At 68.5% G+C, this 57671-nt stretch carries 45 protein-coding genes (2 of these 45 only partly in view); 19 read left to right on the top strand and 26 right to left on the bottom strand.

What is annotated here, in order from left to right; translation table 11 throughout:
* Nucleotides 1–885 carry the end of a chitobiase/beta-hexosaminidase C-terminal domain-containing protein gene (locus H5J31_RS13085; RefSeq protein WP_181772798.1) on the top strand. It extends 1449 nt beyond the left edge of the window, so the window shows 885 of its 2334 coding nt (coding positions 1450–2334); the start codon falls outside the window, past its left edge; its stop codon occupies nt 883–885.
* Between the two features lie 393 nt (nt 886–1278).
* Complete coding sequence (locus tag H5J31_RS13090) at nt 1279–2601, top strand: aldehyde dehydrogenase family protein (protein WP_181772799.1); 1323 nt, start codon at nt 1279–1281, stop codon at nt 2599–2601.
* Here H5J31_RS13090 and H5J31_RS13095 read toward each other — a convergent pair.
* From H5J31_RS13095 to H5J31_RS13125, 7 genes are all read right to left on the bottom strand, one after another.
* On the bottom strand, nt 2598–2807 hold the full coding sequence (locus H5J31_RS13095; RefSeq protein ID WP_181772800.1) for a putative acetyltransferase: 210 nt from the start codon (nt 2805–2807) through the stop codon (nt 2598–2600). The genes H5J31_RS13090 and H5J31_RS13095 overlap by 4 nt on opposite strands.
* On the bottom strand, nt 2804–3043 hold the full coding sequence (locus H5J31_RS13100; RefSeq protein WP_181772801.1) for a glutaredoxin family protein: 240 nt from the start codon (nt 3041–3043) through the stop codon (nt 2804–2806). The genes H5J31_RS13095 and H5J31_RS13100 overlap by 4 nt, the downstream gene beginning before the upstream one ends.
* A gap of 3 nt (nt 3044–3046) precedes the next feature.
* Nucleotides 3047–5935, bottom strand: coding sequence for a helix-turn-helix transcriptional regulator (locus H5J31_RS40420; protein WP_181772802.1), 2889 nt, complete (start codon nt 5933–5935; stop codon nt 3047–3049).
* Nucleotides 5936–6024: 89 nt separating this feature from the next.
* Nucleotides 6025–6219, bottom strand: coding sequence for a hypothetical protein (locus H5J31_RS13110; RefSeq protein ID WP_181772803.1), 195 nt, complete (start codon nt 6217–6219; stop codon nt 6025–6027).
* Between the two features lie 14 nt (nt 6220–6233).
* Nucleotides 6234–9104, bottom strand: a complete 2871-nt coding sequence (locus H5J31_RS13115; protein ID WP_328701470.1) for a type 2 lanthipeptide synthetase LanM family protein — start codon at nt 9102–9104, stop codon at nt 6234–6236.
* Nucleotides 9105–9513: 409 nt separating this feature from the next.
* The gene (locus H5J31_RS13120) at nt 9514–9744 is read right to left on the bottom strand and encodes a hypothetical protein (protein ID WP_181772805.1); all 231 of its coding nucleotides are present in this window, start codon (nt 9742–9744) and stop codon (nt 9514–9516) included.
* Nucleotides 9745–10525: 781 nt separating this feature from the next.
* A complete protein-coding gene (locus H5J31_RS13125) occupies nt 10526–10855 on the bottom strand; it encodes a hypothetical protein (protein WP_181772806.1) in 330 nt (109 codons plus the stop codon).
* Nucleotides 10856–11295: 440 nt separating this feature from the next.
* On the opposite strand from H5J31_RS13125, the gene H5J31_RS13130 reads away from it, so the two are divergent.
* From H5J31_RS13130 to H5J31_RS13145, 4 genes are read left to right on the top strand one after another with little or no spacing between them, the layout of a single operon-like run.
* Nucleotides 11296–12618 (top strand): M20/M25/M40 family metallo-hydrolase, encoded by a 1323-nt coding sequence (locus H5J31_RS13130; protein ID WP_181772807.1) that lies wholly within the window; start codon nt 11296–11298, stop codon nt 12616–12618.
* The gene (locus H5J31_RS13135; RefSeq protein WP_181772808.1) at nt 12618–13496 is read left to right on the top strand and encodes an alpha/beta fold hydrolase; all 879 of its coding nucleotides are present in this window, start codon (nt 12618–12620) and stop codon (nt 13494–13496) included. The genes H5J31_RS13130 and H5J31_RS13135 overlap by 1 nt, the downstream gene beginning before the upstream one ends.
* A 40-nt stretch (nt 13497–13536) precedes the next feature.
* Complete coding sequence (locus tag H5J31_RS13140; RefSeq protein WP_181772809.1) at nt 13537–14133, top strand: winged helix-turn-helix domain-containing protein; 597 nt, start codon at nt 13537–13539, stop codon at nt 14131–14133.
* Entirely contained in the window at nt 14134–14877 is a 744-nt protein-coding gene (locus H5J31_RS13145; protein WP_181772810.1) for an SRPBCC family protein, read from the top strand.
* Here the strand turns inward: H5J31_RS13145 and H5J31_RS13150 are convergent.
* The 3 genes from H5J31_RS13150 to H5J31_RS13160 all read right to left on the bottom strand — a co-directional run bounded on the left by H5J31_RS13150 (nt 14870) and on the right by H5J31_RS13160 (nt 17180).
* Nucleotides 14870–15091: a DUF5703 family protein gene (locus H5J31_RS13150; protein ID WP_181772811.1), complete on the bottom strand. Its 222-nt coding sequence runs from the start codon at nt 15089–15091 to the stop codon at nt 14870–14872. The genes H5J31_RS13145 and H5J31_RS13150 overlap by 8 nt on opposite strands.
* Nucleotides 15088–16101, bottom strand: coding sequence for a YncE family protein (locus tag H5J31_RS13155; protein ID WP_181772812.1), 1014 nt, complete (start codon nt 16099–16101; stop codon nt 15088–15090). The genes H5J31_RS13150 and H5J31_RS13155 overlap by 4 nt, the downstream gene beginning before the upstream one ends.
* Nucleotides 16102–16214: 113 nt before the next feature.
* Entirely contained in the window at nt 16215–17180 is a 966-nt protein-coding gene (locus H5J31_RS13160; protein WP_181772813.1) for an aldo/keto reductase, read from the bottom strand.
* 137 nt (nt 17181–17317) lie between these two features.
* Between H5J31_RS13160 and H5J31_RS13165 the strand changes: the two genes are divergently transcribed.
* From H5J31_RS13165 to H5J31_RS13180, 4 genes are all read left to right on the top strand, one after another.
* Nucleotides 17318–18364, top strand: a complete 1047-nt coding sequence (locus H5J31_RS13165) for an LLM class F420-dependent oxidoreductase (RefSeq protein WP_181772814.1) — start codon at nt 17318–17320, stop codon at nt 18362–18364.
* Nucleotides 18364–19203, top strand: a complete 840-nt coding sequence (locus H5J31_RS13170; RefSeq protein ID WP_181772815.1) for an undecaprenyl-diphosphate phosphatase — start codon at nt 18364–18366, stop codon at nt 19201–19203. Before H5J31_RS13165 ends, H5J31_RS13170 begins: the two co-directional genes overlap by 1 nt.
* A 105-nt stretch (nt 19204–19308) precedes the next feature.
* Nucleotides 19309–20019 carry a histidine phosphatase family protein gene (locus H5J31_RS13175; RefSeq protein ID WP_181772816.1) on the top strand — a complete coding sequence of 237 codons (711 nt, stop codon included), beginning with the start codon at nt 19309–19311 and terminating at the stop codon, nt 20017–20019.
* Between the two features lie 102 nt (nt 20020–20121).
* Nucleotides 20122–22164, top strand: coding sequence for a M3 family metallopeptidase (locus H5J31_RS13180; protein ID WP_181772817.1), 2043 nt, complete (start codon nt 20122–20124; stop codon nt 22162–22164).
* A gap of 53 nt (nt 22165–22217) precedes the next feature.
* Here H5J31_RS13180 and H5J31_RS13185 read toward each other — a convergent pair whose 3' ends face one another.
* Nucleotides 22218–23450, bottom strand: coding sequence for an aminotransferase class V-fold PLP-dependent enzyme (locus H5J31_RS13185; protein WP_181772818.1), 1233 nt, complete (start codon nt 23448–23450; stop codon nt 22218–22220).
* Between H5J31_RS13185 and H5J31_RS13190 the strand changes: the two genes are divergently transcribed.
* Nucleotides 23449–24840: an aminotransferase-like domain-containing protein gene (locus H5J31_RS13190; protein ID WP_181772819.1), complete on the top strand. Its 1392-nt coding sequence runs from the start codon at nt 23449–23451 to the stop codon at nt 24838–24840. The genes H5J31_RS13185 and H5J31_RS13190 overlap by 2 nt on opposite strands.
* A gap of 18 nt (nt 24841–24858) precedes the next feature.
* Here H5J31_RS13190 and H5J31_RS13195 read toward each other — a convergent pair whose 3' ends face one another.
* Complete coding sequence (locus H5J31_RS13195) at nt 24859–25488, bottom strand: hypothetical protein (RefSeq protein ID WP_181772820.1); 630 nt, start codon at nt 25486–25488, stop codon at nt 24859–24861.
* A gap of 40 nt (nt 25489–25528) precedes the next feature.
* Nucleotides 25529–27328: a right-handed parallel beta-helix repeat-containing protein gene (locus tag H5J31_RS13200; protein ID WP_181772821.1), complete on the bottom strand. Its 1800-nt coding sequence runs from the start codon at nt 27326–27328 to the stop codon at nt 25529–25531.
* An 87-nt stretch (nt 27329–27415) separates the two neighbouring features.
* Between H5J31_RS13200 and H5J31_RS13205 the strand changes: the two genes are divergently transcribed.
* A complete protein-coding gene (locus H5J31_RS13205; protein WP_181772822.1) occupies nt 27416–28285 on the top strand; it encodes a TetR/AcrR family transcriptional regulator C-terminal domain-containing protein in 870 nt (289 codons plus the stop codon).
* A 198-nt stretch (nt 28286–28483) separates the two neighbouring features.
* Here the strand turns inward: H5J31_RS13205 and H5J31_RS13210 are convergent, their stop codons facing one another.
* The 3 genes from H5J31_RS13210 to H5J31_RS13220 are packed head-to-tail and all read right to left on the bottom strand — an operon-like array spanning nt 28484 to nt 31237.
* Nucleotides 28484–29509 carry an NAD(P)-dependent alcohol dehydrogenase gene (locus tag H5J31_RS13210; protein WP_181772823.1) on the bottom strand — a complete coding sequence of 342 codons (1026 nt, stop codon included), beginning with the start codon at nt 29507–29509 and terminating at the stop codon, nt 28484–28486.
* The gene (locus tag H5J31_RS13215) at nt 29506–30222 is read right to left on the bottom strand and encodes an iron-sulfur cluster assembly protein (RefSeq protein ID WP_181772824.1); all 717 of its coding nucleotides are present in this window, start codon (nt 30220–30222) and stop codon (nt 29506–29508) included. Before H5J31_RS13215 ends, H5J31_RS13210 begins: the two co-directional genes overlap by 4 nt.
* A gap of 1 nt (nt 30223) precedes the next feature.
* On the bottom strand, nt 30224–31237 hold the full coding sequence (locus H5J31_RS13220) for an amidohydrolase family protein (protein ID WP_181772825.1): 1014 nt from the start codon (nt 31235–31237) through the stop codon (nt 30224–30226).
* Between the two features lie 180 nt (nt 31238–31417).
* On the opposite strand from H5J31_RS13220, the gene H5J31_RS13225 reads away from it, so the two are divergent.
* Nucleotides 31418–32896, top strand: coding sequence for an AAA-type ATPase lid domain-containing protein (locus H5J31_RS13225; protein ID WP_328701471.1), 1479 nt, complete (start codon nt 31418–31420; stop codon nt 32894–32896).
* Nucleotides 32897–33003: 107 nt separating this feature from the next.
* Here the strand turns inward: H5J31_RS13225 and H5J31_RS13230 are convergent, their stop codons facing one another.
* On the bottom strand, nt 33004–33840 hold the full coding sequence (locus H5J31_RS13230; protein ID WP_181772826.1) for an NAD(P)-dependent oxidoreductase: 837 nt from the start codon (nt 33838–33840) through the stop codon (nt 33004–33006).
* Nucleotides 33841–33894: 54 nt separating this feature from the next.
* Between H5J31_RS13230 and H5J31_RS13235 the strand changes: the two genes are divergently transcribed.
* Nucleotides 33895–34254 carry a MerR family transcriptional regulator gene (locus H5J31_RS13235; RefSeq protein ID WP_181772827.1) on the top strand — a complete coding sequence of 120 codons (360 nt, stop codon included), beginning with the start codon at nt 33895–33897 and terminating at the stop codon, nt 34252–34254.
* Entirely contained in the window at nt 34254–34697 is a 444-nt protein-coding gene (locus tag H5J31_RS13240; RefSeq protein WP_181772828.1) for a hypothetical protein, read from the top strand. The genes H5J31_RS13235 and H5J31_RS13240 overlap by 1 nt, the downstream gene beginning before the upstream one ends.
* Before the next feature lie 73 nt (nt 34698–34770).
* Here H5J31_RS13240 and H5J31_RS13245 read toward each other — a convergent pair whose 3' ends face one another.
* Complete coding sequence (locus tag H5J31_RS13245) at nt 34771–35760, bottom strand: malate dehydrogenase (protein WP_181772829.1); 990 nt, start codon at nt 35758–35760, stop codon at nt 34771–34773.
* Nucleotides 35761–36204: 444 nt separating this feature from the next.
* Here H5J31_RS13245 and H5J31_RS13250 point away from each other — a divergent pair, with 444 nt between their 5' ends.
* Entirely contained in the window at nt 36205–36846 is a 642-nt protein-coding gene (locus tag H5J31_RS13250) for a DUF4360 domain-containing protein (RefSeq protein WP_181772830.1), read from the top strand.
* A 285-nt stretch (nt 36847–37131) separates the two neighbouring features.
* Nucleotides 37132–37776 carry a DUF4360 domain-containing protein gene (locus H5J31_RS13255; protein WP_181772831.1) on the top strand — a complete coding sequence of 215 codons (645 nt, stop codon included), beginning with the start codon at nt 37132–37134 and terminating at the stop codon, nt 37774–37776.
* A gap of 44 nt (nt 37777–37820) precedes the next feature.
* Here H5J31_RS13255 and H5J31_RS13260 read toward each other — a convergent pair whose 3' ends face one another.
* The 4 genes from H5J31_RS13260 to H5J31_RS13275 form a co-directional block, all read right to left on the bottom strand.
* A complete protein-coding gene (locus H5J31_RS13260; RefSeq protein WP_181772832.1) occupies nt 37821–39917 on the bottom strand; it encodes an FUSC family protein in 2097 nt (698 codons plus the stop codon).
* Nucleotides 39914–42997: a GH92 family glycosyl hydrolase gene (locus H5J31_RS13265; RefSeq protein WP_181772833.1), complete on the bottom strand. Its 3084-nt coding sequence runs from the start codon at nt 42995–42997 to the stop codon at nt 39914–39916. The genes H5J31_RS13260 and H5J31_RS13265 overlap by 4 nt, the downstream gene beginning before the upstream one ends.
* A gap of 66 nt (nt 42998–43063) precedes the next feature.
* Nucleotides 43064–43822 (bottom strand): SDR family oxidoreductase, encoded by a 759-nt coding sequence (locus H5J31_RS13270; protein ID WP_181772834.1) that lies wholly within the window; start codon nt 43820–43822, stop codon nt 43064–43066.
* Between the two features lie 32 nt (nt 43823–43854).
* The gene (locus H5J31_RS13275; protein ID WP_181772850.1) at nt 43855–44754 is read right to left on the bottom strand and encodes an RNA polymerase sigma-70 factor; all 900 of its coding nucleotides are present in this window, start codon (nt 44752–44754) and stop codon (nt 43855–43857) included.
* A 281-nt stretch (nt 44755–45035) separates the two neighbouring features.
* Between H5J31_RS13275 and H5J31_RS13280 the strand changes: the two genes are divergently transcribed.
* Nucleotides 45036–47768 carry a M36 family metallopeptidase gene (locus tag H5J31_RS13280; RefSeq protein WP_181772835.1) on the top strand — a complete coding sequence of 911 codons (2733 nt, stop codon included), beginning with the start codon at nt 45036–45038 and terminating at the stop codon, nt 47766–47768.
* A 272-nt stretch (nt 47769–48040) separates the two neighbouring features.
* On the opposite strand, the gene H5J31_RS13285 is transcribed toward H5J31_RS13280, so the two are convergent.
* A complete protein-coding gene (locus H5J31_RS13285) occupies nt 48041–52333 on the bottom strand; it encodes a GH92 family glycosyl hydrolase (RefSeq protein ID WP_181772836.1) in 4293 nt (1430 codons plus the stop codon).
* A 238-nt stretch (nt 52334–52571) separates the two neighbouring features.
* Here H5J31_RS13285 and H5J31_RS13290 point away from each other — a divergent pair, with 238 nt between their 5' ends.
* Nucleotides 52572–54215, top strand: coding sequence for a tannase/feruloyl esterase family alpha/beta hydrolase (locus H5J31_RS13290; RefSeq protein WP_236005009.1), 1644 nt, complete (start codon nt 52572–52574; stop codon nt 54213–54215).
* 221 nt (nt 54216–54436) lie between these two features.
* On the opposite strand, the gene H5J31_RS13295 is transcribed toward H5J31_RS13290, so the two are convergent.
* The 3 genes in view from H5J31_RS13295 to H5J31_RS13305 are tightly spaced (each overlapping or abutting the next) and all read right to left on the bottom strand, a layout consistent with a single transcriptional unit that may run on beyond the window.
* Nucleotides 54437–55099: an ABC transporter ATP-binding protein gene (locus H5J31_RS13295; protein WP_181772837.1), complete on the bottom strand. Its 663-nt coding sequence runs from the start codon at nt 55097–55099 to the stop codon at nt 54437–54439.
* Nucleotides 55099–55791: an ABC transporter ATP-binding protein gene (locus tag H5J31_RS13300; RefSeq protein ID WP_181772838.1), complete on the bottom strand. Its 693-nt coding sequence runs from the start codon at nt 55789–55791 to the stop codon at nt 55099–55101. The genes H5J31_RS13295 and H5J31_RS13300 overlap by 1 nt, the downstream gene beginning before the upstream one ends.
* On the bottom strand, nt 55784–57671 hold the 3' portion of the coding sequence (locus H5J31_RS13305) for an FtsX-like permease family protein (protein WP_181772852.1). It continues 686 nt past the right edge of the window; the window shows 1888 of its 2574 coding nt (coding positions 687–2574); its start codon lies beyond the right edge, outside the window — the gene reads right to left on this strand; its stop codon occupies nt 55784–55786. The genes H5J31_RS13300 and H5J31_RS13305 overlap by 8 nt, the downstream gene beginning before the upstream one ends.

Raw genomic sequence — 57671 nt, forward strand, 5'->3', positions numbered from 1 at the left:
GACACCGCGTCGTCGATCAACAACGCGCTTTCCCAGGGCTGCAACCTGTTCTTCACGCCCGGCGTCTACCACCTCAACCAGACGCTGAACGTGACCAAGGCGAACACCGTCGTCCTCGGCATCGGTTACCCGACGCTGGTGCCCGACAACGGCGTCGACGCGATGCGCGTCGCCGACGTGGACGGCGTCCGGCTCAAGGGCCTGCTCTTCGACGCCGGCACGACCAACTCGCAGTCGCTGCTCACGGTCGGCCCGGCAGGCTCGACGGCGAACCACTCGGCCAACCCGACGACCCTGCAGGACGTGTTCTTCCGGATCGGCGGCCAGATCGCGGGGAAGGCGACCAACAGCCTGATCGTCAACAGCCGCGACACGATCATCGACCACATCTGGGCCTGGCGGGCCGACCACGGCAACGCGGGCACCTACGGCTGGACGATCAACACCGGGGATACGGGCGTGGTCGTCAACGGCGACAACGTCCTGGCGACCGGTCTGTTCGTCGAGCACTACCAGAAGTACCAGGTGATCTGGAACGGCCAGAACGGCCGGACGATCTTCTTCCAGAACGAGATCCCTTACGACGTCCCGGATCAAGCGGGCTGGAAGAGTCCGAACGGGCTCAACGGGTACGCCGCCTACAAGGTGGGGGACAACGTGACCTCACATGAGGCGTGGGGCCTGGGCAGTTACTGCTTCTTCAACGACAACCCGGCGGTGAACCTGTACCACGCGTTCGAGGTGCCGAACCGCTCCGGCGTCCGGTTCCACAATCTCGTGACGGTCTCGCTGAACTACAAGGGGACCATCACCCACGTGATCAACGACGCGGGGGCGGTGACCCCGCCGGGGACGACGCCGAGCAACCTCGTCAGCTACCCGTAGGTCGACCCACCTGCGCGTCGTCGTGAAGTCCGTGAAGGCCTCCTTGAGGGACCCTGGGTCCCTCAAGGAGGCCTTCACGGACTTCGGCGATCGGCACGTTTGCGCCACCTGTGTCGGCGGTCGCGGCCTCAGGGGGCGTGCGTGAGGGTGGGGCGAACGGGTCGTGTCGCGGGGGCTGAGGTGAAGGGCGCTTCGTCGCGTGGCCCCGTGAGCTCTGCCGGGCAAGAGGTGTTGCGAAAGGCACTTTCGCAACCATCAGTGTTGCGAAAGTGCCTTTCGCAACACCTCCCTCAGCGCGGACCGTGCCGGCCATGACCGGTCCAGTGAGCTGTATAACGCCCTATACCGCTGGGCGTCAGGCGACGATACCGGGGAGCGGTTAGGCTCCGACTCATGATCAGCAGTGATGCCCCCACGGACCTCGACGCCGCAGCCGTAGTCGGTGACCTGCGCGAACTCTTCCGTTCCGGCGTCACGAAGCCGGTGGCCTGGCGGCGGACGCAGCTGATGGGGCTGCGCTCGCTGTTGTCCGAGCAGGCCGACGTCTTCCTCAAGGCGCTGTATGCCGACCTCCGCAAGAACGCCGTCGAGGCCAAGCGCGCGGAGATCGCGCTCGTGCGCAACGAGCTCGATCACACGCTGGAGAACCTCGACTCCTGGCTGAACCCGGAGCCCGCCGACATCCCCGGGCCACTGCGCCCGGGGGACGGCCGCGTCGTGCGTGAGCCGCTGGGCGTCGCGTTGATCATCGGGCCCTGGAACTATCCGCTGCAGCTGGTGCTCGCACCGCTCGTCGGGGCACTGGCGGCGGGCAACTGCGCGGTCGTGAAGCCGAGCGAGCTGTCGCCGAACACTTCGGCCGCGATCGCCGAGCACCTGCCGAACTACGTCGAAGGCGTCCGCGTCGTCCAGGGCGCCGTGCCCGAGACTACGGCGTTGCTGGAGCAGAAGTTCGACACGATCTTCTACACCGGCAATGGCGCCGTCGGCCGGATCGTGATGACAGCGGCGGCGAAGCATCTGACGCCGGTCACGCTCGAACTGGGCGGGAAGAGCCCGGCGATCGTCGAGCCGGGCGCGGATCTCGCCGTGACCGCGCAACGGCTCGCGTACGGCAAGTTCGCCAACGCCGGCCAGACCTGCGTGGCTCCCGACTACGTCCTCGCGATCGGCGGCACCGGCCCGGAACTGGTGGGACACCTCGCCGAGACGGTCACCGGGATGTTCGGTGAGGACCCGGCGACCAGCGACTCCTACGGCCGCATCATCTCGACGCGCCACTACGACCGGCTCGCCGCCCTGCTGGACAACGGAACCGTGGCTCTCGGCGGCGAGAGCGACCGCGACGAGAAGTACATCGCGCCCACCGTGCTCACCGACGTCGATCCGGACGCGCCGGTCATGCGTGACGAGATCTTCGGGCCGATCCTGCCGATCATCGAGGTCCCCGACGTCGACGCGGCGCTGGAGTTCGTCAACGAACGCGACAAGCCGCTGGCGCTCTACGCCTTCACGGAGTCGGACGAGACCAAACGCCGGATCGAGACGGAGACGTCGTCCGGCGGGCTGGTGTTCGGGGCGGCGATCATCCACCTCGCGGCGCCGGACCTGCCGTTCGGCGGGGTCGGCGAGAGCGGGATGGGGCGCTACCACGGCCGCTATTCGATCGACAACTTCAGTCACGTGAAGGCCGTGCTGGACAAGCCACTCGCCTAAGCCAGCGGACGCCGTGCCGGTGGAGGCGGAACCGTCTTCGCCAGCACGATCTCCGCCAGCCGGATCGTCGCGAGACCGCGTTTGGTCTCCACGGTGCATTCCGCGTCGTCGCGGGAGCGCAGGTAGCCGAGTGCGTCGGTGAAGCCGCCCTCGATCCGGTACCGCACGACGACCCTCGTGCCGACCGGGACGTCGGGGAGCGTCATCGGTTCAGGTGCGCGGTGAGCTCGTCGTCGCTCGGCTCGACCAGGTGGGTACCGTCCGGCCAGACGATGGTCGGGATCCGCCGTTCGCCGTTCTGCAGGGCGCGCACGGTCTCCTCGGCGCCGGAATCCGCCTCGACGTCCAGGTAGTCGTACTCGACACCCTTGGTGTCCAGCAGGGCGCGGCTGCGCTTCACGTCGGGGCACCAGCTCGCGCCGTACACGATGAGATCGCTCATGGATCACAGCATGCCAGGCCGTGATCCCGCCGCGTGTTCGGCGAGGGCGGAACGGTCGGCGAGGCCGGTCTTGGTGAGCAGGCTCGCGACGTGCTTCTCGACCGTCCTGGGCGAGATGTGCAGCCGCTGCCCGATGTCCTTGTTCCCCATCCGCTCGGCGAGCAGCACCAGGACCTCGTACTCGCGGACGGTGACGCCGGACGCGCGCAGGTCGCCGGGCACCCGGTCGACGCCGGCCCGGCGCTGACGGACGGGTGAGCCGAGCTTGCGGAGCAGGCTCCGACAAGCACCGGCGACGGCCTGGATGTCCCTGCTGTGGAAGTACTCTTCGGCCTCGTTGAGCCAGCCCGCCGGATCGCCCCAGCCGTCGGCCGCGGCCGGTTCGGCGATCAGGCGGAGCCCGAGATGACGGGCCAGGGGATAGGGTGCGGACGTCTCCAACGCGGCGGCGACCGCTCGTCCGGCTTCCGCCGCGTCACCGCGTCTGCCGTGCTCGACGGCGTGCGCGAGCTCCACGAACTGGCGGTTCCAGCGCATTCCGACCACCGCCGACCCGGCCTCCGGGCAGGCGGCGCCGCCCAGGGTGTCCACGAGTGTCCTCAGACCGTGCTGACCGGCGAGATGGAACCGGCTCGGCCGTTGTTCCTCGAGTTCGGTCACCTGCCCGAGTTCCCGGCGCGCCCGGTCGAAGTCCTCCTCCAGCAGCGAGCAGAACACCCGCCCGAGCCCGATGCTCAGCACCATCTCCTGGGCGTTCTCGCCGCCGATCTCCCGGAAGTCCTCCAGCGCCTGCTCCATCGCCGGGCGATCCGCGCGGTGCCCGGCGGACATCGCCCTGGTCATATGCGCGTACTGCAGTAACGCGGTCAGCCGGAGCCTGCCGAGTACGGCCAGGTTCTCCTCCAGCAGCGCGTGCGCGGTGTCGAAGTCGCACCGCAGGATCGCGTGCATGGTGCGCACGGAATCGACCGCGCAGTGCAGCGTGATCGACCCGGTCCGCTGGGCGTCGGCGCGGGCGAGCAGCAGGGTCTGCTCGTCACCGTTCATCAGCACGCGATGGCCGCCGAGCCGGACCAGCGCCTGGGTGCGGAGGTGATGCAGCTGGTTGTCCTCGGCGGTCCGCCGCGCGAGTTGCATGTAATGCTCGGATTCGGTGAGGTCCCGCGACAGCGCCAGCATGCCGAGCACCTGCAGCGCCTGGCAGACGACGAACGGCTGCCCGGTCTCCTCGGCCACCTTCCACGACTGTCGCGCGAGCCGTTCCGCCTTCCCAGCACGGCCGGGGACGTCGAGCCAGAGATTCGCTTCGACCGCGTCGACAGCGGCCTGTTGCGCCGGTGAGATCGCCGAACCCAGGGGAGCGCGGGCGCGTTCGATCTGGCCGAGGCATTCGTCGTGCCGCCCGGCGATGTACGCGGCCCACGCGAGCTGGGTGTGCAGTTTGGCCGCGCGTTCCAGTGTCCCGATCTCGCCGAACCCGGCGGAAAGCTCGACGGCTCGGTCGAACTGGCCGATCTGTCCCAGCGCGTACAGCAGGGTCTCCAGCACCTCCGCCCGGTTCCCGGCATCGGCACCTGAGAGCAGGTCGACGGCCTTGGTGAGCATCGTGACGGCGGAGTCGGCCGCTCCCGCGTCGAGTGCGCGCCGTCCGGTTTCGGCGAACAGCCGTCCGGCCGCCTGCTCGTCCAGCGCGGTCAGCCGGAGCGACGCGCCGAGCGCGCACAGGTCGCCGGGCAGGCCCGGATAAAGCTTCTCGACGGCGTCCGCGGCCTGACGCGCGAGTGCCGCCTTCCGGGCCGGGACCTGTCGCTCCAGCAACGCTTCCGCGGTCAGCGGATGCCTGAAGGCGTACCAGCCCGGGGTCGTTTCGTCGGTGGTCACCAGGTTCGCCGACACCGCGGCGGTCAGGTGGTTGTGCAGGGTCCGGTCGTTCATCCCGGTGACGGTCTGCACCACCGAGAGTGGAAAACGGCGGCCGATGATCGCGGCGACCGACAGGAGTTCACCCGCCTGCTCGCCCAGTTGCTCCATCCGGGCGCCGATACTCGTCACCAGTGCGGCGGGAACGCGGGCGCGGAGTTCGCCGATCACGCGCCAGCCGTCGCGGCCCTCGACCAGCAGGCCGTCGTTCACCATTCCGTGGAGCAACTCCTCGACGATGAACGGCAGGCCCGCGCTGTTGCGCCACAACAACTCCGCCGCGGCCGCGGGCAGGTGCTCAGGTTCGGTCTCCAGGCAGGCGGCGGCGAGCTTCCGGGTGTCGGAGAGGCCGAGGCGGTCGAGTTCGAGGACTGTGCAGCTCATCCGCTGCGCGCCGGAGGTCGCCAGACGGAGCGCGTCGGACGGCTCGTTGCGCAGGGTGCCGACGAGCAGGGTGTGCGCCGCGGACAGGTTGTCGACGAGGTATTCGAGGATGAACAGCGTTTCGGCGTCGGCGTCCTGAAGATCGTCGAGGACCAGGAGCGCGCCGGTGTCGCGGCTGGTGACGGCCAGCAGCCGGTACACGGCCTCGGCGAGGACCATCAGGGAACCGGATTCCCGCGGGCGGTCGCCTTGGCTCCAGTCGGGGATGAGCTGGGCGAGTACGGGGACGAACGGGTCGAGTTCGGCGGCCCGCGGCGGTCCACCGCCGCGGAAGTGCGAAAGCAGCGCCTGGGTCAACGGCCGGAAAGGGACCAAAGGGCCGATCGAACTCGCCCTGCCCTGCAGCACCGGGATGTCCGCGGCGACCGCGCGGGACGCGGCTTCGATGGCGAGGCGGGACTTGCCGATGCCGCCTTCGCCCACGAGAAAGAGCGCGCCGCCGCGACCGGCGATGGCGCGATCGAGAGCTCCGGAGAGCTCGGCCAGTTCGGCGTCGCGGCCGATCACCCGCGACGAACGGATCCCCACCGCCGAGACTATAGCGAGCGAAATCCCCTGCTATGGCGAAGAGTTGATCACGAAGGCGGGCATTCGGGTCCCGCCTTCGTGAGCCTGTCTCAGATCCAGCCGCCGGTGAAGACGCTGACCACGGACGGCGAGTTGGGGTCGCCGGACAGGGTGGCGAGCGGGTTGGCGCTCAGCCGGGGCTTGCCGCCCGCCAGAGCGTGGTTGCGCGAACCGACTTCGAGGGCTCGGGGCAGGGTCACGGCGCCGAGCGCGTCTTCGGTGGCGGACAGATCTCTTTCGTACATTTCGGTGTATCTCCTCATACTCGGTTCGCCGGCGGGACGACGGTCGCCGCCGGATGCGGACGGTCGGGACGGAGCAGTAGCGCGGACGGGACCCGGTCGCCGAATCCCAGCCGCAGCAGGCTGTACCCGATGCCCGCCAGGCCACTCAGCAGCCCGGGGGCGGGAACCGCGCCGGGGGTCCCGCAGCGCGCGCCGCGCTGATCGATGGCGGCGAGCAGGTGACCGGTCCGGCGCCGTACCGCGGCGGCGGCGCCAGTGTGCCCGTTCTCCGCCAGCACGCACAACACTTCGATGATCCCGGTTTCGCCGTGGCACATACTGAGATCTTTCAGGGGTGCCCCGTCGGACAGTCGTTTCACGGTGCGGTCCAGTTCCAGGGCGTACGCGGGATCCGGCAGGTGGGCGGCTTGGCCGAGAGCCGTTCCCGCGAGACCGGCGCACCAGCCGCCGGTGCTTTCCGCCCCGCCGTCCGCCTTTTCGGGCATTTCTTCGCCGGTCCGGTCGTGTGCCCGCAGGACCCAGTCGATTCCTGACGAACCGCGCGCGAATCCCGTCCCTTGTGGACGTTCGCGGGCGAGCAGCTGTTCGGTGTAGCGGTCGGCGCGTGCCAGCGAGGTGTCCAGTCCTGTTTGGACATACACCGAACGCATCGAGGCGACGCCGCCCGCTAGTCCGGTCGTGAACCCGGACGGCGTCTCGGCGGTGGCTTCGGGCATGAGATCGACGGCCTGCTCGATGAGATCTCCGGCGGGAAGCCCGACCAGGGTGCTGAGGCGGGCGATCGTGTACGCGACACCGCCGAGGCCGAGGAGTCCGCCGCAGCCGGCCGTCGCGGCGAGGTCACTGTCGGCCCGGAGAGTGGCGAAGAGCCCGGGCAAGGGTGTGATCGCGTATGCGGCCAGGTCGCGGTAGCGCGCGATCCCGGTCAGTTCGGCCAGTTGGGCGAGGAACAGCGCGACACCGCAGTAGCCCTCCCCGAGCCCGGCACCCATGGGCAGCACGGTCCAGTAGCGGTCGTCGACGAGTTCGATCCCGAGCCAGTTCGAGCGGCGTTCGTCGGAGAAGGCGTTGGCGACGATGTGGTCGGCGATGCCGCAAGCGGTGAGCAGCAGCCGTTCCGCGTCGGGGGCCTGGTTCGGCACCGCCGTCTCCGCGGTCTCGCCGCCGCCGTCGTGTCCGGTGGCCGCCGTGCTGATGGCGAGCGTCGCCGAGATCAGCCATTCCTGATCGCGCTGGTCGAGGGGGTCCATCTCGGCGACCTTCGCCAGCACCGTGTCCAGCGATGGCCGGTCCACGACGCCTTCGACGCTCTCGCCGCGGGAATCCAGCAGCGACGTCGATCCGGGGTTCGACGTGAACATCGGGACGTCGCCCTCCCAGAGATCGTCCCGCTCGTGTGGCACGAGCCGGAGGAGCTTCTCTTCGCCCGCCGAATCCTCTTCGAGCAGGTCGAACGCGCGGTCGCGGTCGGCGGCGTCGCGGAGGAGATCCGGATGCGTGGTCTCGTCCAGCAGGCGGAAGTAGAAGTTCGTCGGCCGGATGAGGACCCGGATGGGATCTTCCGCGCACCGCCGGAGGTGTTCGGCGAGTTCCTCCCGCGCGGTGGAGATCGCGTCGTAGCCGAGGCGGAAGCCCGCCAGCAGCGCCGCGCTGTGCTCGGCCGGAGCGATGTCGCGGCCGTCGAGGCGCGGAAGGTTGTTGCCGCCCGCGAGTTCGCCGGGCACGCGGACCAGCCGCATCCGGTCGGTGCCGGGTTCGGCCCAGTCGACCCGGTCGGTGGGCAGCCTGCCGCCGCGGCCGGCGAGCCCGGAGATGTCGACGGCGCCGTGCTCCCCGGCGAACAACTGGGGGAGCAGCAGCGTGCGCTGGACCGAACGCGCCAGCATCGCCGCCGCCGGGTCGCCGTCCTGGGGCTCGGCGGGCGAGGGCTGGAAGAGCGTCTCGATGTCGATCAGCACCGGCTGGTCGCCGCTCGCGATGATGTTCTCGTAGTGGACGTCGGTGGCGTCGAGTGCGTGCAGCAGCGCCAGCAGGATGCCCTGGCGACGGTAGAAGCGGTCGACGTCGGCGATGTCGGCGCACGGCCGGTGCTCGACGAACCGGAGCCAGCCATAGCCGTCGCGCAGCAACGCGTCGGCGGTCCGCAGTTCGAGGCCCGGCAGTCGCTTGTTGAGCCGCTCGACGACGTCGGTGAAGCGATCGTGCAGGACGAGGGGGCGCGGTTTGTAGATCACCTTGGCGCCGCTGGAGAACAGGAGCAGTTTGACCGAGCGTCCCCGCGCGTGGGAGTCGCCGATCCCGCCCGCCACCTCGACGAGCGTGCCGAGTTCGCCGTCCACGACCGAACAAGGGAGCGCGACGGCGTCTTCGGAGAAGCGGGCCAGCATCTCGGCGTGGGCCTCGGCGGCGTGCCGGCAGGCCTGGGCGACAAGCCGGGCGAGCACCGGGTACTCGCTGAACAGCCGGACGAGCCCGGCGGGCGTGGACTGCTGCCGCACGAAGTCCGCGAAGCGCTCTTCGGACGTCTCGCCCTGAAGGACGTTCGCTTTGCGGGCACGGTGGAGTTCGAGGACCAGCGTGCGCACCGAGAGCTTGAGCAGGTGTTGGTCGAGTTGAGCCGCGAAACCCGAGCGAAGCGCGTCGACGTCGACGCCTGCGACGTCCTCCGGGACCGCGTCGCGGCACGCGGCGTCGACGAACGACCTGAAGACCCCGGCGAACTCGACACGCCAGTCACCGACTGGGGGGCGCCCCGGCAGAGGCGTCGTGACAGCGTGTTCGACGAAGTCCGCCCATACGGGCTTGTCCGCCTTCCGTTCGCGCGGGGTCTGGCCGTGCACCCACCAGTCCAGCGGCAGGGACGTCGCCGGTACAGGGAGCGTCACGTCGTCCATGCTGTCAGGACGTGACGGCGCGCACATGGGGGCCGGACCCCCACATTCAGCGCACGCACGAAGATGCCCGGAGAGTGACGATCGTGCTTCGCCAGGTACATGAAGGCCCCCTTCCTTGCGTCTAGCGCAAGGAAGGGGGCCATCACGTACTTCCGGCACCCAGGGCGTCGGTGCCCCCAGAACCGCCCTAACCACCTGAATATGGGGTCCTGGCACCCATGCGCGGGACCGGTCCCGGACCGACCATGGTCGAGTGGCGGGACCGAGGACCGCGGCGGCCGCAGGGGGACCGCCACGGCGTCGGGCGCGGGCCGGTTCTGGGGGTCCGGCCCGCGCCGCCGGAGTGGGCCGCTACACGCCGTCCACCATCCGGCGATGCCGGGTCGGCGCTACCGACGGGCTACTTCTTGATGTAGAGAACCCACGAAAAGTTCTGCGGGTCGCAGAAGTAGGCCGACCAGCGGCGCGCTTCCTTGCCGGAGTGGCCGGCGAGCAGGCAGTCGCCCTCTGTCGACCAGCTGGACTCGGGGTAGTACCTCGGGTCGACGCCGGCGCTGGCGGGCTGCGCGAACGCGATCGTTGACGCCAGTGCGCCCATGACGGCGGCGGCCGCCGCGATCTTCTTCTTCACCTGTGTATCCCCAGTTCTTACTTGGAACATGTGCGCGCACAAGTAATCATGGAACGGGCGCGCTTGTCCGCCGAACGGGTAAATTCAACAAGTTGTTGACGGCCGGGCCCGTCCGTCCGGTGGTGACCCGCCGACGAACAACGGATGCGGCACCAGCCGCCCACCACGCGGTGGCGACGAGAACCGGCACCTATTCACCCGACGACCACTGCCTCGACTTCGCCGTCTGCTACACCCTCCCAAAGTGACGACCGTGCTTCCACGCTGACCTGCGACAACGGTCGGTCACCTCCGGGTCACATCCAGCAGAGCCGGTATCCGCCGAAAGAGTGATCGCGGCCGGCCACGTTGGCCGAATTCCCTGCCTTGATAGCCCGTTTCAGGCCGTCTTGAAAGGGCTCGACAGCAAATCGTCCCCCATGTAATCGTCCTATCGTGAAAACTGGGCACAAGAATGTGTGGCCATCGTCGCCGGACTGGTCGGCATCGCCACCCTGATCGGCTTGGGCGGCGCTTCGGCCGTGCCGCAACCCGATGCCGCGTGACCATGCCCAAGAGTCACGAGTGCGGCAAACGCCTAAATATCCTCGTCACACTGTATACAGACAATGACTGCAAAGGTCACTGGGAGATGTGACTTGGCTACCCAGTCGTGGTGCAACGACGTGACGTTGTACCACTGAGTCGGACGTGATCCGGGCGGTGGCACCTATCGACTGAGGTGTCTTGGCACCGAAATCTCCGGGTGGGAAATGCTGCCGGGATGGGCGCGGAGTTCGGTTCAGATCTTGATCGAGTAGTCGTGCCGCGAGCCACTGGGGCTCTTGATCTCGGACTGCTGCTTGCCGACGATGTAGCACTGCACGTTGCTCGGGCCATCGGTCACCCAGGCGGAACCTCCGCAACTGGTCCCGTAGACGTAGTACTCCACACGCTCGTTCGGGCCGTTGATCGCGTCGAACCTCACCGTGAACCAGCGCCCCGAACCGCCGTCGATCATCCGGAAGCAGGACGGGACGTTGTAACAATCCTGGGCATTGGCCGTGCCGCCGGTCAGCAACATGGCCGCGGCGATTCCGGCGACCCCGGCGACGATACTGATCTTTCGCATGGATTCTCTCTCCTGTTCGAGCTTTCCCCGATCAGTTCTTTCTACCAGCGGAGCCCGTGCTCGGTGCAAGCCATTCACGAATAACTGAAACCGCTTTCCGTGACTCCCGTTGAACGGCCACTCGTCCCGGGGTCGGTAGTCGACGAGGAAGTTGGGCGAACAATTGTGAGGGCCGGTTACGTGGATACGGCGGGAGCTCCTGTGCGGCATTCAACGTCCTATTGTCACAGGATCGCCTTCGACGGCGGCGTATGCCATTCAAAGGGAGAATCAGCGTGGAAGTCGACTCTTCAGGCGGCTTGCGGCGTGCTGTTCGTGTGCCGACGGTGGCGCTGGTGTGGCTGCCCGCCTGTGGTGGTGTGGCCGGGAGTGGGTCTTCCCACGTGTCCAGGCGGCGGTCGACACAGGTCGGCACGCTCCACCAATGGTAGGAATGCCTGGTGACCGAACCGAATCTGATCGAAGCCGCCGCCGAAGAGGCAGTCACCCTCACCAGTGAACTGATCCGCATCGACACCACCAACACGGGTGATCCCGACACGCTGGTCGGTGAACGCGCCGCGGCGGAGTACGTGGCCGAGAAGCTCACCGACGCGGGCTACGAGATCACCTATGTCGAGTCGGGTGGGAAGAACCGCCACAACGTCATCGTCCGGCTGGCGGGCGCGGATCCGTCGCGGGGAGCGCTCCTGATCCACGGTCATCTCGACGCCGTCCCCGCCGACGCCTCCGAGTGGTCGGTGCATCCGTTCTCCGGCGCGATCCAGGACGACTACGTCTGGGGTCGCGGTGCTGTCGACATGAAGGACATGTGCGCGATGACGCTCGCGCTGGCCCGCCACTACAAGATCAACGGCATCGTGCCGCCGCGCGACCTCGTCTTCGCGTTCCTCGCCGACGAGGAAGCGGGCGGAAAGTACGGCGCGCAATGGCTGGTCGAGAACCGGCCCGAGCTGTTCGAGGGTGTCACCGAGGCGATCAGCGAGGTCGGCGGTTTCTCGATCACCCTGAAGGACAACGTCCGCGCGTACCTCATCGAGACGGCGGAAAAGGGCATCCGCTGGATGAAGCTGCGTGTGCGCGGCACCGCCGGCCACGGCTCGATGATCCACCGCGACAACGCCGTCACCAAGCTTTCCGAGGCCGTCGCGAGGCTCGGCAACCACCGGTTCCCGCTGGTCATGACCGACTCCGTTCGCGAATTCCTGGACGGCGTCACCGAGATCACCGGCTGGGACTTCCCCGAGGACGACATCGAGGGTTCCGTCGCCAAACTCGGCAACATCTCGCGGATGATCGGCGCGACGCTGCGTGACACGGCCAACCCGACGATGCTCACCGCGGGCTACAAGTCGAACGTCATCCCGTCGGTCGCCGAGGCGTCGGTCGACTGCCGGATCCTGCCCGGACGGCTCGAAGCGTTCAACGCCGAACTGGAGGAGATCCTCGGGCCGGACATCGAGAAGGAGTGGATGGAACTGCCGCCGGTCGAGACGACCTTCGACGGCGCGCTCGTCGACGCGATGACCAACGCGGTCCTTGCCGAGGACCCGGGCGCTCGCACGCTCCCGTACATGCTTTCGGGCGGTACGGACGCGAAGTCGTTCCAGTCGCTCGGGATCCGGAACTTCGGTTTCGCCCCGCTGCAGCTGCCCGCGGACCTCGACTTCTCGGCCCTGTTCCACGGCGTCGACGAACGCGTCCCGGTCGACGCGCTGAAGTTCGGCGTGCGCGTGCTCGACCGCTTCCTGCGCTCGTCCTGATGCCCGGTTTCCTGGCGGCCGACGGAACACCCCTGCATTTCGAACGCTGGGGTGACCCGTCGGCGCCGGTGACCGTGGTACTCCTGCACGGTTACGCCCTCGACAGGCGGAGCTGGCGCGCCGTCGCGCCGGTGCTGGCCGACGCCGCGGAGGAGCCGCTCGCGGTGCTGGCCTACGACCAGCGCGGCCACGGCGAGTCCGGCGACGTCCGACCCGCGTCGGCGACCATGGGGCATCTCGCCGACGACCTGGCCGAGGTCCTGGAGAAGGTGGCCCCCGAAGGGCGGGTCGTGCTGGTCGGGCACGACATGGGCGGTCTCGCGATCCTTTCGCTCGCCCAGCGGCATCCGGACGTCTTCGAGGCCAGGGTGGCGGGGATCGGCCTGCTCGCCATGTCGGCGGGCGGCGTCACCCCGGACGCGATCTGGCCGAACGCGCTCGGAAAACTCGGCCGCGACCTGGAGATGGTCTTCGGGACGAAGCTGATCGGCCTGGTGCGGGAGCACACCAGCAAGGCGGTCACGGCCGGACTGCGCTGGTGGCTCTTCGGCGACGACCCGGTGCCCGGCGATGTCGAACTGACCGTACGGATGATCCGCGGCAACTGGCCGCAGACGGTGTCGGCGTTCCGCCCGGCGCTGGACGCCTATACGCGGGAATCGGCGCTGTCGCAGGTCGGTGCCGTGCCGGTGACCGCGATCGTGGGGGAGCGGGACAAACTGGTGCCCACGGCCGACGTCGAAGAACTGGCCGGCGCGGTGGAGAACGGAACGGCTTTGGTGCTGCCCGGGGTCGGGCACGTCGTCCCGCTGGAGGCCGCGCCGCAGGTCGTTCCGCGCCTGCTCGCCTTGGCGAACCGGGCTCGCCGACAAGCGTAACTTCCTTGACAACTTCTCTTTTCGGTGGCATCTTCATGCCATGTTCTCCGTTGCGGTGATCGAGGACGCGGAAGCGGCCGAAGTCTCACTGGACCCGGTCCGAGCCCGCCTGCTGGCCGAACTCGCCGAACCCGCGTCGGCCACGATGCTGGCCGGACGCGTGGATCTGCCCAGACAGAAGGTGAACTACCACCTGCGCGCGCTGGAGAAGCACGGGCTGGTCGAGCTCGTCGAGGAGCGCCGCAAGGGCAACGTCACCGAGCGGATGATGCGTGCGACGGCGTCGTCCTACGTGATCTCGCCGACCGCGTTGTCCGCCGTGCAGCCCGATCCCGCCGAGTCGCCGGACCGGCTGTCCGCGCGCTGGCTGCTCGCCGTGGCGGGCAGGCTGGTACGCGACGTCGGCCTGCTGATCACCGGCTCCACCAAGGCGCGCAAGCGGGTCGCGACCTTCGCGATCGACGGCGAGGTGCGGTTCTCCTCCGCGGCCGACAGGGCCGCGTTCGCCGAGGAGCTCACCGTCGCGATCACGAATCTGGTGAGCAAGTACCACGACGAAGGCGCCGAACAGGGCCGCGACCACCGGATCGTCGTCGCCGTCCATCCGAGCGTCAAAACCGAAGCCGAGGAGCGCTGAGTGGGGCACGAATTCGAGATCACCGACCGCGCCGAGGTCGACGCGACGCCGGAACAGGTCTGGGACGCCATCGCCACCGGACCCGGCATCACGTCGTGGTTCATGGGCCGCAACGAGGTCGAGGGCGGTGTCGGTGGCACCGTGAAGACCGCGTTCGGCGGCTACGGGCCGACGTCCGCGATCACCGCGTGGGATCCCCTGGAACGGCTCGTCTACGGGGAGGAACCCGAGGCGGACGGCCGCTTCGTGGCCTACGAGTTCCTGATCGAGGGCCGCGCGGGCGGTAGCACCGTGCTGCGGACCGTGACGAGCGGCTTCCTTCCCGGGGACGACTGGGAAGAGGAGTTCGAGGCGATGACCGCCGGCGGCGAGCTGTTCTTCCGCACGCTGATCGAATACCTGAACGGCTTCGCCGGGCGGAAGGCCGCGCCGCTGACGGTGTTCGGTCCGATGGTCGAGGACTGGGATCGCGCGTGGCTCACGCTGGGCCGGGAACTCGGCCTGGCCGGGCGGCCGGAAACCGGGGACCGGGTCCGGCTGTCGACCGGCTCGATGTCCACTGTGGACGGCGAGGTCTATCTGGCGAACGAGCAGACGGTCGGGATCCGGACCTCGGACGCGTTCCTGCGGTTCGTGCGCGGTTTCCGGGGGCCGATGCTCGCGATGCATCACCTGTTCGGCGACGTCGACCCCGAAAAACAGGAGAAGATCTGGGCGGACTGGCTTGCCCGTGTGTTCAGGTGATCAGGCCGGGCAGGGGATTGGCGGTGCGCTTGCGGCGCAACCACACCCTTCGCGTCCCATCGGAGTAGAGCCGGACGGTCGTGAGTTCCCAGCCGGCGAACTCGGCGTGGATCGACAGCTGCGTCGCCGCCGCCCGCCGGGAAACACCGGGCGGCAACTGCAGTCGTCGGTACTCCCAATCCCCTTCGACCACCGCCTCGTCCACAACTGTCATGGCGTGATCACCTGGATCCCTTCTCCGATGGCCGAACCGACGACCACGCGGCCGCCCTGTTCGTCGACGGTGACCGAATCTGGCTGCCGCACGGTGGGGAACCGGTGTTTCTCGATCGGCTCCCCGCCGCGGACGTCGAAGCCGACGACCTCGTTGCGCTCGGTGAGAGTGACCCAGGCCAGGCCACGGGCACGGTCGTAGGCGATGCCGTACGCGCCTCCAGGGACGGGGAAGCGCTGGCGCAGGAGCAGCGGCGTCGTGGAGAACGCCAGCAGCGCGCCCGCTCGCGCGTCGGTGACGAAGACACGTCCGAAGTCGTCGGTGACCGCGTTGGCCGCGCCGTCGCCCGCCCGCAGGCCCTCGCCGATCTTGCCTTCGGCCAGATCGACGCTGAACAGGGCGGTGCGGAGCTTGTCGAGGACGACCACGCCGTCACCGGTGTTCAGGACGTCGTCCGCGCTGTAGATCTGGCCGGTGATGGTCTTCGGGCCCGCGTTCTTGGAGAGCACCTCGACGGCCTTGCGGTCGCGGACGGAGACCAGCGTCGCGTCACCGTCGGCGAGACCGGCCGAGGGCTGTCCCGTGACCGGGATCGTTTCGAGTGCGCCACCGGGCAGGGAGACCTTCGCCAGTAGACCTTTGTCCGGAACGCTCGCCAGCACCTGCGAACCCGAGACCGTGAGCCGTTCGGCCGGGCCGGGCAGGGCCACGGTCGTCTTCGGCGCGTCCAGGGCCGCGAGGTCGTACACGCGCAGCGAAGGCGGCTCCGAAACGGCGACGACCAGCGTCTTGCTCGCCGCGTCGCTGACCATCGCGCGCACGCCGGGCACGGCGGACACCGAGCCGGCCGGCTTGGTCGTCACGGCGGGGGAGACGGCCGCGGTCACCGCGACCGGGTTCTGCACGATCTGGAGCGAATCGTTCGGGGTGTCGTCCGTACTACAGGACGAGAGCACCAGGGCACCGGCGAGCGGGATCGCGATCCGGGAAACGGCGGACAGCCGACCCACCTTGGTGCCTCCACCTGCTACTCGTCGAACGGACCTGTCCAGCATCCCCCAGGAACCCCACCGCGTCACGTCTGTGTCACCCAACAGTCACCTAATCCAGTTCTCGGGACGACTCAAAGGCCGCGTTCGGGGTAGCCGACCTCGATCGCGCTGACGTCGTCGAGCGCGGAGCGGATGGCGGGCGGGAGGGTGATCTCTTCGGCCGTGAGCGACCCGGTCAGCTGACCGGTGTCACGGGCCCCGACCACGGGGGCGACCACTCCGGGCCGGTCGCGGACCCAGGCCAGCGCGACGGCCAGCGGCGAGGTGCCGAGGCCGTCGGCGGCGGTCGCGACGGCCTGCACGATCCGGGCCGCGCGGTCGGTCCGGTGATGTTCGACATAGCCCGCGAAAACACTCGACGCGCCACGCGAATCCGCGGGCGTCCCGGTGCGGTATTTGCCGGTGAGCACACCCCGTCCGAGCGGCGCCCAGGGCAGGATCCCGATGCCGTGGTGCTCGGCGGCGGGTACGACCTCGCGGTCCACCCCGCGTTCCAGCAGCGAGTACTCGACCTGCGTGGAGACCAGCGGGGCGACGGCCGAGCTGCGGGCCGAGGCCGTCGCGAGCTGCCAGCCGGAGTAGTTGGAGACGCCGACGTAGCGGGCCTTTCCGGTGGTCACGGCGTACTCGAGCGCGGAGAGCGTCTCGTCGACCGGCACGGTGGTGTCCCAGGCGTGCAACTGCCAGAGGTCGATGTGGTCGGTGCCGAGGCGGCGCAGTGAACCGTCGAGCGCGGTCAGCAGTGCGCCGCGCGACGCCCCGCCGCCGAACGGGCCGTCGGTGCGGCGGGCGACGGCCTTGGTGGCGAGCACGATGTCGTCACGTGGGACGAGGTCGCCGAGCAGGCCGCCGAGGACGCGTTCGCTCTCGCCCTCGCTGTAGATGTCGGCGGTGTCGACCAGCGTGCCGCCGGCGTCGACGAACGCGACCAGCTGGCTGGCCGCCTCCTCCGAGTCGGTGTCGCCACCCCACGTCATGGTCCCCAGGGCCATCCGCGAGACCCGCAGTCCCGACCGGCCGAGCTGTCGCTTTTCCACGACGGGCGAGCCTAGCCGGAACGGGTGTGCGGTACGCGGAGCAGGTGAGCGTGTCGTGATCGAGTACCACCGGCCGGGTCACGGCGATGTCAACACCCTGAACGGAGGAGTGACACTCCGCTGGATACATTCACGCCGTGCGACTCGGACTGAACTTGGGCTATTGGGGCGCGGGTAACGACGCGGCCAACCTGGCATTGGCGAAGAAGGCGGACGAACTGGACTACGCGGTCGTATGGGCCGCGGAGGCCTACGGCTCGGACGCGCCGACGGTGCTGGCGTGGGTGGCGGCGCAGACCTCGCGGATCGACGTGGGCAGCGCGGTCCTGCAGATCCCGGCGCGGACCCCGGCGATGACCGCGATGACCGCCGCGACCCTGGACACGCTGTCGGGCGGGCGGTTCCGCCTCGGTCTCGGCGTCTCCGGTCCTCAGGTGTCCGAAGGCTGGCACGGCGTGAAGTTCGCGTCGCCGCTCGGCCGCACACGCGAGTACGTCGAGATCGTGCGCAAGGCGCTGAGCCGCCAGCGGCTCAAGTACGAAGGCGACCACTTCCGGCTGCCGCTGCCCGACGGGCCCGGTAAGGCGCTGACGCTGACCGTGCACCCGGTGCGCGAAGAGATCCCCGTCTACCTGGCCGCGATCGGCCCGAAGAACCTCGAACTGACCGGCGAGGTCGCCGACGGCTGGCTCCCGGTGTTCTTCTCGCCCGAGCACGCGGGTGAGCAGCTGAAGCTCATCCGGGCGGGCGCCGAGAAGACCGACCGCTCCCTCGACGGCTTCGACGTCGTCCCCACCGTCCCGCTCGTGGTCGGAGACGACTGGAAGGCCTGCGCCGACGCGGTCCGCGGCTACGCGGCGCTGTACCTCGGCGGCATGGGCAGCCGGGACAAGAACTTCTACAACCAGCTCGCCTGCCGGATGGGCTTCGAGGCCGAAGCGGCCGACGTCCAGCAGAAGTACCTCGGCAGGGACTACGCGGGAGCCATGGCGGCGGTCCCGCTCGAGTTCATCGACGCGACGTCGCTGCTGGGACCCAAGGAACGGATCGCCGAACGGATGCAGGCCTTCGCCGGGGCGGGTGTCACGACGCTGACCGTCGCCCCCTCCATGCCGGACCCCGAGAGCTCCGCACACGCTCTCCAGGTCGCCGCCGACGCTATCGAACTGGCCGGTGTCGCCTGATGGGTTGGTTCGAAGCACTGGTCCTCGGCCTCGTCCAGGGCCTGACGGAGTTCCTGCCGATCTCCTCCAGCGCGCACCTGCGGATCACCGCGGCGCTCGCCGGCTGGGACGACCCGGGTGCGGCGTTCACCGCGGTGACCCAGATCGGTACCGAACTCGCGGTCATCCTGTACTTCTCGACCAAGATCGGGAAGATCCTCCGCGCCTGGTTCTTCTCGATCTACAAGAAGGACTGGCGGCAGGACCCCGACGCCCGGCTGGGCTGGCTGATCATCGTCGGCTCGATGCCGATCGTGGTGCTGGGCCTGCTGCTGCAGGACGCGATCGACGAGACCTTCCGTGACCTGCGGATCACCGCGACCACGCTGATCGTGTTCGGCCTGATCCTCCTGCTGGCCGACCGGATCGGGAAGCAGGAGCGCACGCTGGACCACCTGACCGTGCCGCACGGTCTCGGATTCGGTTTCGCGCAGGCGCTGGCGCTCATCCCGGGTGTCTCCCGCTCCGGCGGCACCACCAGCGCGGGGCTGCTGCTGGGCTACACCCGCGCGGAGGCGGCCGAGTACTCGTTCCTGCTGGCGCTGCCCGCCGTGTTCGGCTCGGGTCTGTACAAGCTGACCGACATCGGCAAGGACGGCGCCCCCGCGCAGTGGGGGCCGACGATCCTCGCGACGCTCGTCGCGTTCGGCGTCGGCTACGCCGTCATCGCCTGGCTCATGTCGTACATCAAGACCAAGAGCTTCGTGCCGTTCGTCATCTACCGGCTCGTGCTCGGCGTCCTGCTGTTCGTGCTGATCTTCGCCGGTGTCCTCGACCCGGGTGCCGGTCCGCACCTGTAATCCCCCGCATTTAGTCCTCTGGATGCGGTAGTTGCACGCGCAAGGACCGCATCCAGAGGACTAAACGCAGGGGCCCGGCAAAGCACGGCACGTAGGGTGGGCCACGTGAGTACTGTGATCCTTCTGCGCCACGGCAAGTCCACGGCGAACGGTTCGGGCGTCCTCGCCGGACGCACCCCGAAGGTCGGCCTGGACGACACCGGCCGGGTGCAGGCGGCCGCGCTGGTCGAGCGTCTGGCGGCGGTCCCGTTGGCCGAATTGGTCGTCTCGCCGATGCTCCGCTGCCGCCAAACGGTCGCGAAGCTGGCCGAGGCCCGCGGTCTGGACAAGGTCAAAGAGCCCGGTTTGTCCGAAGTGGACTACGGCGAATGGACCGGTCGCGCGCTCAAGGATCTGGTCAAGGAACCGCTGTGGCGGGTCGTGCAGGCGCATCCGTCGGCCGCCGTCTTCCCCGGCGGCGAAGGACTGGCCGAAATGCAGGCCCGTTCGGTCGCGGCCGTTCGGGCGCACGACGCCCGGATCACCGCGAAACACGGTGAGGACGCGGTCTGGCTCCTATGCAGTCATGGCGATGTGATCAAGTCGATCCTCGCCGACGCACTCGGCCAGCACCTCGACGCGTTCCAGCGGATCGTGGTCGATCCGGCGTCGGTTTCGGTCGTCCGCTACACCGAGACTCGTCCGTTCGTGTTGCGGGTCAACGACAACGGCGGCGACCTCGCCGGTATCGCCCCGCCGAAAGCGCAGGCCAAACCCAAGCGCGGCAAGGGAAAGCAGAGTTCCGACGCGGTGGTGGGCGGTACCACCGGAGCGTGACCATCGCCGTCCGGGCGTCACCGCCACGGACGGCATCCACCGGCCCCTCACTGCCCGTAGGGTGGCCAGACCAGCAGATTCGACGACCCGGGAGCAACACCGATGATTTCGCAGGACAACCCGTTCGCCGCGCCGAGTGAGCTGCCCTACGCCCTTCCGCCGTTCGACCGGATCGCCGACGAGCACTTCTTGCCCGCCTTCGAAGCGGGTCTGGCCGAGCACACCGCGGAAATCGACGAGATCGCCGGTTCCGCCGAGCCGCCGACGTTCGAGAACACCATCGTCGCGCTGGAGAGGTCCGGCCGGCTGCTGTCCCGCGTCTCCAGCGTGTTCTTCAACCTCGCCGGATCGAACGCGAACGACGAGATCCAGCGCGTCCAGGCCGAAATGGCGCCGCGGCTGGCCGCGCACGCGGACGCCATCAACCTGAACCCGGCGCTGTTCGCCCGGATCAACTCGCTGTTCGAGCGCAAGGACGAACTCGGCCTGGACACCGAGTCGCTCCGGCTGCTGGAGCGGCACCACACCGACGTCCGCCGTGCGGGCGCCGGGCTTCCCGAGGCCGAGCAGAAACGCCTCCGTGAACTGAACGAGCGGCTTTCGACGCTGTCGACCCGGTTCCAGCAGAACCTGCTCAAGGACACCAACGAACTCGCGGTGGTCGTCGACGACGTCGCGGAACTCGCCGGGCTGACCGAAGACACGATCGCCACGGCCGCCGAGACCGCCGGCGAGGAGGGCAAGTACGTCCTCAAGCTGACTCTGCCGACAGCGCAGGCGGCGCTGGCGTCGCTGGAAGACCGCGCGCTGCGCGAGCGGATCTTCACCGCGTCGGTGTCCCGCGGCAACCGGGGCAACGAGTTCGACAACAACGACATCGTGGCCCAGATGGTCCGGCTGCGCGCCGAGCGGGCCGACGTACTCGGTTTCCCCGACCACGCCTCGTACGTCATCGAGGACGAGACCGCCAAGACGGCCGAGGCCGCTGTCGGTCTGCTTGAGCGGCTCGCGCCGGTCGCGGTCGCCAACGCCAAGGTGGAGGCGGAAGAACTCCAGCGCTACCTCGAAGCCGACATCCCCGGCGCGGTCCTGCGGCCGTGGGACTGGGCTTTCTACGCCGAGCGCGTCCGTAAGGACCGCTTCGAGGTCGACACCGCGGCGCTGCGCCCGTACTTCGAACTCGACCGAGTGCTGACCGACGGCGTCTTCTTCGCCGCGTCGAAGCTGTACGGCCTGAGCTTCACCGAGCGGGAAGACCTGCCGAAGTACCACCCCGAGGTCCGCATCTTCGAGGTCTTCGACGCCGACGGCGCGGAGCTCGGCCTGTTCCTGCTCGACTACTACGCCCGTGACTCGAAGCGCGGCGGCGCCTGGATGAACAACTTCGTCGACCAGACGAAGCTGCTGGGCACCAAGACGGTCGTGGTGAACGTGCTCAACGTCGCGAAGCCACCGGCGGGGGAGCCGACCCTGCTGACCTTCGACGAGGTCGTCACCGCGTTTCACGAGTTCGGGCACGCGCTGCACTCGCTGCTTTCGGACGTGCGCTACCCGACGTTCTCCGGCACCAACGTCCCGCGTGACTTCGTCGAGTATCCCTCGCAGGTCAACGAGATGTGGATGCTGTGGCCCGAGGTGCTGGCCAACTACGCCAAGCACTACGTGACCGGCGAGCCGCTGCCGCAGGAGCAGATCGACAAGCTCCTCGCGTCGCAGCAATACGGCGAAGGCTTCTCCACGACCGAGTACCTCGCGGCGTCCCTTTTGGACCAGGCGTGGCACGCGCTCGGCACCGAGGACAAGGTCGACGACGTCCAGCGGTTCGAGGTCGAGGCGCTGACGAAGGCCGGCGTCGCGCTGGAGGCCGCGCCGCCGCGCTACCGCACCACCTACTTCGCGCATATCTTCAGCGGCGGCTACAGCTCCGGGTACTACTCCTACATCTGGAGCGAGGTCCTCGACGCCGACACCGTCCAGTGGTTCCGCGAGAACGGCGGACTCACCAGGGACAACGGCGATCACTTCCGCCGTGAGCTGCTCGGGCGCGGCGGCAGCGTCGACCCGATGGCCGCCTTCCGCGCGTTCCGCGGCCGCGACCCGGAGATCGAGCCGCTGCTGAAGCGCCGCGGTCTCGCCGGGGCCTGATCGCCTGACGGTTCCCTGCCCGGACCCCCAAAGACCGGGCAGGGAGACCGCGATCAGGCGTGGCGTGCGGCGAGTTCGGTGACGGCCGCGGCCACGTCGTCCACCTCCTGTTCGGTGTTGTAGTAGTGCGGGCTCAGCCGCAGGCACCAGTCGACGTCCTTGTCGCCGAAATCGAACTGCGCGAACTCCCGGTAGCTGAGCGCGGAGTTGATCCGCCGGGCGTCCATCGCCGCCTTGAACGGGACTGCTTCCCAGTCTTCGATGGAGAACGTCACCAACGCGCCGAGCCGCGGGCCCCGGTCGAGGACGTCGACACCGGCGATGGCGGCGAGTCCGTCACGCAGCCGCGCGGCGAGTGCGGGCGTACGCCGTGAGATCGCCTCCAGGCCGACCTCACGGGCGTAACGCGCCGCCCGAGCGCAGCCGAGCACCGTGGCGTAAGGGAATTCCCATTCCTCGAACCGGCTCGCCGACTCCGCCGGTTCGTATTCGCCGGGCGCGCTCCAGCGCGCTCCGTGCATGTCGATGAACAGCGGCTCGTGCCCACCGGCGAGGAACCGGTCGGAGACGAACAGGAACCCGGAACCCCGGGGACCGCGCAGGAATTTGCGGCAGGTCGAGGTGAGCAGGTCGGCGCCGATCTCGTCGACGTCGATAGGGTACTGGCCGACCGACTGGCAGGCGTCGACCAGATAGAGCAGGCCGAGTTCCCGGCAATGCCGCCCGATTTCGGCGACCGGCTGGATCAGTCCCGAGTTCGTCGGGATGTGAGTGGCCGCGACCAGTTTCGGCTTCCGGGCGCGCATCAGGGCCGCCATCGCCTCGACGTCGACGCCCCCCTCGGGCGCGTCCGGCGCGTGCACGACCTCGACTCCGAACCTTTTGCGCAGGGACAGGAACGCGATCTGGTTGGAGATGAAATCGTTTCGTGTGGTCAGTACGACGTCGCCGGGTTCGAACCGGATCGAGGACAGTGCCGTCGAGTAGGCGTGGGTCGCGCTGGCGGCGAAAGCGATGTTGCGCGGCTGAGCGTTGATGAGCGCGGCGATCTCGCGATAGAAGCCGGCGACTTCGTCCGAACGGGCCGCGGCGGCTTCGTAACCACCGATCTCGGCTTCGAGGTTCAGGTGGTCCAGCATCGTGGCGAGGACCGGCTTGGCCAGAAGACCGCAGCCCGCGTTGTTGAAATGGACGATCTTCTCGCTGCCGGGGGTGTCGGCTCGCAGCGTCGAAATGTCCAGTAGTGATTCCGTGCCGTGTTCAGTAGCACTATCATGTTCCCTCATGTCGGATAGTAGCACTTCCGCACTGGCCGCCCAGCTGCGTTCCCTGGTCCGCGCGGCGGCGCCGGGGGACCGGTTGCCCAGCAGTCGTGAGCTGATCGAGCGCTTCCGGGTCGGTCCCGTGACGGTCTCTCGCGCGATCGCCCTGCTGGCCGCGGAAGGCGCTGTCGTGACCCGCCCCGGGAGCGGGACGTACGTGGCGACCAAGCCGGGGACGGCGGGCGAACCGCTGGACACGGCGTGGCAGACCGTGGCGCTGACCGACCGCAGCGTCGACACACGGTCGCTGACCGACACGCTCGGGCCGCCACCCGACGGTGCGATCCTGCTCGACGGCGGCTATCCGCACAGCTCGCTGCAGGCGGCGCGGTTCCTGAGCGCGGCACTCGCGCGAGCAGGCCGCCGTCCGGACGCCTGGGATCGTGCGCCCGCCACCGGTCTGGCCGCGCTGCGGTCGGTGTTCGCCGGCCCCGCCGGCGCGTCTCCCGACGATGTCCTGATCACCGCGGGCGGCCAGAGCGGACTGTCGATGGCGTTCCGGGCCATCGCGGCGCCCGGCAGCCCGGTGCTGGTCGAATCGCCCACCTACCCGGGAGCGCTCGCGGCCGCGCGGGCGGCCGGGCTGCGTCCGGTGCCGGTCCCGATGGACGACGACGGCGTCCGTCCGGATCTGCTGGCCGACGCGTTCGCGATGACCGGTGCCCGGCTCTTCTACTGTCAGCCGACCTTCCACAATCCGACCGGGACGGTGCTCGCGGCCGAGCGCCGCACGCAGGTGCTGGAGGTGGCGCGGGCGGCGGGGGCGTTCGTGCTGGAGGACGATTTCGCCCGTTATCTGTCCCACGGGGCGGCGGCGCCGCGTCCGCTGATCACCGACGACCGCGACGGCACGGTCGTCCATCTGACGTCGGTGACCAAGGCCGCGGCGCCGAGTCTGCGGATCGGCGCGCTGATCGCCCGGGGTCCGGTGCTGGACCGGATGAAGGCGGTCCGGCGGGTCGACGACTTCTTCGTCTCACGTCCTTTGCAGGAGGCCGCACTCGAACTGCTCAGCGCGCCGTCCTGGGAACGGCATGTGCGGAAGCTGGGCGGGGAGCTGCGGGAGCGGTGTGGGAGAGCGGCGGTGGCGCTGGCCCGCGAGTGTCCTGAATGGACCGTCGCCCGGCTGCCCGCAGGTGGCCTGCATCTCTGGGTGCGGCTGCCGTCGGGGAGTGACCCGAACGCCCTGGCCCGCGCCGCGAGGGAGCGGGGAGTGGTGGTCGGGGCAGGGGAGCGGTTCTTCCCCGCCGAGCCGGCGGGTCCCTTCCTGCGCCTCGGGTTCGCCGCCACCGCCGATCTCGTCGACCTCACCGAAGGAATCCGGCGGCTCGGCGAACTCCAGCAAAATGTATAACGACCTATACGGCCGGGGTCAGGTCAAGATCATGGTGAGAGCAAGATAAGTACCACCGCCAAGGAAGACGCCGGCCGTCGTTCCCGCGGTGACTTCGGCCCTGGTGTGGTCGCCGAGTTCGACGCGGGACCAGCAGACCCAGCCGACGGCGACGAACAGCACGGCGAGCCACGGGCCGTAGACGCGGATCAGCATCACGCCCGCGCCCGCCGCCACCATCGCGTGCATCGAGATCTTGAACTTGAAGCCGAAGGTGATCGCGAGCGCGGCGACCAGGCAGACGAGTTCGGCCGCCGCGAGCGCGATCATCTCGTGCGGGGCGCCACCGGCGATCAGGATGCCGAACCCGGCGCCCAGCGAACCGATGCAGACGGCGAACGGGACGAGCCTCCCGGCGCGATCGGTCACATGGTGGCTGTCCCACTTGCCCTTCTTGGCACCCCGCACGATCACGGCCATCGGGATCAGCGAACCCGTCACGCCGACGATGAGCCCCCAGAGCACCGTTTCGCCGAAGTGATAGCCGGTGACCTTCCAAGCGACGACCAGTGGCAGGCCGAGCACCCAGACCCACGGCGCGAGCACCTCGGTCGCGATCCTCGCGAGGCGTTGACGTGACCCGGTGGTCTCCGTGGACTGGGTCGGCATGGCGTGTGGTCTCCTCAGGGGGCGTGGCCGGCGGTGCCGATCATCGTTTCAGATCCCGGTGTCCCGCTCGCGCGAGGATGTCGGCGCCCGCCGGATCCGCCCGGACCGCTTCGTCGAAGGTCTCCTTGGGCAGCACGGTGTTGCCTGCCACGGTCACCGTCTCGGGCGGGGTGTCGTAGCCGTCGGGCAGGGCGTCCCAGAAGTTGCCGGCGAATACGACGTTCTCCATCGGTGGGCCGACCTGGAGCACGATCGGCGTGTCGGCCCCTTGGACGATGTTGCCCACGAGGGTGATCCACGCGGCGCCGTAGTCGGTGTAGAGCCCGAAGTTGTACGAGGTGAGGACGTCTCGGATCACGTTTCCGCGGACCACGGCCCCGCTCGCGAAGGACGACCCTTGCGGCGCCGAGAGGTAGATGCCGCCGCCGTCCATCAGCTTCCCCATGCTGCGCTCGACGAGGTTCGCGAGCACCTGCGTGCCCTTCGTCCGCTGTCCGCCGGTGATCACGATGCCGTTGTGCGGCACGTCGCGGATCTCGTTGTGCGCCACCGTGGCCTCCTCGGACTCGACGACGAGGACGGCGGACGAACCGCTGTACTCGGTGCCGATGTGGTGGACCAGGTTGTCCTCGACCGAGACCCGGGTGCTGTCGTGGACGGCGATCCCGCTGCCCGAGATCTCGTCGAAGACGTTCGCCCGGACCACGACATCGGTGCCGTCCTCGATCAGCAGTCCGCCGGCGCCGAGGCGGGTGAAGTGGTTGCCCTCCAGCGTGATCCGGGAGGCCGAAGTGAAGGCGACGTTGGCGGGCAACTGGACCGGGCTGGCGGGAACGTGGACGTAACCGACGTCCGCGCCCATGTCGATCTTCTGGAATTCGCCCCGCTCGTAGCGGGCGTTGCCGTGATAGTGCAGGTAGCCGCCGGTACGGGTGGGGGCCGTCCAGCCTGCCTCGGCGAAGGTGAAGCCCCGCAGCACGAGGTCGCACACGCCTCGTCCGCTGACGAGCGTTTCGAGTACCGGCGCGATCACGCTGGTGTTGCCGATCTCCTCGCCGGGACGCGGGCGGTAGTGCAGGACGTGCCCGCCCGATACCGAGCGATCGACGGCGAATGTGCCGGGCTCGGTCAGGAAGGCCACGTTGTTCTCGAGTACGGAAGGTGAGGCGAGACCGTCCCAGGTTCCGTCGCCCCCTGCGGCGTACCACTTCGAGTCGTAGAGGGATTTGGCGTTGTCGAAGGCGGGTTGGGCCATGGTGATCGTGGTCGAGGAGCCGTCGCCGGAGATCGACGCGACCGCGAGCCGGGCTTCGGACCACGGGTAGACGCCGGGGTAGACGAACTCGAGTCCCGAAGGGTCCGGCCACGACTGGGGCGCCACGCTGTCCGTGACGTAACCAGTCTCGATTTTCGTCACGGTTCCTGGAAGGCCTGCCGTGTTGGTCGCCCGTCCGGCGGGGACACCGTCGACGGTGAGCCGTCGTGGTTCGAGCTCGCCGATCGGTGCCGTCCAGACGCCGTCGTCGCCCGCCGACCAGGCGCCGATCTCGCGACCACCGCTCAGGACGACCTTCTCCTGGTCTGGTCTTCCGAAGTTGCGTGCCTGGTAGATCACGCGGAAGCCGTTGACTCCGGAATCGGCCTGCGTGTCGTCGAACGTGAGGGGTTCTTCCAGGTGGTAGACACCGGCTGTGAAGGTGACGACGATGTCCCCGGTCATTCCGGTGGTGGCGGCGCGGACGGCCTCCTGTGCCGCTTTCGGGGTGGCGAAGGGCTGCTTGGCGGTGCCGGGCCAGTGATCCTGGCCGTCGGGGGACACGTGGAACCTGATTTCGGGCATGCGAAAGCGCTCCTGGGATGTGTTTATGATCTATACTGAGGTTTATCAGCTAAACACGATCGAGGGACGAGCGTCAAGGGAGTGGCAGTGACGGAAGACGACGCGCGGCCGGATCCGGAGCGCGCGATCGAACTCCTGTGGGGAGCGCCCGAGCCGGATAGGCCCGGATTGAGCCTGGGCCGGATCGTCGCGGCGGCGGTCGAGGTCGCGGACGCCGAAGGGCTCGCCGACCTGTCGATGCGCAAGGTGGCGGAACGGTTCGGCACCACCACGATGTCGCTGTACCGGTACGTGCCCGGCAAAGCCGAACTGGTGGAACTCATGCGCGACGCCGTCTATGGCGAGTTCCCGGTGGAGCCCGCGGACGGTCTCGACTGGCGGGCCGGCCTCGAACGCTGGGCGCGACAGGCCTGGGAACTGCATCGACGGCATCCGTGGCTGGTCCACAGCGCGGGAACCCGGCGCTTGCCGGGGCCGAACATCATGTCCGGGTACGACCACGCGCTGGACGTCGCTTCGCGGAGCGGTCTGGCGCCCGCACAGGTGATCGCCGTGGTGAACCTCGTCGGCGGCTTCGTCCAGTCCGTCGCCCGGCAGGCCGGGGAGACCGCGGATCTCCAGCGGCGCACGGGTGTCTCCCATGAGACCTGGTGGAGCGAACGCGAGTCGTTGTTCGAGCGGTTCGACGCCTATCCGGCCCTGGGGAAGCTTTGGGAGAGCGGGGGGATGGATGCGCCGCTGGACCCCTTCGAGTTCGGGCTGCAGCGCACCCTTGACGGTGTCCAAGCACTCGTCGAAAGCCAGGGGAGTGAGGTAACGCGTGACGAAATTGGGGGAGGGGAGTGCGTCATATGCGGCAAACCGCTGGACGGGGGAGGGCGAGGCAGGCCACGGGACTACTGCTCAAGGGCCTGCCAGCAGCGTGCCTACCGTCAACGGCAAGCCACTCAGTCCTGATCTGTTAGGTGTATAACGACCTATTCAGCTCTGGAACGTAAAAGATCATCTTCAAAGCCAACTCAGAAAACCGCAAAGAAGGTCAAAATTCTTCAGCTGAGCCGCGAGTGTTTCGAGTCCGTGAAGGCCTCCTTGAGGGACCCTGGGTCCCTCAAGGAGGCCTTCACGGACCACGGTCCCAGCCCGGGCTAAGTCGGCTCAGGGGACGAGGATGGCCCTGCCCCGGATCCGGCCGGCGTCGAGGTCGTCGAGCGCGGCTTGGAATTCTTCGAGCGGGTAACGCGCGGTGTGGAGTTTCACGCGGCCTTGTGCGGCGAGGACCATGAGCTCGCACAGGTCGGTGTAGGAACCGACGAGGTTGCCGATCAGGTTGATCTCGGTGGAGATGACGTCGATGGTGGGGACATCGATGTTCTCGCCGTAGCCGACGACGTGGTAGTCGCCCGCGCGCCGGAGCGTGGCGAGGCCGTCCTTGGTGGCGCCGCCTTCGCCGACGAAGTCGATGACGGTTTCGGCGCCTTCGCCGCCGGTGAGGTCGAGGACCTGGTCGATCTGGGTGCCGTCGGCGATGACGCCGTGGTCGGCGCCGATGGTGACGGCGAGCTTGACGGCGTCGGGGTTGCGGTCGACGACGATGAGTTCGGCGGCGGTGAGGGCTTTGAGAACCTGGATACCGATGTGGCCGAGGCCGCCGGCGCCGATGACGACGCAGCGGTCGCCCGGTCGCAGCCGGCGAGAGGCTTTGGCCGCGGCGTGGTAGGCGGTAAGGCCGGCGTCGGCGAGGGCGGCGACGTCGGCGGGTTCGAGCGAGTCGTCGATCTTCACGACGCTGCGGGCGCTGGTCTTGAGGTATTCGGCGTAGCCGCCTGCGGTGTCGATGCCGGGGAACTGGGATTGGGCACAGTGGACGTCGTCGCCGGAGCGGCAGGCGCGGCAGAGGCCGCAGGTGATGAGCGGGTGGACGATGACCTTGTCGCCTTCCGCGACGTTGGTGACCGCGCCGCCGACGGCGTGGACCCAGCCCGCGTTCTCGTGGCCGATCGTGTACGGCAGGGCGACGCCGGATTTCTCGGCCCATTGGCCTTCGAGGATGTGGAGGTCGGTGCGGCAGACGCCGGCGCCGCCGATACGGACGATGACGTCGTAGGGGCCGGTGACCTCGGGTGCGGCGACCTCCGTCAGACGGAGGTTCTGGTGGTAGCCGATGACCTGGATCGCTTTCACGATGCCTGGACCTCCTGGTTGCGGGGTGCCTGGTCGGCGCCGGATTCGGGGTAGCGGGTGCGCAGCAGGCCCCGGCAGAAGTGGGCGTTGCCGTCGACGGAGATCCGGACGGAGCGGGCGAAGCGCAGCCGCAGGGGGACTTCTTCGCGGGGGTAGGGCTTGCCGTGGTCGTCGACGAGGACCGTGGCGTCCGGGGACGTGTCGAGTCCTAGGGCGGCTCGGCGCCGGAGGAGCGCGTGTGTGGTCCTGTCGTCGGGAAGCCCGGCGAGGGTGACGTCGTGGAGTTGTTCCTCGGCGAGTTCCCGGTTTCGGCGCAGCAGCAGGGTGAGAGCGCGTTCCATGGCCGCGGTGTGGGCTTTGCGGCGGAACGTGAGCCGGAGTTCGTCGAGGTCCTGTTCGGCTTCGTCACCGAACGTACCGCGATAGCCGGCGTCGGCCGCGAGGCCGCGGTTGATGAGGTCGGAGTCGTGGTGGTCGTCGAGCACCACGAGGACCTGGGAGACCCCTTCGAGGGCGGTGAGGACGTCCTTGGCGTCGGAGGCCATGAGGTAGGCGAAGTTCGGGGAGCAGAACGACGTCGGGAGCCTCAGGTGAACGGTGACCCTGGTGCCGTCGACCGTCAGCGACCGGACGAAGCCGAGGTCGGTGATGGGTTCGTCGAGTTCGGGGTCGTAGACGTTGTCGAGTGCGGTGTAGGCGTCGTGTTCGCGCATGTCAGGCCACCGACACGGCTTGGGGTTCGGTGCGCCGAACCTGGAGTTCCGCGGGGACCGGGATGTCGTACATCGCGGCGGCGTTGAGGCCGAGGATCTTGCGTTTCTGGTCGGTGGTCAGCGGCGCGTATTCGGTCATGTCCTCGGGGATCTGGAAGTCGACGAACCTTTCGACCAGCCATTTCGGGGTCCAGAGCGCGTAGTCGCTGGAGAACTGGATGCGGTCTTCGTCGAGCCAGTAGAGGAGTTCGCCGATGATCTGGGCGAAGTAGCGGGGCCGGGTGTGGATGAACGGCATCGCGACGGCGAGGCCGGCGTGGACGTTGGGTTCCTGGGTGGCGATCCAGCAGAAGTCTTCGAGCCGGGGGAGTCCGCAGTGTTCGACGACGAAGTTGAGGTCGGTGAAGTCGGTGGCGACCTTGTCGACGTCGGCGACGTCGAAGGCGTCGCGGTCCAGGGGGCGGATGGTCGGGCCCTTGTGGACGTGGATGTTGCGAATGCCGAGTTCGCGGCAGGCCTCCAGGTACCGGTAGCACCAGGGGTCGTCGAGTTTGTAGCCGCGGGAGTCGCCCTGCCATTCGGCCGTGTAGAGCTTGACGCCTTTGAGGCCGAAGCGTTCGGCGTCGCGGCGGAGTTGGTCGAGGCCGGCCTGTTCGAGGCGGGGGTCGAAGCAGTGGTTGTAGGTGAGCTTGTCCGGGTGTTCGCGGGTGAGCGCGAAGGCCTCTTCGGTCTGGCCGAAGCCGGACTTGTAGAAGGCGCCGAGGTGCGCGGGCTGGAAGATGGCGTGGTCGACGTAGCCGTCCTGGAAGAGGTCTTTCATCAGGCGGGCGCCGCCGTAGTAGAGGTATTCCTCGTAGGACCACAGCTCGGACTCGGGGCTGAGGTTGCGGTGGTAGTCGTAGAAGCAGTCGATGAACTGCTTGCCGTGGATGTTGGCCTGGTTCTCCGGCCGGGCGTCCCAGAGCGCGACGTGCGCGTCCACGATGAAGTAGCTCTCGCCGTCCTTGGTGTACATGGGTTTCCTCCGCGTTCGTGACCGCCGTTGGCACGTTGGTGCTGAACGGTAGGGACGTCGGCGCAGGTCAGGGAGGCGCTCGGTGTCTCAGTTTGAGACAGTCGCCGTCCTTCGTTCCGGTGGTGGCGCACGTACGCTGAGTCGAGGTCCGAACGCACTGCCGCGTCCCGGGAGGTCGATGTGGAGAACCCGCGTGTGGTGACGAATCGCGCGTTCGACGCGAAGAGCGCGAGTGCGGTGATCGCGCCGCGGTTGCGGGCGTCCTGGCAGCGCAGCGCGCGGTACGGCGCCCCTGAGGACGAGGTCCGGCCGGTGTTCACCGGTTCGCTGGACACCGGTTCGCTGCTTTACGAATGCGGCAACGAGGTGCTGCGGGGGTTGCAGGCGACGTTGGCGAATGAGCCGGTCAGCTTGATGATCACCGACAGTGAGGGCCTGGTGCTGAGTCGGCTGTGCAATGACGCGTCGATCATCCGGTCGTTGGATCGGGTCCATCTGGCGCCGGGGTTCTACTTCGCGGAGAGCAACGCCGGGACCAATGGTCTCGGGCTGGCCCTGGCCGATCGCGCGCCGACGCTGGTCCGGGCCGCCGAGCACTACTGCACGGGCCTGCGGGGCTACACGTGTGCGGCGGTGCCGGTGCTGGATCCGCTGACCGGGGCGCTGGCCGGGAGCGTGAACCTGACGACGTGGTCGGATCAGTCGTCGGAGTTGCTGCTGGCGCTGGCGCAGGCGGCGGCGGGGAACACCGCGGCGCTGATGCTGGCGCGGGCGTCCGGGCGGACGCCGAGGCCGGCGCCGCGGGGTGAGGTGTTCCGGGTGCACAGCGACCGGTTCGATCCGGCCGACACTCCTCGTCTTTCTCCTGGCTGGGTGGACGCGCTCGGTGAGGTGCGTTCGGCGTTGCGTGCGGGTCGCGTGGTCGCCGTCGTCGGCGAGCCCGGGGCGGGGAAGACGGCGCTGGCTTCGGCCGCGCGGCGGGCGGTGCGGCCGAGGGAGCGGGTGCTGAACGCGCGTCCGCCCGCGCCGGACGACGTCGATACCTGGCTGACACTGTGGACGCCGGAACTGGTCAAGGAGGCGACGTGTGTGATCGTCTCCGGTGTGGACACCCTCCCGGCGTGGGCCGCTGCGGAACTCGCCGGGCTGTTCACCCAGGCGCAGCGGGAGGGTGAGCCGCCGCCGTTCGTGCTCACCGCCGACGACGCGGGCGCGGTGCCCGAGGCGCTGAGTCCGTTGGTGGAGGTCGTGGTCGAGGTGCCGGCGTTGCGGTTCCGGCCGGACGACGTCCTCCCGCTGGCGCATTATTTCGCCCGCCGTGACCGGGGGCGCGAGGTCGTGTTCACCCCGGCCGCGGTGCGGGCGCTCGCCGCTTGCGAGTGGCCGGAGAACGTGAAACAGCTGCGCCGGGTGGTGCGGGAGGCGGCGTCACGGTCGGACGTGATCGACACCCAGCATCTGCCGGCGGAGGTGTTCTCCGGGGTGGGGCACCGGCTGGGCCGGTTGCAGGCGATGGAACGCGACGAGATCGTGCGCTGTCTCGCCGAGCCCGGGGCCACGGTGGTCGGTGCGGCGGAGAAACTCGGCATGGGGCGGGCCACGCTCTACCGCAAGATGGGCCAGTACGGCATCAAGGCTCGGCAGTTCCGCTCTTCGTGAGGGTGTCGTGTCTCGGCTGAGGTGGTGGCCGGGTCGTGAGTGATGAGGAGGGTTGGAACGACCTTGTCACTCACGACCCGGCCACGCCACATTCGACTTCTTCGCACTTAGAGCGCGGCGAGCCTGCCGAAGCCTTCGGAGCCGTGCCCGGCGTCGATCGCTCGCTGGACGTCGGCGCGTGCGGCGCTGAGGACACCGTTGTCGAGGTCCAGGGCCCGGATGGCGTCGAGGATGTGGTCCATCGTCGCCGCCGTGGACGTGAGGGTGCCGGCGTCGCCGGGGAACCGGTCCGAGGCGACCTGTTCGGCGAGGAAGTCGATCATGTCGGGGAAGAAGCCGAGTAGCGCTTTCGCGTGCCCGGCGATGTCGGTCGCGTCGATGTGCTCCGCCTTGGCGAGGGTGAACATGTGGATCACGCCGCTCATCGACGTCCAGAGCATGTCCTGCAGGGAGGCGTCGAACGCGGCGGCGCGGCCGGGGTCGTCGCCGAGGTGGTGTGCGTTCTTTCCCAAGGCCGAGAGTGTCGATCGGTGGGGTTCGTAGACGTCGGCGGGTCCGCTGTAGAACAGGGTCGCTCCGGGGCCGCCGATGGCGTCGGTGGTCGCGACGATCACGCCGTCGAGGTAGTCGATGCCGTGTGTTTCGGCCCAGGTCGCCATCGCGCGGGCCTGTCGTGGTGAGCCGCCGCTGACGTTCACCAGGGTGCGCCCCTTGAGCGCGTCGGTGTCGAGGATCGTTTGCGCGACCTCGTAATCGCGGACGCAGACGACGACGAGCGGGCTGGCTTCGATCGCTTCGGCGGCGGTTCCGGCGACGGCGGCGTCGAGGCCGTTTTCCTTTCCGGGCGTGCGGTTCCAGACGGTGGTGGAGTGGTCGGCGGCGGCGAACGCGGCGGCCAGGGCGTGTCCCATCGGCCCGAGTCCGAGGACTGTCACGGAGGTCATGGCGGCTAAGCTAAACCTTGACATTGACGTCAGAGTCAAGTCTGGGGATGGCGGATGCGGATCGGGGAACTGGCGCGGCGGACCGGCGTCAGCGAGCGCGCGTTGCGGTACTACGAGGAGCAGGGGCTGCTGACTCCTCAGCGGCGGCCGAGTGGCTATCGCGTGTACGGCGACGCCGACGTGGCGGTGGTGCGGCGGATCAGGATCCTGCTCGGCGCCGGGCTGAACACCGCGCAGATCCTGGAGATCCTGCCGTGCATCGTGGACGAGGACGGCTGGCTGACACCGGACTGCCCGGAGCTGGTCGACGGCCTGTTGCAGCAGCGGAACCGGATCGACGAGGCCATTGGTGAACTGGAGACCACCCGCGCGAACCTCGACTCGATCATCGGCGCGGAACGGCGGGTGAGCTGATGACGACCGTCGAGCGGGCTTCGGTACCGGGAGCGGTCCGGTTGTCGCGGGCGCTGCTGATCGCGGTGGCGGTCAGCCATCTGGTGATCCCGTTGGTGATGTGGGCGTACAAGAACACGCTGCGCGAGCAGATCGCGGCCGGGTATCCGAGCTTCACGGAGTCGGAGGTCGTCCGTTCCGCCGAGGTCGCCGTCCAATCCGGGGCGGTGTTCCACGGCATCCTGCTGGTGCTGTGCGTGGTGCCCGCGTGGAAGCTCGCGACCGGGCGGCCGTGGACACGCCGGCTGACCACGGCGACGCAACTGCTGTCGGTGGTGTTCGGTGTGTTCTCGTGGTCGTCCTCGCCGATGTTCCACGCGGTGATCCCGGTGGTCGCCATCGCCCAGATCGCGGTCGTCGCCCTGCTCTGGGTGCCCCGGCAGGCTCGGGAGTTCTTCTCCTGACACAAGCGCCTGACACAAGGAAAGGCGGCCACATCCCGGAGGAGGTGGCCGCCTTTCGCGGTAGGACTCAGGCTCAGATGAGGCCGAGCTTCTTGACCGCGTCGCGCTCCTCGGCCAGCTCGCCGACCGAAGCGTCGATGCGGGCACGCGAGAAGTCGTCGATCTCCAGGCCCTGGACGATCTTGTACTCACCGTTCGCGGCGGTGACCGGGAACGAGGAGATCAGGCCCTCCGGCACACCGTAGGAGCCGTCGGACACGACAGCCGCCGAGGTCCAGTCACCCTCGGGGGTGCCGTTGACCCAGGTGTACACGTGGTCGATCGCCGCGGAGGCGGCTGACGCCGCGGAAGACAGGCCGCGGGCCTCGATGATCGCCGCGCCGCGCTTGGCGACGGTCGGGATGAACTCGTCGGCCAGCCACTGCTGGTCGGTGAGCACCTCGGTCGCGGGCTTGCCGGACACCTCGGCGTGCGCGATCGACGGGTACTGGGTCGCGGAGTGGTTACCCCAGATCGCGACCTTCTTCAGCTCGGTCACCGGAACGCCCAGCTTCTTCGACAGCTGCGCGAGCGCGCGGTTGTGGTCAAGGCGGGTCATCGCGGTGAAGCGGTCGGCCGGGACGTCGGGCGCGTGCGCCTGCGCGATGAGGGCGTTGGTGTTGGCCGGGTTACCGACCACGAGGACCTTGATGTCGCTCGCCGCGCCGGCGTTGATGGCCTCACCCTGCGGCTTGAAGATGCCACCGTTGGCCTCGAGCAGGTCGCCGCGCTCCATGCCCTTGGCGCGGGGACGGGCGCCGACCAGCAGGGCGACGTTCGAGCCCTCGAAGGCCTGCTTCGGGTCGTCGAAGATGTCGATACCCGAGAGCAGCGGGAACGCGCCGTCGTCGAGTTCCATCGCGGTGCCCTCAGCCGCCTTGACCGCCTGCGGGATCTCCAGGAGCCGCAGCTTCACCGGGGTGTCCGGGCCGAGCAGCTGACCGGACGCGATGCGGAAGAGCAGCGCGTAGCCGATCTGGCCGGCCGCACCGGTGACGGTGACGTTGACAGGGGCTTGGGTCATTGCGGTTCTCCAGCTTGAGGCGACATCGACTTGTACCGCGATGCTAGTCCTGTCCCGGGTCGCCGTTCGGGTGCGTCCAGTCACTGTCTTCTTGATCGATGCCGTCCTCGTGGATGACCAGGTGATGAGTGAGCCGTGGGTGTTGTGAAGGCCACACCGCTGTCGATGGGCCGGCCTTCGCCGGCTGATCGGCGTTGTCTTCGTGGAATCGTCAACACCGAATCCGCGAAAGCCTTTTCCATATCGTGCGAAGCGAGTGGTGTTTTCCTGAGTCGGTGGTGTTTTCTCCGGCTCAGGAAAACGGTTACAGAGTCCGGAACAATTGAATGAACCGATTGCCGGGACGGTTTCGTCCGATCGGCGGGCGGCACCGTGAAGATCGTTTCGCTAACATGAGTCCGCCCAGTTCCCCGCCCCCCGTGTGGAAGTTTTGGGAAGGACCCCATGCTCACCGCAGTGGTTGCCGCCGTATCACTTTTCTCTTCGATAATAACACCGAATAGCTGGTCCCCGCCGCCGGGACCGCCGCCCGACCGGGTCACCATCGACGTCGTCACCGTCAATGGTTCCGGCTGTCCGCCGGGTTCGTCCGCCGTCGCCGTCGCCAAGGACAACAGTGCCTTCACGGTGACCTACAGCGAATACACCGCGCAGGTCGGTGTCGGGGCGAAACCGACCGACTTCCGCAAGAACTGCCAGCTGAACCTCAACATCCACGTGCCGCAGGGATTCACCTACGGTATCGCCAGTGCCGACTACCGCGGTTTCGCCTCGCTCGAAGCGGGCTCCAAGGCGCTGCAGCGGGCGAATTACTACTTCCAGGGTAATTCGCCGACCGCACAGGTGAGCCACCCCGTCAACGGCCCGCTGTCGGACAACTGGCAATTCCGTGACGAAGCCGAAGGCGGCGTCATCATCTACAAGCCGTGCGGCGAGGACCGGAATCTCAACGTGAACACGGAACTGAGGGTCGGGTCCGGTACGTCGGACCCCAAGAAGACCACCAGTTTCATCACGATGGATTCGACCGACGGTGGCTTCAAGACCACCTATCACTTCTCGTGGAAGACCTGCCCGGCCTCCTGACAGCTCACGGGTGACGGCCTGCTTCCCCGCTTGGAAGAAGGCCGTCGCACCCATACCCACCCCTGGTCAGGGCCTTGGCCTCCCTGACCCGAGGACATCGGTAGTGCTCGTCGTCGCCCCGTCCGGCGGCGACGAGCATTCTCGCTGAGCCCATTTCCGCCGGTCGCCGCGTTTCCGGTGACCGAAACCGTTTTCGTCCGATCGGCGGGCGGCACGGAAAAGATGGTCTCGCTAACATCGAATCCGCCCAGTTCCCCGCCGTGTGGAAGTTTTGGGAAGGATCCCATGCTCAATGCGCTGGTTGCTGCCGTAATGCTTTCCTCCTCTGTCGTCACGCCGAATGGCTGGGTTCCCCCTCCTCTGCCTGCCGACAAAATCGTCATCGACGTGGTCACCGTCAACGGAACGGGATGTAAACCGGGGACCGCGGCTGTTTCCGTTTCACCGGACAACACGGCCTTCACGGTGACCTACAGCGAATACACCGCCCAGGTCGGCGTCGGCGCCAAACCGACGGATCTGCGCAAGAACTGCCAGCTCAATCTCTACGTTCACGTGCCGCAAGGATTCACCTACGGTGTCGCGAGCGCGGACTACCGTGGATTCGCCTCATTGGCCGCGGGTGCCACCGGAATCGAACGAGCGAACTATTACTTCCAGGGAAATTCGCCGACGTCCTACGTGAATCACAACCTGAAAGGCCCGTTCGAGGACAACTGGCAGTTCACCGATGAGATCGAAGTCGGCGCGATCGTCTACAAGCCCTGTGGCGAGGACCGGAACTTCAACATCAACACGGAATTGCGGGCCGCGGTCGGCACTTCCGATCCGAAGAAGACCACCAGTTTCGTCACCATGGACTCGACCGACGGCGCCATCATGACCACCTACCACTTCTCCTGGAAACCCTGTCCCAAACCGAAGAACTGATCCCCGAGGTGGCGGCCTTCTTCGAACTTCAGCGAAGGGGGCCGTCACCCTTTACCGGACGGGATCGGATCGGTCGCCGCCACGCCGAACGCGCGGCCCAGCGCGATCACGGTCTCGTCGAGATGCCCGAGACTCGTGAGCACCGAACGCGCCCGCGGATCTTCGATCCGGTCCGACACCGGCGTACCGTCGTCCCGGACCAGCGTGCCGTGCCCGGACCCGCCGGGATCCCCGATCGCCCTGCCCAGCACCGCGATGTTCTCCCGGATCCGCCCCGTGTACAGCAGCAGCCGGTCCGCCTCGTTGACCAGCAGCCCCGCCTGGGACCGCGCCGCGACGTGCCGGGCACGGAAGGCGATGGTCTCCACCGTCGTCAGCACATGCCAGCCGTAGTCACGGCGGCTGCTGAGATTCACCGGATGGGTGAGTGGCTCGATCGTCGTGCGCACCTGGTCCACCGCCCGGTCCAGATCCCTCGACTTCTCGATGACACTCACGTTCTCCGCGCCGGACAACAGACCCGCGGCCTTCTCGACGAACTCGTCCAGTTCCTCCAGCAGCGTCGAGACGTCGTCCAGCATCACCGCTCGGGTGCGCACCGGCACGATCACCACCGCCGCCAGGATCCCCGCCGCCGCGCCCACCGCGGTCTCCGCGACCCGGATCCACAGCACCTCGAGGCTGAACGTCCCCAGCAGGCTGTAGAGCAGGCCGAGCATGCTGGTGATGAAGAACGCCATGATCACCTGCGAGACCCGCGCCATGTAGACCATGCCGAAGACGCACACCAGGATCAGCGCCAGCGTCGCCGGCACACTGCCCGACACGAGCAACGTCAGCACGAGCCCGCCCACGATGCCGATCAGCGTCCCGCCGAGCCGCCGGACGCCCTTGACGAACGTCGCCCCGGCCGTCGACGAGCCGATGAACACCACGAACACCGTCAGCACCGCCCAGTACCACCGCTGGCTCGACACCAGCTCACCGCCGAGGACGGCGAGCCCGCCGCCCACCACGGCCTGGATGGCGCTGCGGGTCTGGTTGTCGTAGGCGAACGCCGCCGACTTCTCCTCTTCGGGATCCTCGGGGTCGGCGGGGTCGTCACCGGCATCCGTGACGTCGTGTTCGGCGACCCGCTGCGCCCGCACATCGGCCAAGGCGAGCTCCGCGATGGCCCGGCGGACACCGTCACCAGGCGCGGCGTGCTCGTCGATCCGGCTGCCTTCCACCAGCATCTTGCTGAACTCTTCGGTCTCGCTGATCAGCGGCAGTTCCCGTGGATCGCGTTCGATCAGCGACCGGAACCTCCGCAGCCGGGCGATCAGATCGTCACGGACGTCCTCGCCGAGGTCTTCGGCACAGGTTCGCTGCACGGTGATCGTCAGCCACTGCACCGCCAGCTCGACCTCGATCGCGCGACGCCGAAGCCTGCTCACCGAATCCGCGCCGGTCACCTCGGGTGCGGCGTCCTCGATGAGCAGCACGGACTCGTGCAGTCGCGAGTTCATAGTCCGGAGCCGTTTACGAGTGCGCTCGCTGCCGCCGACCGCGAGGTAGTCCTCCGCCGCCCGGACCACCGCCGCGAGCCGCGCCCGGAACGCCCGCCGGATCCGGAGGAACTCCGCCTCCCGGCGCTTGCGCACCAGCACGAACCGGACCACCGCGTTGGCCGCGATCCCGATGGCCAGCGCCAGCAGCAGCACCGGGACCTGCTTCAGATGCGTCTGCAGGAACATCGCGAAGAAGAACAGGAAGAACGAGATCGACCCCAGCGCGATCCCGCGCGAACCGAACCGCTGCGCGTAGACCGCCACGAAGATCAGCAGCACGAACACGATGCTGTCCAGTGGCGGCACCGCCGAACCGACACTCGCCGCCGTGAGGGAAGCCGCCCCGAGCACCAGCGCCAGGAGCAGCGTCACCCCCTGCTCGCCCGCGGTCGCGTCGTTCACGGTGAAGGCGGACGTCATGGCCGCGATCGCGGCGACGAGCGTGACCGTGAGCGGCTGGTGGAACGGCAGGATGGCCAGCACCGCGACGATGATGCTGAGCACGGCCGAGAAACCGAGGCGGAGCCGGACCAGGCCGGGATCCGAGGCGACCAGACGGTCGGTCAGGGCCTGGGTGATGCGCGAGATCATCGGGCGAGCAGCTCTCCTTGGGCGAGGGTGACCCGCCTGGCGGTGGACGAGGTGATGCGGAGACGGTATCGGGTGTGCCTGGCCGGCTCCGCGAGGGCGAACGGCCGGGTCTGGCGGCGCCATCGGAACGCCTCGCCCTCACGCTGGTCCAGCAGCACCCAGTGCTCGCCGTCGTCGGAGCCCTCCAGCACCCACGAACGCGGATCACCCCGGCGGCTTCCCGAGGTCAGCGTGTACATCACGACGTCGCGGGAAGCGTCCTCGACGGGGAACTCGATGACCGGCTTGCCCGCGGGGAAGGTGATCTCGGTTTTGGTGGTGTCGTCGAACAGGGCACCGGCGCCGGACGTGATGTCCGACAGCGGATGCGGGTCGGCCGGTTCGGCGGGGGACCGGCCCCAGGCCGACGGCTCCTCACCCATCGTGAATTCCAGCGCCGCGCCGCCGGCCAGTACCGAATGCGGGAGGGTACTGCTTTCGTGCGGCCGCCCGTCGATCGTCAGGCCCTGGACGTAGACGGCGCCGTCGGTGTTGCCGCGCGCGGTGACGACCAGGTCCTTGCCGTTCTCCAGGTGGACGGTCGCCTTGGTGAACAGCGGCGAACCGATCGCGTACTCGGGGCTGCCCATGGCCAGCGGGTAGAACCCGAGCGCGCCGAAGACGTACCAAGCGGACATCTCGCCGTTGTCCTCATCGCCCGGATAGCCCTGGCCCAGGTCGCTGCCGACGTAGAGCCGCCGCAGCACCTCGCGCACGATCCGCTGCGTCTTGGACGGCGCGCCCGCGTGGTTGTAGACGAAGGGAATGTGGTGCGACGGCTGGTTGGAATGGCCGTACTGGCCCATCCGGACGTCGCGGGCCTCGGTCATCTCGTGGATCAGCCCGCCGTAGGAACCCGGTTTGCGGCCGGTCTCCGGAGTGGCGAAGAACGTGTCGAGTTTGGATTCCAGCGCGTCCGTCCCACCGAGCAGCGCGGCGAGCCCGCCGCCGTCGTGAGGGACCGAGAAGACGGTGTTCCAGGAATTCGTCTCGGTGAAATCACCGCCCCACGCCTCGGGGTCGTAACCCTCGGTGGCGAAGTGGCGGCTGCCGTCGCGATTACGGCCCTGGAAGAACCCGATCCGGGAATCGAAGTGGTTCGCGTACTGCTGTGAACGCTGCCGGAAGTACGCCGCGTCGTCGTGCCGCCCGAGGGCTTCGGCGAGATTGGCCAGGCCGAAGTCGTTGATGCAGCCCTCCAGCGCCCACGACAGGCCTTCGTGGACGGACGTCGGCGTGTAGCCGAGGAAGATCGACTCGTGCAGGCCCTTACGGCCGACGCTCTGCCCGCTCGGCGTCACCGTCGCGTTCTTCAGCGCCGCTTCGTAAGCGGCCTCGACGTCGAAACCCCGCACACCCTTGAGGTAAGCGTCGGCGAACGCGACGTCGGAACTGGTCCCGGTCATCAGATTGGCGTACCCGGGGGAGGACCACCGCGAGATCCAGCCGCCCTCGCGGTACTGCTGGACGAACCCGTCGATCATGCGGCCACATCGGGCGGGCGTGAGCAGCGCGTACGCGGGCCAGGTGGTGCGATAGGTGTCCCAGAAGCCGTTGTTGACGTACATCTCGCCGTCCACGACCTTCGCGCCGGTCCTGGTGCGGGTGCTGGGCCGGAAGCGGCGGACGACCGGACTCGCGTGGCGGACACCTTTCGGCGTGTCCTCGTGCGCGGAGTTCGGGTAGAGGAACAGGCGGTAGAGGCTGGAGTAGAACGTCGTGCGCTGGTCCTCGGTCGCGCCCTCGATCTCGATCCGCCCCAGTACCTCCGACCAGGCGTCACGGGCCTGGTCACGCACGTCCTCGAAGCTCGTGCCGGCGGGGATCTCCAGGTCCAGGTTCCGCTTCGCCTGCGCGAGGCTGATCAGCGACGTCGCGATCCGCATCGTCACCTCGCCTGCCGGGAACTCCAGGAACCCGGTGACCGTGCGCCACAGTGGACGCCGGATCCGGCCGCCGCGGTCGGCCGGGACGTCGAACTCGGCGTGGACGAACATCCGCCGTGCCCCGGCGGACAGCCTGCTGCGGACCCACGTGTGCCCCGTGACCACGCCCTTCGCCGCGTCGAGGCGTAGCCCTCCTCGGTTGCGCGCGTTGTCGAACAGCAGCCAGCCCCGATCACCCGGGAAGGTGAACCGGAACAGGGCCGCGTGATCCGACGGGGCGATATCGGTGGTGACCCCGTTGGCGAACCGGACGCCGTAGTGATGCGGCCGGTCGATCTCGTCGTCATGGGAGAACGCGAGCGCGCGGCGGCCGCGGTCCGGCTCGACCGGGCCGATCCCCGGCATCACCTGGAAGGTGTGCCGGTCGCCCATCCACGGGCTCGGCTGATGCGACAACGCGAACGCCTGCAGCGCCGGCCGGTTCGCGGAGTCGTTGTGCCGGTGGTAGCTGTAGAGCCAGTTGGTGACGCCCGCGTCGGTGACCGGGGTCCAGAAGTTGAAACCGTGTGGGACGGCGGTGGCGGGGAAGTTGTTGCCCCGCGAGAACTTGTCGCTCGAATGCGTGCCGCGAGTGGTGCGGACGTGCTCGACAGGCTCTTTCTCCTCCAGCGCGCGCTCGGCGATCCGGACGTCGTCGACCCAGCCCGTACCTTCGCCGCCCGGTGGTTCGCTGACCAGGACGATCCGGGTGAGCCGCCGTCCGGCGAACTCGCCCAGACGGCGGCGCACGAGGTTCCACTGATCGACGTACAGCGTCTTGTCCAGACCCTGCGTCTTCGCGCTGAAGCCGGCGGACGTCCCGTCGGCGAACTCGACGTCGAGCGCGACGAAGGTGCTGCGGTAGCTGGGGACGGCGTCGACCTCGGCCTCGGGGAAGACCACATAGGACAGCTCGGCGTGGACGGTCACCTCGATGTCCACTTCGAACAACGTCGCACGCAGCGAACCCTCGAAGCGGACGGCGTGCGCGCCGGTGAACCCGACGCCCGTTTTCGCGGTCGGCGAGGACTGCGGTCCGGTACCGACGCGCAACGCCGGATCCACCGGCTGCGGATCACCCGTTTCGAAAGAGGAGAAGAACCCGGTGATCGTCACCAGGCCACCGTAACTCCGAAGCGTGAGCACGGCGCGGCGTGGCCGGTGGGGCTCACATTCAGAGGACTAAACGCGAGACGCCAGGAACTCCTCGAAGGTGCCCGTGCCGGTCGCGTTGTCCGGCGTCAGGTTCCCGCCCGCCCGAAACGCCCGGGACACCTTGCCCGGCAGCCACACCGACACGATCCGCTTCCGTCGTCCCGTCGAACGGTGATAGGCCTCCGCCAGGTCACGGGCGGTCCGCACCTCAGGGCCACCCATATCCGCCACGCGCTCCGACGGTCCACCGGACGCCAGCGTGACCAGCCGATCCGCGACGTCGCCGGTGCTGACCGGCTGGAACCGGAACCCGGACGGCATGAACGTCACCGGCAACCGCCGCTGCACCGCCGACGCCCGCGCCACGAGATCGTGGAACTGGGTCGCGCGCAGGACCGTCCACGGCAGACCGGACTCCTCGACGACCTTCTCCGACGCCAGCTTCTCGTTGTAGTAGAAGAACCGGATCACGTCGATGCCGACGATCGAGATGTACACCAGATGCGGGCTCCCGGCCCGCCGCGCGGCCTCGACCAGATTCCGCGTCACCTGTTCGTCGCCACGGCCCAGCGTCGACGCGCAATGGATGATCACCGAGACGCCGTCGACCGCCGCGGCCAACCCGTCGCCGGTCCGCAGATCGCACTGGGCCCACTCGTAAGGCTCGTCCGAGGGGCGCGGCCGCCGGCTCATGACCCGGACCGGCCGCCCTTCGGCCACCAGCCGCCGCACCACCTGGCGGCCCAGGTCGCCGGTACCGCCGGTCACCAGAATCGGCTTCGTCACAGAGATCCTCCCGTTCTCAAGAGCTTCCACCCTCAAGAACCGGCGGGCCACCCGGAACGTGACAGCTGCCGCGAGAGGAAGGCGAGTTTGTCCGGATTCGCCACCGCTCGCAGGCCGGCGATCCGGCCGTCCACGATCTCGAACCCGAGGATGCCGTACAGCGCGTCACCGGTCGTCGCGATCACCGCGGGGCCACCGTTGACCTCCCCGATCCTGATCGACACCTGCGCGGCACCGGCGAACATCCCGGCGTACAGGCGCGCGACCTTCGCCGCGCCGGACACCGGACGGCGGGCAGCGCTCGCCTTGCCACCACCGTCCGACCATGCCGTGACCTCGGCGGTGAGAAGCTTCTCCAGCCCGCTCAGGTCGCCTTCCCTCGCGGCGGCCAGGAAGCTCTCGACAAGCCCTTCGAGCTGTCGCGGGTTCGAAACCCGTCGCTCTTCCGGGCGGGCGAGGTCCCGCTTGGCCCGGCTGTGCAGCTGACGCGAGTTGACCTCGGAGACGTCGAGGATCGCGGCGATCTCGCGATGGCTGTAGGCGAAGGCCTCCTTCAGCACGAAAACCGCCCGCTCGACCGGGCCGAGCCGCTCCAGCATCACGAGCATCGCCAGCGACACCGAATCGCGCTGCTCCGCCGTCTCCAACGGGCCGAGCGCGCCATCCGAGGTCAGTACCGGCTCGGGCAGCCACGGCCCGACATACCGCTCACGCTGCACCCTGGCCGAGGTCAGCCGGTTCAGGCAGAGATTGGTGACGACCTTCGCCAGCCACGCCCGCGGTGACTCGATAGATTCCCGCTCCACGCCTGCCCACCGCAGGTACGCGTCCTGGACGGCGTCCTCGGCCTCCGCCGCCGAACCGAGGAGCCGGTACGCGAGCCCGAACATGGGGGAGCGCAACCGCTCGAACTCCGCGACATGATCCGGCAGACGGCCTACCGGGGCCTTGTCGATCACGAAATCGTCGGGCCCGGCGTCCTTTCCGGACCGATCCCCATCGGACACGATCTCCCCTTACGAATCCATCCGAGTCCATAGTGGACACTCGGGTGCCGGGGTACCGCTCACCGGGATGGTCGTACCTGATCGGCGCTGACGTCCGCTGTGACTGTATCGGTACGAATGGAACGTCTGCGTCACCACCGAGAGAGGGGTCTCCTGTGACGTCACGTTCGTCGCGTTCGCGTGCCTCGTTGTGCGCCGCGACCGCAATGACACTGTTAGCGCTGGTCACGGCGCCCATGGCCGGTGCGGCACCGGTACCGGGCGCCGTGCACACCACACCGGACAGATCCGGAAAGGACGTCGATGTCCGCGACACGGCGAGAACCGGCCCACGCGCTCTGAGCTCGCAAGCGCAGCTCTCGGCGTCGAGGGCGGGCTCCGTCGCGAAGGCACGCGCCGAACTGGGGAACCAGGCCCTGCTCGACTTCGACGAGCTCACCGGGACACCCCGCGTCCTCGCCCGCACCGACGGGTTCCTCACCGGACCGAGTACGAAATCACCCCGTGACATCGTGCTGAACTATCTGCGCGAGCAGGAAGGACTCGTCGGCCTCAGCGCCGCCGACACCGCGAACCTGAACCTGCGCAAGGACTACGTCGACGTCGAGGGCACCCACCACCTGTCCTTCACCCAGGCCGTCGGCGGGATTCCGTTGTTCGGCAACGGGTTGAAGGCACATGTGACCAAGGACGGCAAGCTGATCCAGCTGGACGGATCACCGGCACGCGGCCTGCCCGCGTCGCTGGGACAGGCCGCGCTGGCGGCACCCGGCCCGGACTCGAAGCAGGTCGCCTTCCTCACCGGCGACGGAGTGCGTCTCGCCTGGTACAAGCTCGCCAAGCCCGCTCCTGCTCAGATGTTCCAGGAGGTCACCGACGCGGCGACCGGCAAGCTGCTCTACCGCAAGAACCTCGTGAACCACGCGAACGACGCCGACGGTGCGAAGGGCCTCGCCTGGGAAGCCAGTCCCGGCCCCCAGAAGCAGGTCAACCTCACCCAGAAGGGCTGGCTGCCCGCCGACGCCAAGACGCTGGACGGCAACGTCGCGCATGTCGCCGCCGACGTCAACGGCGACGAGAAGTTCCAGCCGCAGGAGGAGATCGGGCCGAACACGGACGGCACCTACCGCTACAAGTTCTCCGACTTCAACGCCGTCGTCGGACCGCCGTGCTCGGCGGCCAGGCCGTGCTCCTGGGACCCCAAGACTCCAGGTTCGTGGGCGAAGAACCGTGAACAGAACGCCGTGCAGGCGCTGACGTACGTCGGGACCTTCCACGACCACCTGGCTTCGTTCCCGATCGGGTTCACCCGCGCCGCGGGCAACTTCGAGAAGGTCGACGGCGACGCGGTGCAGGTCCACACGCTGCTCGGGGCGCAGACGCCGGGCTACTACGACAACGCGTTCATGGGCACCCCGCCGGACGGGCAGGCACCGACGATGGGGATGTTCCTCTTCCACGACCCCCGCGACCCGAGCGACCCGTTCCTCGCCGCGAACTCGGCCGACGACGCCGCGATCATCCATCACGAGTACACCCACGGCCTGTCCAACCGGCTCGTCGTCGACGCGCAGGGCAACTCCACGCTGAACTCCCTGCAGTCCGGCGCGATGGGGGAGGCGTGGAGCGACTGGTACGCCTTCGACTACCTCGTCGGCCGGAACGCCGTCAAGGACACCGCGGCACCCGGGGAGATCATCGTCGGCGACTACGTCAGCGACGGCAAGAACCTCGTCCGCACCCAGCCGCTGGACTGCCCGGTCGGCGCAGGCGCCCCGCAGTGTCCCGGCACCCCCGGTGCCGGCCCCGGCGGCTACACCTACGGCGACCTGGGCCGGATCATCGGCTTCCCGGAGGTGCACGCCGACGGTGAGATCTGGGCGAGCACGCTGTGGGACGTCCGCTCCGCGCTCGGCGTCCAGCTGACCCGTGCGCTGGTCACCCGGGCGATGGAGCTTTCGCCCGCGTCGCCGTCCTTCCTGGACATGCGGAACGCGATCCTGCAGGCCGACACGGTGATCAACGGCGGCCGCGCGCACGCCAAGCTGTGGAAGGCCTTCGCCGCCCGCGGCATGGGCTACTTCGCCGCGTCGATCACCGGCGCCGACACCGAACCGGCCGAGGACTTCTCGACCCCGCCGCCCGCCGGCACCCCGACCGGGACCGTCACCGGCAAGGTCACCAACCGCGACGGTGGCGCCCCGATCGCCGGCGTCTCCATCCGGTTCAGCGGCCACGACTCCGGTTTCGCCGGCAACCTGGCCGCGGTGTCCGACGCCACCGGCGCGTACACCATCCCCGGCGTGCTCCCCGGCACCTATCCGAAGGTCTACGCCTCCGGTGGTGGCGCCGACACCGAGACCCGGGCGGTCTCCGTGCGCTCCGGCACCACCACGCTGAACTGGCCACTGCGGCTCAACTGGGCGTCCGGTAGCGCGGGGGCGGGTGTCACCGCGTTCAACGGTGAGGACTTCAGCCAGTACGGCTGCGGCCCCGCCGACCTGATCGCGTCCTCCCCGCTCGGCGGAGGCGGCTGGTCGACCGACAAGAAGGTCGGCCCCGACGGCACCGTCGAGACCAGGTTCGTCACGATCAAACTGGGCAAACCGGTCAACGTGAACGCCATCGAGATCGACCCGGCCAACAACTGCGGCGACGACCCGCCCGCCGCGGCCAAGGACGTCACCGTCGAAACCTCGGTGGACGGCACGACCTGGGTGAAGGCCGGGACGGGCGACTTCAAGCCGTCCGATCTCAACAAGCTCACCGCACTGCAGCTCGCGCCGGGCAGCACCGCCGGAGTGCTGTTCGTGCGGCTGACGGTCTCGTCCAACCAGCTTTCGTTCTACCCGGACAAGGCCTGTTCGCCGCAGCCCACCACGGCCGGCTGCCTGTACCTGGACGTGCAGAAGCTGGCCGTGCGGGGCGCTCCCGCCTGACCTCGCGTCGCGTCGTGAGTGGCGATTCGGGTTAGAACCCGAATCGCCACTCACGACCCACTCGGCCCTTCGCAACACCGGCTCGCGGCCGCCGGGCCACCCTTGCCGGGGACGCACTACGGATCTTGTTATGAACGGTCCGTTCATAACAAGATCCGTAGTGAACGGACCGTTCATAACGTCCACCCGTTTTTGCGACCGAAGTACGTGAAGGCCCTCTTCCTTGCGTCTAGCGCAAGGAAGAGGGCCTTCACGTACTTACCGGAGCAGGACTACAGCTTCGCGCACTGTCCGGCGGCCGGGCCGCGGACGGTGTTCTGCAGGTCGTAGTCCGTCGGAGCGGGGGTGTTGGCCGCGCACGCCAGAGGTCCGCCGATCGTGCTGGCAGTCAGCACCGGCCCCTTGTTGCCCGTCAACGCCACCGGCCCGCCGATCTCGGTCAGTTCGATCGAGACCGGTCCGGTCGCCCCGGTGATCGCCACCGGTCCGTTCACCTTCGTCCGGTCGAGCACGACCTGAGCCGCACCCGTCGCCGTCAGCGGCCCGGAAATCGACCCGCCGCGGACGATCAGGCTCGCACCCGGCGCCACCGCCACCGGACCGGACACCGTCGCGCCGTCGAGGCAGGTCACGCCGTTCTGCACGGTCAGCGGTCCCTTGCGCTCGCCGGTGACGGTCTGCGTGCACGCCGCGTCCGGCTTGCCCAGGACCTCGAACTCCGCCAGCGACGCCTCCCCGCCCGTGGTCGCGGTGACCTCGAGCCGGTAGTACGCGTAGTGCGCCGGGTTCGCGACCTTGAACGCCCTGGTCTGCTGCCGCCACTGGAAGGTCTGGTCGGTCCGCTGATCCGCGACCGCCCACGTCTTCCCATCGTAGGAACCCTTCAGCACCCAGCTCTTCGCGTCGCCCGCAGCCTTGCCCGAAGTCAGCGTGTAGTACGAAGCCGCTTCCTTCGTCGAGGGCACCTGGTACTGGATCGGCGCCTTCACCTTCGCCTCGGTCCGCGACGTGTTGTCGAAGAACGCCGCGTCCCCACCGGAAACCGGCTTCGTGAGGTCGTGCACCGGGGTCGGCACCGCGTCGCCCTTGGTGATCGACTTCGGCGCGTCGTTCGGGCCGGTGCCCCACGTCGACGGGTTGGGGCCCATGTCGAAGTCGAGCGTGCCGCCGTTCGCGATCGCCGAATGCGCCAGCGACGTCGACGTCTGCGCCTTGCCGTTGACCTTCAGGCCCTGCACGTAGACGTTCTTCGCGCTGTTCTTCGGCGCGTTGACCACGATCTTCTTGCCGCCGGGCAGGTTCACGGTCGCCTTGGTGAACAGCGGCGAACCGATCGCGTAATCCGAACTGCCGACCTGCAACGGGTAGAAGCCCAGCATGCCGAACAGCCACCACGCCGACTGCTCACCGTTGTCCTCGTCGCCGCCGTAGCCCTGGCCGAGCTCACTGCCGACGTACAACCTGGACAGCGCCTCGCGGACCTTCGCCTGCGTCTTCGACGGCTGACCCGCGTAGTCGTACATGTAGAGCGTGTGGTGCGCGGCCTGGTTGGAATGCGCGTACATGCCCATCCGGACATCCCGCGCCTCGGTCATCTCGTGGATGATCCCGCCGTAGCTGCCGTACTTCAGCCCCGTCTCCGGGGTGGCGAAGAATTCGTCCAATTTGGACGCCAGCCCCGCCTTGCCGCCGAAGAGGTTCGCCAGGCCCTGTCCGTCCTGCGGGACGGAGAACCGCATGCCCCACGCGTTGGTCTCGGTGTAGTCGATACCCCAGACCTCCGGGTCGAACTGGTCCTTCGCCCGGGTGAACTTGCCCGCCGCGTCACGGCCCTGGAAGAAGCCGACACTCGGGTCGAACACGTTCACGTACTGCGTGGCCCGCTCGGTGAAGTACCCGTAGTTGTCCAGGTACTCCTGCTTGCGCGGGTCGTTCGCCGGAGCCTCGTCGTAGAGCTTCTTCGACATGTTCGCGATGGCGTTGTCGTTGACGTAGCCCTCGATCGCCCACGAGAACCCGTGGTCCGCGGTGTTCGGCGCGTACCCGAGGAAGGTGCCCTCGTCTATGCCCTTCCGGCCGACCGCGCCGTTCGGCGGGGTCACGGTCGCGTTCTTGATGGCGGAGTCGTAGGCCGACTGGACGTCGAAACCCTTGACCCCCTTGAGATACGCGTCCGCGAAGGCGGCGTCCGAACTGGTGCCGGTCATCAGATCCGCGTAGCCGGGGGAGGACCAGCGCGAGATCCAGCCGCCGTCACGGTACTGCTGCACGAAACCGTCGACGAGCCGTCCGGCGGTGTCCGGACTGAGCAGCGAATACGCCGACCAGACGGTTCTGTAGGTGTCCCAGAACCCGTTGTTGACGAAGAACTCGCCGTCGACGATTTTCGCGCCGGTCTGCGTCGGCGTGTCCTGGCCGGTCTTCGGCGACACCGGGCTCGCGTACTTCTTCACCGGCTTCTCACGCGTGCCGACGTTCTCGAAACCCGAGTTCGGGTACAGGAACAGCCGGTACAGGTTGGAGTACAGCGTGATCAGCTGGTCCTTCGACGCGCCCTCGACCTCGATGACCTTGAGCTTCTCGTCCCACGCCTTCGCCGCCGTCTCACCCACCGACTCGACGGTCGCGTTCGGAGCGACCTCCTGCTCCAGGTTCTTCTTCGCCTGGTCGACGCTGATCAGCGAGGTCGCGATCCGCATGTTCACCGTCTTGTCGGCGCCCGCGTCGAACTTGAGATAGCCGAGGACGTTGTCCCGCTTCTGGTCGCCGGAACCGGTCGACAGCTTCGAACCGGCGGTCACCGGCTTGTCGAAGGTGGCGTAGACGAACATCCGCGACGCACCCGCCGACAGGCCGCTCTTCACGTCGCTGTAGCCGGTGATGGCCCGGCCGGCGGGGTCGAGGGTGAGCCCGCCGTTGTTGTTGACGTTGTCGAAGATCAGGTTCGAGTCCGCACCGGGGAACTTGAACCGGTACAGCGCCGCGTGATCGGTCGGCGCGACCTCGGCCTTGATGCCGTTCTCGAAGTCGACGCCGTAGTAGTGCGCCCGCGCCGTCTCGTTGGAGTGCTTGAACGGCAGCTTCCGTGCCTCACGATCCGGATTCGGCACGCCGGTGGCGGTCGAGGGCAGGAACTGGAAGGTCTGCCGGTCGGCCATCCACGGGCTCGGCGCGTGGCTCGCGGAGAACGCCTGCAGCGCCGGGAGGTTCTGCTCGTTGTTGCGCGAGTGGTAGGAGTACATCCAGCTCAACGTGCCCGCGTCGGTGGTCGGGATCCAGAAGTTGAACCCGTGCGGCACCGCGGTCGCGGGCATGTTGTTGCCGCGCGAGAACGACCCGTTCGACAGCGAACCGCGCGTCGTCAGCACGTTGTCACTCGGACGGAGGCTCGCCGGAGGCGTCGGCGTGGCCGAGACCTTGATGTCGTCCAGCCAGCCCTGCAGCGAGCCGGGGCCGTTCGCGTTGTCGTAGCCGACGAGGATCCGGTCGACCGTCTTGCCCTTCGCGACCACGCCGATCTGCGAACGCACCAGGTTCCACTGGTTGGTGTAAAGCACCTTGCTCGCGCCCTGGCCCTGCGGCGACAGACCGAAGCCGTACTGGTCGACGGCGCCGAGCTGGCTCAGGTACGTGCCGTCGGTGAACGCCAGGTCCACCGCGACGTTCGTGCTCGGGTACTTCAGGTCACCGCGGATGAACTCCGGCTGCACCTTGTAGGACAGCTCCGAGGTCGCCGCGACCGGGATGTCGACGTCGAAGATCTTGTTGTACGACCAGCCGTGCCCCTGCGCCTTGTGGCTGCCGGCGTAGCGGAACGCCCGCGTGCCGGTGAACCCGACGCGGTTCTTGTTGGTGTAACCACCGGTCGGGCCGCTGTCGGCGAAGCTGCGCATGTTCGGCAGCGCAGGCGGGGCCGGGTCCTCGTTGGCCAACAGCAGCTCCGAGAGCTGCATGATGTCGCCGCCGTTGTTCTTCGTGACGTTCAGCCGGAAGAACTTGTACGCCGCGCTCGCCGCGGGGAGGCGGAACTCCTTCTGCTGGTACCGCTCGCCGAACTTCTGCCCGCTCTGCTTGTCCAGCTCCGTCCAGGCCTGGCCGTCGTTGGAGCCCTGCAGCGTCCAGTCCTGCGGGTCGCGGTTGTCGAAGTCGTTCGCCGACGAAAGCGCGTAGCGGGTGATCGACGTCGGCTCGGACAGTGCGACCTGCGCCCAGCCGGTCGGCGTCCAGGCCAGCCATTTGGTGTCGGTCGAGCCGTCCACCAGGTTCGACGCGCCCTCGTTCGGGGTGTTCTCGCTGTTGGCCGACGTCTCGGTGACCTTGCCGCGGATGTCACCGGGGATGGTGGTGGCGTTCGCGCCGTCGACACCGAACGCCTTCGGCTTGCCGGACGGGTCGACGTCGACGGTGTCGCTCCACGTCGGCTGCGGCTCACCTTGTTCGAAGGAGGAGTAGAAATCCGGTGGGGCTTCCTCGGCCGCGACGGCGGCCGGGAGGGCGACCAGTCCCGACGCCACGACCGTGGCACTCAGGAGGCCGCAGACCAGTGGTCTGACGCTTCGGGGCATCGTTGCACCAATGCTTTCTCGCGGGGGCATGCTGGGCGCCGCACAGGGAGGGGACCGGTGGCGCCCAGAGAGAAAAGCTCGGTTGTGACATCGATGTCAAGACACCCGGACAAACCTGACCCGAACTGGACAACCCGGATGTCCGGCCGGCCCCTTCGAAACCTGGTGGACATCCCTCGCGCGCCGGGCCAGGGTGAATGAACCAACTGAAGCCGAACCGGGAAACTGGGGTGGGGAAATGCGGCGGTTGTCCATGCTCGGCGTGGCGGCGCTCATCACGGCAGGCTCGATACTCACGGCTCCGGCGGCCACCGCCGGCGAAACGACCTTCCGCCCGGTGCGCACCTGCGCCGATCTGGTGCGGACCTACGACGTTCCCGGCGCGGTCACCCACGTCGAGACCGCGACGGTGGTGCCCGCGACGGCCACCGAACCCGAGAACTGCGACGTCCGCGGCTACGTCGAACCGGCGGTGCGGTTCCAGCTCAGGCTGCCGACCAAGACGTACGCGGGCCGATATCTGCAGTTCGGCTGCGGCGGTTTCTGCGGCATGGTCAACACGCCTCCATTCGCCGACTGCGGGCTCCCGCACGGCGGCGACGTCGCGGTCGCGGCCACCGACGACGGTCACGTCGGCACCACACCGAACGTCTTCGACGACGGCAAATGGGCCGAGAACGACCAAGCGGCTCGGGACGACTTCGCCTTCCGCGCACCGCACGTCGTCTCGAAGGCGTCCAAGCGCCTGATCACGGCGTTCTACGGTGCTCCGCCGAAGAAGTCCTACTTCAGCGGCTGCTCCGACGGTGGCCGCGAAGCACTCCTGCTGGCGCAGCGCTACCCGCACGACTTCGACGGCATCGTCGCCGGCGCACCCGCCGGATACTGGGGGCCGCTGATCGGTGCCTACCAGACCTGGCTGTCGAAAGTGAACACCGGCGCCGACGGCAAACCGGTCCTCACCGCGGCGAAGCTCCCGGCACTGCACGCCGCCGCACTGTCCTCTTGCGACAAGTCCGACGGACTCGCCGACGGCGCCATCGACGACCCGCGCTCCTGCCGCTTCGACCCGGCCACGATCGCCTGCCCGGCGGGCACCGACAACCCCGGTTGCCTCACCCCGGCACAGGTCACGGCCACCGAGAAGATCTACGCGCCGCCGACCGACGAACGCGGCCGCAAGCTCTACCCGGGCGGCCAGACCGTCGGCTCCGAACTGTCCTGGTACGGCTGGATCCTCCCGGCGCCGGAATTCGGCGACGTCCCGGCCGCGTTCGGACTCGCCGACAACTACCTGAAGTACATGGCCTACCCGATCGGGACACCGCATTCGTCCGTCGAGAAATTCACCTTCACCGCCCGCGAATTCGACCGGCTCACCCCGGAAGGCGTCCGCTCCAACGCGATGTCGACGGACCTGCGTGAATTCCGGCGCTCCGGCGGGAAACTCGTGATCTGGCACGGCTGGGCGGACCAGGCGATCCCGGCGGCAGGCTCGGTCGACTACTACCAGCGTCTCGCCCGCGCCAACGGCGGCCTCGCCACGACGCAGAACTGGGCGCGGCTGTTCATGGTGCCCGGTATGTACCACTGCGGCGGCGGCGACAAGCTGACCGAGTACGACCCGTTGAAGGAACTCGTCTCCTGGGTCGAGCGCGGCGCCGCGCCGGACAAGACCATCGCCACCGGCCGCGACGCCGACGGCAAGGTCCTCCGCACCCGGCCGGTGTTCCCGTACCCGCTGCAGGCCGAGTACGACGGCACCGGAAGCGTCGACGACGCCGCGAACTTCGTGCCTGTTCCGCCGTCCCGGCCTACGCAGGACATCGTGAACTGGGCGGGGAACGATCTGTACGGGAAGGCGGGTCCGGTCGCTCCGTAGTACGCCCTAGTGAGCGGTACGAACGGTTCGCGTGATTGAGGGGACGGCATGCGTGATCCGGCGGACGGCACTTGTGATCGGACGGACGACGCGCGTGATTGGACGGACGGCATGCGTGCGGCAGGGTTTCGACGTGTGCCGTCCGTCCAATCTCGAGTGACGTCCCTCTAATCACGTGTGCCGTCCCTCTGGACACCGGCAAGTACGCAACTGAGACACAGCTACGAGAGGACGCCGTCCAGCAGTCGGACCCTGCGGTCCGCGATCCGGTGCACCTCGTCGTCGTGCGTCGCGACGATGACGGCGGCGCCCTCCTGCGCGCAACGCCGCAGCAACCGCAGGACCCTCGGCGTGCTCCCGGCGTCCAGGTGCGCGGTCGGCTCGTCGGTGAGCAGGACGCGTGGCCGTCCGCTGACGGCCCTGGCGAGCGCGACCCGCTGCTGCTGCCCGAAGGAGACCTCCAGCGGATAGCGGTCGCCGAGCTCGCCGATCCCGAGTTCCTCCAGCAGTTCCGAGACCCGCGCGTGGATGTCCTTCGCCCTCGGTTTGGGGATGTCGGACCGCAGCCGCAGCGGCAACGCCACGTTCTCCGCGATCGTCAGTTCGTTCGCCAGGCCGAGTGCCTGGGGCAGGACGGCGCAGGTGTGCCAGGGCGGCGCGCCCGCTATCGGGACGCCGTCGAGCAGGACGCTGCCGGAATCGGGCGAGTCGAAGCCGCACAGCAAGGCCAGCAGCGCACTCTTGCCGGACCCGGACCGGCCGGAGACGGTGACGAGTTCACCCGGCGCCACTTGCAGTTCGAGTCCACGCAGGACTTCGACGTCGCCACTGGGATGGGCGAACCGGCGGCGTAACCCGACGGCCTCGAGGGCGGGTTCCGCCATCACGGCACGATCTCCTGTTCTTCGACGTCTTCCAGTTTGCCCTTGTGCATCCGCGCGACCCGGCTGCCGAGTTCGATCAGGCGGTCGTCGTGCGAGGCGACGATGACCGCGAAGTCCTGATCCGCCAGGTATTTCAACGTGTCCAGGACCAGATCGGCCGAGCCTTCGTCCAGCTGGGACGTCGGTTCGTCGGCGAGTACGACGGTCGAGCGGCGCGCCAGGGTGCAGCCGAACGCCAGCCGCTGCTGCTGGCCGCCCGACAGTGCGGAGATCCGCCACCCGCCGGTGCCGCCCAGTCCCAGCTGATCGAGGATGTCGTCCGGCAGGCACTCGGTGCCCGCCGATTCGGCCGCGGCGCGCAGGTTGTCGGCGACGCTCAAGTACGCGAGCAGGTTGTCGGTCGGGTTCTGGAACACCAGGCCGAGGTGATCGCGTCGCAATGCCCGCCGGTCGCGGTGCCGCAGCTTGCCGGTGTCGGTCCCCTGGAAAGTGACCGTGCCCCGCGCGGGCTGCTCGAACAGGCCCAGCGTCCGCAGCAGCGTGGACTTTCCCGAACCGGACGGCCCCGCCAGCACGGTGATGCCGCGTGCGGGGATGTCGATGGAGACGTCGTCGACACCGGTGACGGTACCCGCCGGCGTCTGGTAGTCGACGCCGATGCCCTGCAGCCGGAAGATCGGTTTCTCAGGCACGGATCAGCTCCGCGGTCCGGGCGGTGCGCACCGAGCGCATCGCGATCCAGCCCGCCAGCGCCACGACGAGCACACCGACGGCCAGTACGGTCAGGGCGAACGGGGTCGGGTTGGGCAGCGCCGAACGCGGCGCCAGGAACGTCGCGGGATCGAAGCGCGGCACCGAGAGACCGGCGACCGAGACACCGCAGGCGACGCCGATGACCACGGCGAGCCCGCTGAGCGCGCCGAGTTCCATCAGATGACTCGCCAGCAGGGCACGCGGGCGCATTCCCATCCGCAGGACCAGGGCCCCGGCCAGCGCGTTCTGCCGTCGCCGGACCTCGACCGCGACCAGCAGCGACAGCACCGCCACCACACCGAGAACGGCGCCGAGCAGGGCCATGAACGAGAACGTCCAGGACACGACGTAGAACGGGAGCGCGTCGAGCGCCGACTCACGCGTGATCCGGTTGGGCTGCGTGATCCCCGCGGCGGTCAGCGCCTCGGTCAGCTCCGCGACCGGAGAGGCGGACAGCAGGCTCCACTTGGGAACGGTGGTCAGTTGCGCGGGAGTGAGTGATTCCCGCGAGATGACGTACCCGGCTTTGGTGCCGATGATCGGGAACATCGGCAGTTCGCCGACCGTGCGGGCGTCGCCGAGACCGGCGGGCAGCGCGGCTTTCTGGGCGCCGTCGTTACCGATCCGGATCGCCGGGACACCGGCGCCCGGGCCTGCCAAGCGCCCCAGCAGCTCGTCGACGTCGTCACCGGGGAGCGGGCCGAGCGCGGCGCCGCGCCGGAACGTCTGCGGATCGACGACCAGTACGACACTGCCGGTGCCGGTGAGCTCACCGACGACCGTGCTGCTGCCGCTGATCTGGGACGGCAGCGGGGTTTTGCCGGTGCCGATGACGCTTTCGGTGTCGACCCGGGTCTCGGCGCCGACGAAGATCGCCGACTTCGTGTGCAGCGCCTCTTCCTGTCCGCGCGCGATCCCGATCCCGGTCGCCAGCGTCCCGATGGCCAGGGTGCCGATCACGAGCACACCGGTGACCGGCGCGCGGGCACTGGCGAGCCGCCGGATCGCCAGTTGCAGCGCCGGCCGCGACCACAGCCGCGCGCGATGCGACGCGTGCAGGCCGAGCCAGGCCAGCCGCGCGGCGAGCAGGCCGACGGTGAGCACGACGAACACCGGGTAGGTGAGCGCGAGCGGATCGACCTGGGGGAGCGGATTGCCGACCCTGGATCCCTTGCCGTAGTCGACGAGCCGGTTCCAGCCGAGCAACGCCACCCCGGCGGTGATCAGTTCCCACGGGAAGATCGTCAGGAGCTTCAAACCCTTGCGTCGTCCGGAGCGGACCCGGCCCAGTTCGAACTCCCGGTGCGTGCGGACGGCGATCACCCCGGCCAGCAGCGCGAGCGAGGCGAGCAGGATCACGGCGGCGACAAGCGATCCCGTGAACTGCGCGCCGCCGTCCGGTTCACCCGGTGGCCCGTAGACACCGAGCAGGAGTCTCGCGAGCACCGCGCCCGCTACCCCGCCCAGCACGATCGGCAACCCGAGTTCGGCGACCGCGAGCAGGCCCAGCGCCACCGGTCCGCTTCCCCGTGCCGACAGCAACCGCAGCTGCGCGTGCCGTCGCTGGTTCCACTGCAGCGCGACGGTGCCGATCCCGGCGCAGCCGACCAGGACACTGATGGCCGCGAGCGGCAGGATCGAGACGAAGACGTTCGATTCGGCCTGGTTACTGATCGCGACCGAACGGTCGAACGGCAGTGACCCGACGATCGCGTCGCCGAGACCGCGGGCGCCCAGATCCGCCTGCACGTCGGCGATCAGCGCCTTCGATCGGTCCAGCAGGTCCTCGGCCTCGCTCACCGTCTTGGGTGGCTGCTCG

This window comes from Amycolatopsis pittospori, from assembly GCF_013870525.1.
Taxonomy (GTDB): domain Bacteria; phylum Actinomycetota; class Actinomycetes; order Mycobacteriales; family Pseudonocardiaceae; genus Amycolatopsis; species Amycolatopsis pittospori.

What these genes read in the sequence shown, in the direction of transcription:
- H5J31_RS13090 (WP_181772799.1), top strand. Translation starts at nt 1,279, where the DNA reads ATGATCAGCAGTGATGCCCCCACGGACCTCGACGCCGCAGCCGTAGTC.
- H5J31_RS13095 (WP_181772800.1), bottom strand. Translation starts at nt 2,807, where the DNA reads ATGACGCTCCCCGACGTCCCGGTCGGCACGAGGGTCGTCGTGCGGTAC.
- H5J31_RS13100 (WP_181772801.1), bottom strand. Translation starts at nt 3,043, where the DNA reads ATGAGCGATCTCATCGTGTACGGCGCGAGCTGGTGCCCCGACGTGAAG.
- H5J31_RS13110 (WP_181772803.1), bottom strand. Translation starts at nt 6,219, where the DNA reads ATGTACGAAAGAGATCTGTCCGCCACCGAAGACGCGCTCGGCGCCGTG.
- H5J31_RS13125 (WP_181772806.1), bottom strand. Translation starts at nt 10,855, where the DNA reads ATGCGAAAGATCAGTATCGTCGCCGGGGTCGCCGGAATCGCCGCGGCC.
- H5J31_RS13135 (WP_181772808.1), top strand. Translation starts at nt 12,618, where the DNA reads ATGCCCGGTTTCCTGGCGGCCGACGGAACACCCCTGCATTTCGAACGC.
- H5J31_RS13140 (WP_181772809.1), top strand. Translation starts at nt 13,537, where the DNA reads ATGTTCTCCGTTGCGGTGATCGAGGACGCGGAAGCGGCCGAAGTCTCA.
- H5J31_RS13150 (WP_181772811.1), bottom strand. Translation starts at nt 15,091, where the DNA reads ATGACAGTTGTGGACGAGGCGGTGGTCGAAGGGGATTGGGAGTACCGA.
- H5J31_RS13170 (WP_181772815.1), top strand. Translation starts at nt 18,364, where the DNA reads ATGGGTTGGTTCGAAGCACTGGTCCTCGGCCTCGTCCAGGGCCTGACG.
- H5J31_RS13180 (WP_181772817.1), top strand. Translation starts at nt 20,122, where the DNA reads ATGATTTCGCAGGACAACCCGTTCGCCGCGCCGAGTGAGCTGCCCTAC.
- H5J31_RS13190 (WP_181772819.1), top strand. Translation starts at nt 23,449, where the DNA reads ATGTCGGATAGTAGCACTTCCGCACTGGCCGCCCAGCTGCGTTCCCTG.
- H5J31_RS13185 (WP_181772818.1), bottom strand. Translation starts at nt 23,450, where the DNA reads ATGAGGGAACATGATAGTGCTACTGAACACGGCACGGAATCACTACTG.
- H5J31_RS13195 (WP_181772820.1), bottom strand. Translation starts at nt 25,488, where the DNA reads ATGCCGACCCAGTCCACGGAGACCACCGGGTCACGTCAACGCCTCGCG.
- H5J31_RS13200 (WP_181772821.1), bottom strand. Translation starts at nt 27,328, where the DNA reads ATGCCCGAAATCAGGTTCCACGTGTCCCCCGACGGCCAGGATCACTGG.
- H5J31_RS13215 (WP_181772824.1), bottom strand. Translation starts at nt 30,222, where the DNA reads ATGCGCGAACACGACGCCTACACCGCACTCGACAACGTCTACGACCCC.
- H5J31_RS13220 (WP_181772825.1), bottom strand. Translation starts at nt 31,237, where the DNA reads ATGTACACCAAGGACGGCGAGAGCTACTTCATCGTGGACGCGCACGTC.
- H5J31_RS13230 (WP_181772826.1), bottom strand. Translation starts at nt 33,840, where the DNA reads ATGACCTCCGTGACAGTCCTCGGACTCGGGCCGATGGGACACGCCCTG.
- H5J31_RS13235 (WP_181772827.1), top strand. Translation starts at nt 33,895, where the DNA reads ATGCGGATCGGGGAACTGGCGCGGCGGACCGGCGTCAGCGAGCGCGCG.
- H5J31_RS13240 (WP_181772828.1), top strand. Translation starts at nt 34,254, where the DNA reads ATGACGACCGTCGAGCGGGCTTCGGTACCGGGAGCGGTCCGGTTGTCG.
- H5J31_RS13245 (WP_181772829.1), bottom strand. Translation starts at nt 35,760, where the DNA reads ATGACCCAAGCCCCTGTCAACGTCACCGTCACCGGTGCGGCCGGCCAG.
- H5J31_RS13250 (WP_181772830.1), top strand. Translation starts at nt 36,205, where the DNA reads ATGCTCACCGCAGTGGTTGCCGCCGTATCACTTTTCTCTTCGATAATA.
- H5J31_RS13255 (WP_181772831.1), top strand. Translation starts at nt 37,132, where the DNA reads ATGCTCAATGCGCTGGTTGCTGCCGTAATGCTTTCCTCCTCTGTCGTC.
- H5J31_RS13260 (WP_181772832.1), bottom strand. Translation starts at nt 39,917, where the DNA reads ATGATCTCGCGCATCACCCAGGCCCTGACCGACCGTCTGGTCGCCTCG.
- H5J31_RS13280 (WP_181772835.1), top strand. Translation starts at nt 45,036, where the DNA reads ATGACACTGTTAGCGCTGGTCACGGCGCCCATGGCCGGTGCGGCACCG.
- H5J31_RS13285 (WP_181772836.1), bottom strand. Translation starts at nt 52,333, where the DNA reads ATGCCCCGAAGCGTCAGACCACTGGTCTGCGGCCTCCTGAGTGCCACG.
- H5J31_RS13290 (WP_236005009.1), top strand. Translation starts at nt 52,572, where the DNA reads ATGCGGCGGTTGTCCATGCTCGGCGTGGCGGCGCTCATCACGGCAGGC.
- H5J31_RS13295 (WP_181772837.1), bottom strand. Translation starts at nt 55,099, where the DNA reads ATGGCGGAACCCGCCCTCGAGGCCGTCGGGTTACGCCGCCGGTTCGCC.